At 73.1% G+C, this 57,318-nt stretch carries 47 protein-coding genes (2 of these 47 running past the window's edge); 28 read left to right on the plus strand and 19 right to left on the minus strand.

Annotated elements, in window-relative coordinates; all coding sequences use genetic code 11:
• Positions 1–565: the 5' end (the start) of an argininosuccinate synthase gene (gene argG / locus ACBJ32_RS49300; protein ID WP_357876549.1), read on the minus strand. It extends 887 nt beyond the left edge of the window; only the first 565 of its 1,452 coding nucleotides appear in the window; it begins with the start codon at positions 563–565; its stop codon lies off the left edge, out of view.
• 207 nt (positions 566–772) lie between these two features.
• Between argG and ACBJ32_RS49305 the strand changes: the two genes are divergently transcribed.
• Together ACBJ32_RS49305 and ACBJ32_RS49310 are read left to right on the plus strand one after the other, a co-directional pair.
• Positions 773–1,417 (plus strand): nucleoside/nucleotide kinase family protein, encoded by a 645-nt coding sequence (locus ACBJ32_RS49305; protein WP_375132815.1) that lies wholly within the window; start codon positions 773–775, stop codon positions 1,415–1,417.
• 212 nt (positions 1,418–1,629) lie between these two features.
• Complete coding sequence (locus ACBJ32_RS49310; protein ID WP_375132816.1) at positions 1,630–2,205, plus strand: ArsR/SmtB family transcription factor; 576 nt, start codon at positions 1,630–1,632, stop codon at positions 2,203–2,205.
• A gap of 47 nt (positions 2,206–2,252) precedes the next feature.
• On the opposite strand, the gene ACBJ32_RS49315 is transcribed toward ACBJ32_RS49310, so the two are convergent.
• Positions 2,253–3,749, minus strand: coding sequence for an alkaline phosphatase PhoX (locus tag ACBJ32_RS49315; RefSeq protein WP_375132817.1), 1,497 nt, complete (start codon positions 3,747–3,749; stop codon positions 2,253–2,255).
• 132 nt (positions 3,750–3,881) lie between these two features.
• Positions 3,882–4,613 (minus strand): hypothetical protein, encoded by a 732-nt coding sequence (locus tag ACBJ32_RS49320; protein WP_375132818.1) that lies wholly within the window; start codon positions 4,611–4,613, stop codon positions 3,882–3,884.
• Positions 4,614–4,711: 98 nt separating this feature from the next.
• Here ACBJ32_RS49320 and ACBJ32_RS49325 point away from each other — a divergent pair, with 98 nt between their 5' ends.
• Complete coding sequence (locus ACBJ32_RS49325) at positions 4,712–5,941, plus strand: sensor histidine kinase (RefSeq protein ID WP_375132819.1); 1,230 nt, start codon at positions 4,712–4,714, stop codon at positions 5,939–5,941.
• A gap of 35 nt (positions 5,942–5,976) precedes the next feature.
• Entirely contained in the window at positions 5,977–6,636 is a 660-nt protein-coding gene (locus tag ACBJ32_RS49330) for a response regulator transcription factor (protein ID WP_357876603.1), read from the plus strand.
• Positions 6,637–6,675: 39 nt separating this feature from the next.
• On the opposite strand, the gene ACBJ32_RS49335 is transcribed toward ACBJ32_RS49330, so the two are convergent.
• Entirely contained in the window at positions 6,676–7,428 is a 753-nt protein-coding gene (locus ACBJ32_RS49335) for a GNAT family N-acetyltransferase (protein WP_375132820.1), read from the minus strand.
• A gap of 150 nt (positions 7,429–7,578) precedes the next feature.
• Here ACBJ32_RS49335 and ACBJ32_RS49340 point away from each other — a divergent pair, with 150 nt between their 5' ends.
• From ACBJ32_RS49340 to ACBJ32_RS49370, 7 genes are all read left to right on the plus strand, one after another.
• The gene (locus tag ACBJ32_RS49340) at positions 7,579–8,304 is read left to right on the plus strand and encodes a class I SAM-dependent methyltransferase (protein ID WP_375132821.1); all 726 of its coding nucleotides are present in this window, start codon (positions 7,579–7,581) and stop codon (positions 8,302–8,304) included.
• 81 nt (positions 8,305–8,385) lie between these two features.
• Positions 8,386–8,925 carry a dihydrofolate reductase family protein gene (locus tag ACBJ32_RS49345; protein WP_375132822.1) on the plus strand — a complete coding sequence of 180 codons (540 nt, stop codon included), beginning with the start codon at positions 8,386–8,388 and terminating at the stop codon, positions 8,923–8,925.
• Positions 8,926–9,148: 223 nt separating this feature from the next.
• On the plus strand, positions 9,149–10,375 hold the full coding sequence (locus ACBJ32_RS49350) for a BtrH N-terminal domain-containing protein (protein ID WP_375132823.1): 1,227 nt from the start codon (positions 9,149–9,151) through the stop codon (positions 10,373–10,375).
• 94 nt (positions 10,376–10,469) lie between these two features.
• Positions 10,470–10,871, plus strand: coding sequence for a hypothetical protein (locus tag ACBJ32_RS49355; RefSeq protein WP_375132824.1), 402 nt, complete (start codon positions 10,470–10,472; stop codon positions 10,869–10,871).
• Between the two features lie 41 nt (positions 10,872–10,912).
• Positions 10,913–13,156 (plus strand): protein translocase subunit SecD, encoded by a 2,244-nt coding sequence (secD, locus tag ACBJ32_RS49360; protein WP_375132825.1) that lies wholly within the window; start codon positions 10,913–10,915, stop codon positions 13,154–13,156.
• Between the two features lie 207 nt (positions 13,157–13,363).
• Positions 13,364–13,750, plus strand: a complete 387-nt coding sequence (locus ACBJ32_RS49365) for a VOC family protein (protein WP_357876525.1) — start codon at positions 13,364–13,366, stop codon at positions 13,748–13,750.
• Positions 13,751–13,763: 13 nt separating this feature from the next.
• Positions 13,764–14,444: a response regulator transcription factor gene (locus tag ACBJ32_RS49370; protein ID WP_375132826.1), complete on the plus strand. Its 681-nt coding sequence runs from the start codon at positions 13,764–13,766 to the stop codon at positions 14,442–14,444.
• A 44-nt stretch (positions 14,445–14,488) separates the two neighbouring features.
• Here the strand turns inward: ACBJ32_RS49370 and ACBJ32_RS49375 are convergent, their stop codons facing one another.
• Both ACBJ32_RS49375 and ACBJ32_RS49380 read right to left on the minus strand, forming a co-directional pair.
• Complete coding sequence (locus ACBJ32_RS49375; RefSeq protein WP_357876521.1) at positions 14,489–15,283, minus strand: FHA domain-containing protein; 795 nt, start codon at positions 15,281–15,283, stop codon at positions 14,489–14,491.
• Between the two features lie 147 nt (positions 15,284–15,430).
• Positions 15,431–16,555, minus strand: coding sequence for a protein kinase (locus tag ACBJ32_RS49380; protein WP_375132827.1), 1,125 nt, complete (start codon positions 16,553–16,555; stop codon positions 15,431–15,433).
• Between the two features lie 109 nt (positions 16,556–16,664).
• Between ACBJ32_RS49380 and ACBJ32_RS49385 the strand changes: the two genes are divergently transcribed.
• Positions 16,665–17,045: a hypothetical protein gene (locus tag ACBJ32_RS49385; RefSeq protein ID WP_375132828.1), complete on the plus strand. Its 381-nt coding sequence runs from the start codon at positions 16,665–16,667 to the stop codon at positions 17,043–17,045.
• Here ACBJ32_RS49385 and ACBJ32_RS49390 read toward each other — a convergent pair whose 3' ends face one another.
• Both ACBJ32_RS49390 and ACBJ32_RS49395 read right to left on the minus strand, forming a co-directional pair.
• Positions 17,046–19,175 carry a SpoIIE family protein phosphatase gene (locus ACBJ32_RS49390; RefSeq protein ID WP_375132829.1) on the minus strand — a complete coding sequence of 710 codons (2,130 nt, stop codon included), beginning with the start codon at positions 19,173–19,175 and terminating at the stop codon, positions 17,046–17,048. It abuts the gene before it with no gap.
• A gap of 93 nt (positions 19,176–19,268) precedes the next feature.
• Positions 19,269–19,967, minus strand: a complete 699-nt coding sequence (locus ACBJ32_RS49395) for a TetR/AcrR family transcriptional regulator (protein ID WP_375132830.1) — start codon at positions 19,965–19,967, stop codon at positions 19,269–19,271.
• Between the two features lie 141 nt (positions 19,968–20,108).
• Here ACBJ32_RS49395 and ACBJ32_RS49400 point away from each other — a divergent pair, with 141 nt between their 5' ends.
• The 3 genes from ACBJ32_RS49400 to ACBJ32_RS49410 all read left to right on the plus strand — a co-directional run bounded on the left by ACBJ32_RS49400 (position 20,109) and on the right by ACBJ32_RS49410 (position 24,690).
• Positions 20,109–21,311, plus strand: a complete 1,203-nt coding sequence (locus ACBJ32_RS49400) for an SGNH/GDSL hydrolase family protein (RefSeq protein WP_375132831.1) — start codon at positions 20,109–20,111, stop codon at positions 21,309–21,311.
• Positions 21,312–21,430: 119 nt separating this feature from the next.
• Complete coding sequence (locus tag ACBJ32_RS49405; protein WP_375132832.1) at positions 21,431–23,218, plus strand: glycoside hydrolase family 15 protein; 1,788 nt, start codon at positions 21,431–21,433, stop codon at positions 23,216–23,218.
• A 98-nt stretch (positions 23,219–23,316) separates the two neighbouring features.
• Entirely contained in the window at positions 23,317–24,690 is a 1,374-nt protein-coding gene (locus ACBJ32_RS49410; RefSeq protein ID WP_375132833.1) for a xylan 1,4-beta-xylosidase, read from the plus strand.
• Positions 24,691–24,891: 201 nt separating this feature from the next.
• On the opposite strand, the gene ACBJ32_RS49415 is transcribed toward ACBJ32_RS49410, so the two are convergent.
• The 4 genes from ACBJ32_RS49415 to ACBJ32_RS49430 are packed head-to-tail and all read right to left on the minus strand — an operon-like array spanning position 24,892 to position 28,672.
• Positions 24,892–25,248, minus strand: coding sequence for a hypothetical protein (locus ACBJ32_RS49415; protein ID WP_375132834.1), 357 nt, complete (start codon positions 25,246–25,248; stop codon positions 24,892–24,894).
• A gap of 47 nt (positions 25,249–25,295) precedes the next feature.
• Positions 25,296–26,432 (minus strand): mandelate racemase/muconate lactonizing enzyme family protein, encoded by a 1,137-nt coding sequence (locus ACBJ32_RS49420; protein ID WP_357876504.1) that lies wholly within the window; start codon positions 26,430–26,432, stop codon positions 25,296–25,298.
• Complete coding sequence (locus ACBJ32_RS49425; RefSeq protein WP_375132835.1) at positions 26,429–27,334, minus strand: dihydrodipicolinate synthase family protein; 906 nt, start codon at positions 27,332–27,334, stop codon at positions 26,429–26,431. Before ACBJ32_RS49425 ends, ACBJ32_RS49420 begins: the two co-directional genes overlap by 4 nt.
• Positions 27,335–27,340: 6 nt before the next feature.
• Positions 27,341–28,672, minus strand: coding sequence for an MFS transporter (locus ACBJ32_RS49430; protein WP_375132836.1), 1,332 nt, complete (start codon positions 28,670–28,672; stop codon positions 27,341–27,343).
• Positions 28,673–28,950: 278 nt separating this feature from the next.
• Here ACBJ32_RS49430 and ACBJ32_RS49435 point away from each other — a divergent pair, with 278 nt between their 5' ends.
• The 3 genes from ACBJ32_RS49435 to ACBJ32_RS49445 all read left to right on the plus strand — a co-directional run bounded on the left by ACBJ32_RS49435 (position 28,951) and on the right by ACBJ32_RS49445 (position 31,507).
• Positions 28,951–29,619 carry a GntR family transcriptional regulator gene (locus tag ACBJ32_RS49435; RefSeq protein ID WP_357876498.1) on the plus strand — a complete coding sequence of 223 codons (669 nt, stop codon included), beginning with the start codon at positions 28,951–28,953 and terminating at the stop codon, positions 29,617–29,619.
• Positions 29,620–29,701: 82 nt separating this feature from the next.
• Positions 29,702–30,496 carry an ion transporter gene (locus tag ACBJ32_RS49440; protein WP_375132837.1) on the plus strand — a complete coding sequence of 265 codons (795 nt, stop codon included), beginning with the start codon at positions 29,702–29,704 and terminating at the stop codon, positions 30,494–30,496.
• A 48-nt stretch (positions 30,497–30,544) separates the two neighbouring features.
• A complete protein-coding gene (locus tag ACBJ32_RS49445; protein ID WP_375132838.1) occupies positions 30,545–31,507 on the plus strand; it encodes a sporulation protein in 963 nt (320 codons plus the stop codon).
• Between the two features lie 131 nt (positions 31,508–31,638).
• Here ACBJ32_RS49445 and ACBJ32_RS49450 read toward each other — a convergent pair whose 3' ends face one another.
• The 4 genes from ACBJ32_RS49450 to ACBJ32_RS49465 form a co-directional block, all read right to left on the minus strand.
• Complete coding sequence (locus ACBJ32_RS49450) at positions 31,639–32,817, minus strand: MFS transporter (protein ID WP_375132839.1); 1,179 nt, start codon at positions 32,815–32,817, stop codon at positions 31,639–31,641.
• Positions 32,818–32,917: 100 nt separating this feature from the next.
• Positions 32,918–34,720: a DUF2264 domain-containing protein gene (locus ACBJ32_RS49455; protein ID WP_375132840.1), complete on the minus strand. Its 1,803-nt coding sequence runs from the start codon at positions 34,718–34,720 to the stop codon at positions 32,918–32,920.
• Between the two features lie 64 nt (positions 34,721–34,784).
• Positions 34,785–36,263 (minus strand): Nramp family divalent metal transporter, encoded by a 1,479-nt coding sequence (locus ACBJ32_RS49460; RefSeq protein ID WP_375132841.1) that lies wholly within the window; start codon positions 36,261–36,263, stop codon positions 34,785–34,787.
• Between the two features lie 63 nt (positions 36,264–36,326).
• Positions 36,327–36,770, minus strand: coding sequence for a nuclear transport factor 2 family protein (locus tag ACBJ32_RS49465; protein ID WP_375132842.1), 444 nt, complete (start codon positions 36,768–36,770; stop codon positions 36,327–36,329).
• Between the two features lie 200 nt (positions 36,771–36,970).
• Between ACBJ32_RS49465 and ACBJ32_RS49470 the strand changes: the two genes are divergently transcribed.
• Entirely contained in the window at positions 36,971–37,423 is a 453-nt protein-coding gene (locus tag ACBJ32_RS49470; RefSeq protein WP_375132843.1) for a hypothetical protein, read from the plus strand.
• 113 nt (positions 37,424–37,536) lie between these two features.
• Here ACBJ32_RS49470 and glgC read toward each other — a convergent pair whose 3' ends face one another.
• Positions 37,537–38,772, minus strand: a complete 1,236-nt coding sequence (gene glgC, locus ACBJ32_RS49475; RefSeq protein WP_185103078.1) for a glucose-1-phosphate adenylyltransferase — start codon at positions 38,770–38,772, stop codon at positions 37,537–37,539.
• Between the two features lie 158 nt (positions 38,773–38,930).
• Here glgC and glgA point away from each other — a divergent pair, with 158 nt between their 5' ends.
• Positions 38,931–40,103, plus strand: coding sequence for a glycogen synthase (gene glgA / locus ACBJ32_RS49480; protein ID WP_375132844.1), 1,173 nt, complete (start codon positions 38,931–38,933; stop codon positions 40,101–40,103).
• 70 nt (positions 40,104–40,173) lie between these two features.
• On the opposite strand, the gene ACBJ32_RS49485 is transcribed toward glgA, so the two are convergent.
• A complete protein-coding gene (locus ACBJ32_RS49485) occupies positions 40,174–41,214 on the minus strand; it encodes a hypothetical protein (protein ID WP_357876480.1) in 1,041 nt (346 codons plus the stop codon).
• A gap of 55 nt (positions 41,215–41,269) precedes the next feature.
• On the opposite strand from ACBJ32_RS49485, the gene ACBJ32_RS49490 reads away from it, so the two are divergent.
• Positions 41,270–44,569 carry a S8 family serine peptidase gene (locus ACBJ32_RS49490; RefSeq protein ID WP_375132845.1) on the plus strand — a complete coding sequence of 1,100 codons (3,300 nt, stop codon included), beginning with the start codon at positions 41,270–41,272 and terminating at the stop codon, positions 44,567–44,569.
• A 34-nt stretch (positions 44,570–44,603) separates the two neighbouring features.
• On the opposite strand, the gene ACBJ32_RS49495 is transcribed toward ACBJ32_RS49490, so the two are convergent.
• On the minus strand, positions 44,604–45,008 hold the full coding sequence (locus ACBJ32_RS49495) for a nitroreductase family deazaflavin-dependent oxidoreductase (RefSeq protein WP_375132846.1): 405 nt from the start codon (positions 45,006–45,008) through the stop codon (positions 44,604–44,606).
• Between the two features lie 144 nt (positions 45,009–45,152).
• On the opposite strand from ACBJ32_RS49495, the gene ACBJ32_RS49500 reads away from it, so the two are divergent.
• The 7 genes in view from ACBJ32_RS49500 to ACBJ32_RS49530 are tightly spaced (at most 45 nt apart) and all read left to right on the plus strand, a layout consistent with a single transcriptional unit that may run on beyond the window.
• A complete protein-coding gene (locus ACBJ32_RS49500) occupies positions 45,153–46,151 on the plus strand; it encodes a LacI family DNA-binding transcriptional regulator (protein ID WP_375132847.1) in 999 nt (332 codons plus the stop codon).
• A complete protein-coding gene (locus ACBJ32_RS49505; RefSeq protein WP_375132848.1) occupies positions 46,148–47,419 on the plus strand; it encodes a sugar ABC transporter substrate-binding protein in 1,272 nt (423 codons plus the stop codon). Before ACBJ32_RS49500 ends, ACBJ32_RS49505 begins: the two co-directional genes overlap by 4 nt.
• A 3-nt stretch (positions 47,420–47,422) precedes the next feature.
• Positions 47,423–48,352, plus strand: coding sequence for a carbohydrate ABC transporter permease (locus tag ACBJ32_RS49510; protein ID WP_375132849.1), 930 nt, complete (start codon positions 47,423–47,425; stop codon positions 48,350–48,352).
• Positions 48,349–49,173 (plus strand): carbohydrate ABC transporter permease, encoded by an 825-nt coding sequence (locus tag ACBJ32_RS49515; RefSeq protein ID WP_375132850.1) that lies wholly within the window; start codon positions 48,349–48,351, stop codon positions 49,171–49,173. Before ACBJ32_RS49510 ends, ACBJ32_RS49515 begins: the two co-directional genes overlap by 4 nt.
• A gap of 10 nt (positions 49,174–49,183) precedes the next feature.
• Complete coding sequence (locus ACBJ32_RS49520; protein WP_375132851.1) at positions 49,184–50,707, plus strand: glucoamylase family protein; 1,524 nt, start codon at positions 49,184–49,186, stop codon at positions 50,705–50,707.
• On the plus strand, positions 50,704–52,401 hold the full coding sequence (locus ACBJ32_RS49525) for a hypothetical protein (protein WP_375132852.1): 1,698 nt from the start codon (positions 50,704–50,706) through the stop codon (positions 52,399–52,401). The genes ACBJ32_RS49520 and ACBJ32_RS49525 overlap by 4 nt, the downstream gene beginning before the upstream one ends.
• A gap of 45 nt (positions 52,402–52,446) precedes the next feature.
• A protein-coding gene (locus ACBJ32_RS49530) for a CHAT domain-containing protein (protein ID WP_375132853.1) crosses the window boundary here: on the plus strand, positions 52,447–57,318 show its 5' portion. 1,263 nt of this gene lie beyond the right edge of the window; 4,872 of the gene's 6,135 nt are visible here — the first part of the coding sequence; its start codon is at positions 52,447–52,449; its stop codon lies off the right edge, out of view.

A 57,318-nucleotide genomic window follows, 5' to 3' on the forward strand; every position in this document is an offset into this window, starting at 1 on the left:
TCTCCGTGCTGGCCCGGTAGGGCAGGTCGCGGGCGAGCAGCCACTCCGACATCTCCTTGCGCCCGCCGAGCTCGCTGACGAAGTCGGCGTCCAGCCACGGCTTGTAGATGCGCAGGGACGGGTTGGCGAGCAGGCCGTAACGGTAGAACCGCTCGATGTCGTTGCCCTTGAAGGTGGAGCCGTCTCCCCAGATCAGCACGCCGTCGTCGAGCATCGCGCGCACCAGCAGGGTGCCGGTGACGGCGCGGCCGAGCGGGGTCGTGTTGAAGTAGGTGCGGCCGCCGGAGCGGATGTGGAACGCCCCGCAGGCCAGCGCCGCCAGACCCTCCTCCACGAGGGCCTCCCGGCAGTCGACCAGCCGGGCGATCTCCGCGCCGTACGCCGTCGCGCGGCCCGGCACCGAGGCGATGTCGGGCTCGTCGTACTGGCCGATGTCGGCGGTGTAGGTGCAGGGCACCGCACCCTTCTCGCGCATCCACGCGACCGCCACGGAGGTGTCGAGGCCGCCGGAGAAGGCGATCCCGACCCGTTCGCCTACAGGGAGAGAGGTGAGCATCTTGGACACGAGTAGAAGTATATACACATGAATGCATGACCATTCAATGTGTGCCTCCCAACGGCGCGTCGCCCGCCGCCCTCCAGGGCGCGGCAGCACGCGAACCGGTCGCCTGACTCGCCGGTCCTGGCCGTCGTGCCCAGGAGCCGCCCATCGCCTGGTGACCTTCGCCGCGAGCGCCGCTAGGGTGCTCACGTGCGTCAAGGGGAAGGTCCCGTGAGCGGCGGGTCGCGGCTGGTCGAGCGCGTGCGCGGGCTGGCCGCCGGGGACGGGCGGGTGCTGATCGGCATCGCGGGCTGCCCGGGCGCGGGCAAGTCGACGCTGGCGGGCTGGCTGGCCACGGCGCTCACCACGGCGGGGCTGCCCGCCGTCTGGGTGCCGATGGACGGCTTCCACCTGGCCGACGTCGCGCTCGAACGCCTCGGGCGGCTCGCCCGCAAGGGCGCCATCGACACCTTCGACGGGCACGGCTACCTCGCCCTGCTGCGCCGCCTCCGCCGCGAGACCGGCACCGTCGTGTACGCGCCGTCCTTCGACCGCGACCTCGAACAGCCCATCGCCGGCGCCATCGCGGTGCCGCCGGACGCCCGGGTCGTCGTCAGCGAGGGCAACTACCTGCTCTCCGGCGAGGAGCCGTGGCGGCAGGTGCGGGCGGCCATGACCGAGGTCTGGTACGCCGACCTCGACGACCGCGTCCGCCTGGAACGCCTCACCCGGCGGCACGTGCGGTTCGGCAAGACCCCCGAGCAGGCGGTCCGGTGGGTCGCCGAGGTGGACGAGCCCAACGCCGCCGCCATCCGCGCCACCCGCGCCTCCGCCGACCTCCACGTCGACATCGACGCCCTGGCCCTGTCACCCTGAGCTCCCGCCGAGGGCGAGGCGGCGGAGGCCGGGAGCGCATTGCCGTAGCACCGGCCTCACCGCTGTGCGACCTCGGTCGCCTGTGGAGTGCTCAGTGGGCTCGGCGTGAGGTTGGCCGGCGGGCTCAGGCACCAGGCCAGGAAACCGTTCGCGGCTGCTTCGCCTCTCTTACTATGCTATTTCGTAATTACGGAGCGGCGAAGGAGATCGCTATGGACGACGAAAGGATCGACGCGTTGGAGCGCCGGCTGGCGCTGCTGGAGAGCCGCGTCCAGGACGGCGAGGCCCCCAGGAGCACCCCGCAGGCGCCATCCCTGATGGGGGTCCTGCACGGCTACCGCAACGATGCCGAGGAGCACTTCCACCCCGGCACGGTCGGCTACGTCGGCGCCGCCTACCTGGCGGAGGACAACGTCTACCTCTGGGCGAGGGAGCACAAGCTCGCCGAGTTGCTGGAGGCCGACTGGAGCCCCGCGATCGGGATCCTGGAGTCCCTCGCCAGCCGGCCGCGCCTGGCGTTGCTGGGGGTGCTCGTCCGCAAGGGGCGGTGCACCAGCGCCGACCTGCTGGAAGCCCTCGCGCCGTCGCAGGGGGAGCCGACCACCGGCCAGCTCTATCACCACCTGCGCGAGTTGCAGGCCGCCGGCCTGATCGTGCAGCGCAGGCGCGGCGAGTACGAGCTCGCGGCCGTGGCCGTGATCCCCGTGCTCACCATCCTCGCCACCTCGCTCAACCTCGCCACCGACCCTCCGGTGGGGCCGCCGATCGAGGTCCCGCGACCGGAGTGACAGCGGCCGGCGGCCGGCGTGTTCGTGCCGGCCGCCGCCCTGCCACGTCAGAGCGGCCCGCGGTGCCAGGGGCCGCGGATCGCGTACGTGCGGCCCGGCGGGTCCAGCGAGACCGAGTCGCCGAAGTTGTTGACGAACAGGACCGAGCCGTCCGGGCTGAAGCACGCCCCCGCGAACTCGCAGTCGTCGGCCACGTTGACCGCGAACTCGAACGGCTGCCCCCTGCGCGGATCCAGCCCGATCAGCCGGTTCACGTTGGCCAGGCCGGGGGCCAGCGGGTGCGGGTCGGCGTCGGCCGAGCTCGAGTCGTCCTCGCAGAGCACGATGCCGCCTCTGGGGGTGAACGTCAGGTTGTCGGGCGAGTCGAGCTCCCTGCGGCCGGGCGACTCGTACACCAGCACCAGGGTGCCGCCGTCGCGGCGGCCCGGGACGTACTGCCAGACCTGGCCGTAACCCTCCAGGTAGCCGTCCGCGTTCGGCGGGTCGCCGTTCTTGGCGTCGCCGCCGCTGGTGGAGTTGAAGAAGACGCTGCCGTCGCCGTACCAGCAGCCTTCGAGGCGGTTGAACTTCGCGCCGCCCTTGGCCAGGCCCTGCAGGGTGCAGGGGGTGGCGCCGTTCTCCAGGTCCGGGTCGGGGTCGTCGATGCGCACCCACTCCACGGGCAGCCGGGCGCCCATCGTCTGGCCCTCGCGGCAGTCGTAGCCGTCCACACCCCTGATCTTGAGCATCTCCAGCACGCCGCCGGCGGCCAGGTCACGCGGGTCCCTGGGGCGGAAGCGGTAGAAGCCGTCGGCCCTGCCCGACTCGTCCTCGGTCTCGTAGACGTAGCCGGTGCGCGGGTCCACCGCGACCGCCTCGTGCGAGAAGCGGCCCATCGCCGTCAGCGGCCCGGAGGGCGCGGGCGTGCCGGGCCGGGGGCCGTCGAGCGGCACCTCGAAGACGTAGCCGTGCTTGCGCTGCCAGCCCTGCGCCGGGCCCGCGGTCGTCTCCTCGCAGGTCAGCCAGCCGCGCCCGTGCAGCATGCGGCCGCCCGCGCAGTTGACGATCGTGCCGTTGAGGCTGACGAAGTCGCGCACCACCTCGCCGCTGCGCAGGTCGATCTCCAGCGTGGTGGTGCCGGCCACGCCCAGCTCGTCGTAGCGCCGCGAGCCCTCGACGTGCACGCGGCCGATGGGGGATCCGGGGGTGGTGCGTACCTCGTGGTTGCGGATGAGGCGGACGGTGTGGCGGCGGGTCCCGGGGAAGGCGCCCATGCCGTCGTGGGCGATGGGGGTGGCGACGCCGTCGGTCATGGGGGTGCCGCTCTTGCCCAGCACGACGTACGAGAAGCCCGCGGGGAGCGCGAGGAACTCCTCGCCCGTGTTCCTGGCGGGCATGCGGCGCAGCGGGCCGTAGCCGGTCTCGCGCGGGTCGGCGGCGGGGCGGCCCGTGCTCGCCCAGGAGGCGTGGGCGGTCAGGGTCTCGATGGCGACGCCGCTGGCCAGGACACCGCCGGTGGTGGCCAGGCCGTGGCCGAGAAAGGAACGACGGTCGAGCTCGGTCATGGTGCTCCCCTCGGGACAAGGGCATAGGCGTGTGCCTCTGTGAAGCTTCAGATGAACGAGTGCTGTCGTCAGAGTAAACGGCGGATTGCACGCCGAGAGGGCCCATTTATGCCGTTCGTCCGGGAATCGGGGCTACTCGGGGAGTCGAGAGCGCATCCTGGCCAGCGGTACGAGCACCATGAGCAGGGAGATGGCCCCGGCGGCGAAGGCGGCCGCCACCGACACGAGCATCGGCGGCAGGAAGAAGGCCCCCACGGCGCAGCAGCCGCCCACCGCCATCATCAGGTGCTTGCCGAACCGCTGAGCCCGCTCGGCCCCCGGCACGAACCGCAGCGGATGGATCCGCGGCAGGGCATGCCCGAGACCCGCGACCAGCAGCCCGAGCGCGGCGGTGACGGCCACCTCCATCGGGAAGTCGTGACCGGCGGTCCTGAGCAGCGTGCCGCCATGGAGGACCAGGAGGAACGGCGGCAGGAGCACGAGGAGCGCCTTCGCCGACCGGGCCTGCGCGGCAGGGGAGGCGATGAGCGCCGGCGGCACCAGGCCGCGCAGGCGCTCGGCGACCAGGCTGCTGCCCGCCATGAGCGTGACGAGCACGACCAGGGCCACCGGCATCGCCGTCGCCAGGACCATCCTCGTCACCTTGACCTCGGCCACCCCCGGCCTGGCCTGGCGGGTCGTCACCAGCTCCGGCAGGGAGCCGTACACGGCCCAGGAGATCGCCACCATGGCGATCAGGCTGAGCACGGACACCACCACAGCCGCCCACGGCACGCCGCCCGCTCGCCGCTCCGCCACCCGCATGCCGGCCCCTCTCCTGGTCGACGTGCTGCGATCGTAGATCCGGGCGCTCGGGGCGGACATCCAGCGCGGGGCACCTGCCGGTCATGTCCCACCATGACCGTCGGCACATGACCATCGGCACGCTGCCCCGCGGGATGGGGATGGTTATGCTCCGGGATATGCGGCAGCCGCGATCGATCCGGGATCTGGACGACTGGGTGCGGTTCACCGACGACCGCCCGCCCCTCGTGTTCAGCGTCTTCTTCTGGGGCTCCGCCGTCCTGCTCGCCCTCAACTTCATCAGCGCGTTCTCCTCGCTCGACGTCATGACGGAGCGGTGGCCGCTGCTCGAAGTGATCTTCTACGCGGGAGGCGCGGCCCTGCTGCCGCTGATCGTCCTGTGGCCGCTGCTGCCCTGGTCGCGCGGCACCTCCGCGCCGCGCAAGGCGGCGACCGCGGCGTTCCTGGCCCTGGCTCTGGTGGTCGCCTCAGGCGGAGGGCTCGCGGGCCTGCTGATGCTGGGCATCGCGGTGGGCAACGCGCTGGTCGTGCTCCGGGTGCGGGGCGCGATCGCCTACTCGGGCGTCGCCGGCCTGCTCAGCTTCGGGATGAGCGCGATCAACCCCGACCAGAGCCTGCTCGGGGCGGTCGTCAACGGCCTGCTCATCGCGATCCTGTGCCTGGTGCTGCTCGTCCTGGTGACCGCGTTGTTCGACTTCAGCTCGCGGGCGGAGGAGACCCGCCGCCTGCTCGCCGATCTCGAACGGGCCCACGCCGAGCTGGCCGGATACGCGGCCCGCTCCCGCGAGCTGGCCATCGCCGAGGAACGCGCGCGGATCGCCCGCGACATGCACGACTCCGTCGGCCACTACCTGACCGTCATCAACGTGGGCCTGCAGAACGCCCAGCGCTACCGCACCGCGCGCCCCGAGGCCGCCTGGGACGAGGTCAGCCAGGCCCAGGCGCTCACCCTGGAGGCGCTGAACGACACCCGCCGCTGGGTACGGGCGCTCAAACCCCTGCGCATGGACGGCCGCACGGGACCCGACGCCCTGCGGGCCCTGGCCGAGTCGTTCGGCTCGGCCGACACCGGCGTCGCCTTCACGCTCAACGGCACCTGGCCCGACGTGGACGAGGGCCGCGAGCTGGTCTGCTACCGGATCGTCCAGGAGGGGCTCACCAACGCCCTGCGCCACTCGGGCGCGCGGCGCGTCGAGGTCGCGCTCGACTGCACGGACGAACGGGTCGAGGTGACCGTCTCCGACGACGGCTCCGGCGCCGAGCCGGGGGCGACCGCCAACGGCTTCGGCCTGCGCGGCCTGCGCGAGCGCCTGCGCGGTGTGGGCGGCGAGCTGGACGTGACCGCCGGCTCCGGCGGCTTCACCCTGCGCGCGACGGTGCCGGTGTGACGCGGTCGGGCGAGGGCACGGGGCCGATCCGCGTCATGCTGGTGGACGACCAGATCCTCATGCGGGAGGGCCTGCGCAAGCTGCTGGAGATCGAGCCCGGCATCGAGATCGCCGCCACCGTCGGCGGCGGCGAGGAGGCGCTGGCCTGGCTGGCCGGCGCCGTGGACGGCGAACGGCCGCAGGTGGCGCTCGTGGACGCCCGCATGCCGGGCATGGACGGCGTGGAGCTGGTGGGCCGGCTGCGCGCGGGCTTTCCCGCAGTCGCGCCGGTCATCCTGACCACGTTCGACGACGACGACTACATCTTCGGCGGGCTGCGCGCTGGGGCGAAGGGTTATCTGCTCAAGGACACCCCGCCGGACGAGCTGGTGGCCGCGATCCGGCGGGCGGCGCGCGGGGAGACCGTGCTGGGCGGCGAGGCCAGCGAGCGGCTCGTCGGCCTGCTGCGCGCCGCGCCCGCTCCGATGACCCGGCAGCCCCAGGAGCCGCCCGGCGGGCTGTCGGACCGCGAGTACGAGATCGCGCTGCTCATCGGCGCCGGGGCGTCCAACCGGGAGATCGCGCGCCGCCTGCACATCACGGAGGGCACGGCCAAGAACCACATCTCGAGCTGCCTGCGCAAGCTCGGCCTGCGCGACCGCACCCAGCTCGCGGTCTGGGTGTCCAGACACACGCCCCCGGACGGCATCGGTTAGGGCACCCGGTGCCAGGCGCGCGCTCCCGGACGGCACCCGCTAGGGAAGCGAGATGTGCAGGGCCTCGCCCACCCGCGTGTACCCCGTGCGGGCGTACACGCGCGCCGCCGCGTCGTCGGCCGGGGTGAGGAACGGCATGGTGACCCCGGCTCCGGCCGCCTCCCGGGTCAGCAGCGCGGTGATCGCCCCCGCGATGCCCCGCCGCCGGTACGCCGCCGACACCGCGATGCCCGCCACCTCGGCGACCCCCTCGTGCGGCCGCCCGAGCTGCCCGCCGCCCACCACCTTCCCGTCCTGGACGGCGGCGGCCACCAGCCCCCCGCCGTCGAGGACGCGCCGCAGCCGCGCCACGTCGTGCCCGGTGGCCTCCGGCGCGCCGAACGCCTCGTTCATCACCCGGGCCACCGCCCACAGCCCCGGATCGTCGGCCACGAGCCGCACCCGCACGTCCGGGGACGCCGGCGCGTCCACCACCGAGCCCGGCGCGCACACGAGCAGCGGATAACGCCCCTCCGGCACGAACCCGGCGGCCAGCAGGGCGGCCTCCACCCCGGGCGAGGCCTGCGGCACGTACTCCAGCCTCGGCGTCCTGGACCGCTCCCTGAACGCCGCCACCAGCGCCGCGACCTCGCCCGCCGTGGGCGAGGCGCCGTCGTCGGGCACCGCGTAGTTGAACGGGCCCGCGTCGTCGTGCTCGTCGAACCGGATCAGGAACGGCCCGGCCCGCCGCGCGTCAGGCCCGGCCGCCGACCTGAGGTAGGCGTGCACCGCGGTGCTCACATGGCTACTCATGACCGAATGAGGATAGCCGCCCGCCCGGCCGGTGAGCCCGGCGGCGCCGCACCCCGTGACACCGGCGTCGCCCCCGGCCTGGCCCGGGGCGCCCTCTGCCCGGCGGGAATCCGGTCGCGTCGCTCGTTCCGCGCCGCCTATCGTGGCCGCATGGCTGACGCGATCTTCGAGCATCCACGGCTGGCCGCGGTCTACGACCCGCTGGACCCCGACAGGAGCGACCTCGACAGCTACGCCGCCATCGCCGCCGAACTCGGCGCGCGCAGCGTGCTCGACGTCGGCTGCGGCACGGGCACGTTCGCGCTGCTGCTGGCCGGCCGGGGCATCGAGGTGACGGGCGTGGACCCGGCCAGGGCCTCGCTCGACGTGGCCAGGGCCAAGTCGGGCAGCGAGCGGGTGCGCTGGATCCACGGCTACGCCACGGACGTGCCGCCGCCGGCGGCCGACCTCGCCACGATCACGGGGAACGCGGCCCAGGCCATCGTCGAGCCGGAGGACTGGCGGGCCACGCTGGCCGCCGTGCACGCGGCGCTGCGCCCCGGCGGCCACCTGGTGTTCGAGACGCGCGACCCGGCCAGGCGGGCCTGGCTCGGCTGGACCAGGGCGGAGACCTACCGGTCCGTCGACATCCCGGGCGTGGGCAGGGTGGAGCAGTGGCAGGACCTGCTCGACGTCAGCGGGCCACTGGTGACCTTCCGCTCGACCTTGGTCTTCGCCTCCGACGGGGAGGTGCTGACCTCGCACTCCACGCTGCGCTTCCGCGAGCGCGAGGAGGTCGAGGCGGACCTGGCGGCCTGCGGGTACGTGCTGCGCGAGGTCAGGGACGCGCCCGACCGGCCGGGCAAGGAGTTGGTGTTCCTCGCCGGGCGGCCGTAAGAATATCGGCAGGATTTGGTAAGCGGTTGCGGCCAGGCTTTACTCATCGGACAACGAGACACCAGACCTGAGGAGCACACGATGAGGAAGCTCGTCGAATCCACCTTCGTCACGCTGGACGGCGTCATCGGCGACCCGCACGTCTGGGGCCCGCCGTACTGGGACGAGGAGCACAACGCCTACTCCGCGAAGCTGCTGTTCGGCGCCGACGCGCTGCTGCTGGGCCGCGAGACGTACGAGGGCTTCGCCGAGGCGTGGGGCGGCCGCTCCGGCGACGAGTACACCGACCGGATCAACGGCCTGCCCAAGTACGTCGCCTCGACCACGCTCAAGGAGGCCACCGCGTGGAACGGCAACCTGATCGAGGGTGACGTGGCCGCCGCGGTCGCCGAGCTGAAGCAGCAGCCGGGGCAGAGCATCCTCAAGTACGGCAGCGGCAAGCTCGACCGCACGCTGATCGCGAACAAGCTGATCGACGAGCTGCACCTGTGGGTGTTCCCCGTCGTCGCCGGCGGCGGCGACCGGCTGCTCGACGGCCTCGACCTCACCCACTTCGAGCTGCTGGAGACGACCCGCTTCAAGTCGGGCATCATCGTCCTCACCTACGGGGTCAAGGCGTAGGGATTCCGTCCGGGGCCGCCGTGTACTAGCATCCGCTGCACCGGCGGCACTCTCCCGCCGAACCTCCAGAGCGGGTCCCCACGCGGCCCGCCGGACGCGGAGGCAAAGGGGACAGCTCGCGCCTCGGGAGCCCGTAGGCGACCGGCCGGCGATTCCCTTCGCGGCCGCCACGGGCCGCGGGCGTGGGCCGGGCCGGTGGCGATGGCCGCGGGAAGAGCCGTACATGACCAGCAAGAAGCAGCTCAAGGCGCGCATCAGGGCGCGCATGGCCAGGACCGGCGAGAGCTACACCACGGCCCGTCGGCACGTCGCCGGCCCGCCCGAGCAGGCCGCGGACGGCGGCTGGCGCTTCACCGGCGGGCGGCACCCGTCCAGCGCCGCCATCGCCGCGGTGCTCGCCAACCAGGGGCTGGACGTCGGCGAACCGCTGGTGTTCCTGGCGGGCGGCGGGATCGGCGCCGGATACATCCTGTGGGAGTTCCAGAACGACGGCTCCCGCTGCGTGGTGCTCGGCTTCCGCAACCAGTGGCAGTACCACGACCGGTGGATGGCCAAGACGCTCGGCCGGCTCGGGGTGCCGTACGACGAGCACCGCACGTCCGGGACGCGCGCCGCGAGCGACCGGCTGGCCGCCGAGCTGGACGCGGGGCGGCCGTGCGTGGTCCTGCCCGACCGCTACCACGCGGCCTACTGGCACCTGCCGGCCGCGCTGGACGGGCGCGGCGGCCATCCCGTGGTCGCCTACCGGCGCGACGGGGACGCGGTGGTCCTCGACGACCGCGGCCGGGCGCCGATCAGCGTCCCCCGGGAGCGGTTCGACGCCGCGCGGGCCAGGGTGGGCTCGTACCGCAACGTGCTGCACGTGCTCGGCGAGAGCAAGCCGGACGAGGCGACGCTGGCCGCCGCGGCCCTCGACGGGCTGCGTGACTGCGCCGCGCACCTGTCGGCCGCCTCCGACTCGTTCTCGCTGCCGTCCTGGCGCAAGTGGGCGCGGCTGCTGGTCGACACGCGCAACGCCAAGGCGTGGCCGAAGGTGTTCGCCGACCGGCGCGGGCTGGCGGACGCTCTCCTGTCGATCTGGGAGGGCGCCGAGCCGGTCGGCATGGACGGCGGGAACCTGCGCGACCTGTTCGCCGACGCGCTCGACGAGGCCGCCGCCCTGCTGGACCGGCCCGCGCTGGCGGAGCCGGCCGGCCGGTTCAGGGAGATCCACGGCCTGTGGCACGACCTGGCCGAGGCGGCGCTGCCCGCGGACGTGCCGGAGCTGGGCAGGATCCGCGAGCTGACCGCCGCCGTCAAGGAGAGCGTCATGGCGGACGGCAGCGCCGGCGACCACGAGGCCATGACCGCCGACCCGGGCCCGCTCTTCGCCGCGCTCAGCACCCGGCTCTCCGCCCTGTACGAGGCCGAACGCGCGGCGATCGCCAGGCTGTCCACGCTCGTCACCTGACGATCGGCTCCGGGATCCCCGGCGGCAACCGCTGCCGGGCAGCCGGGGCCAGGGCGACCGGCTAGGGTTGGAGGCTCCGAGGAAGGGGAGCGACATGCGCACGAGGCTGCCCACACGGCTGCCCGCTGCGCTGCTCAGGAGGCCGCCCGCGGGGTCGCCCGCCCGGCTGCCCGCCGTCCTGCTCCTCCTCCTGTCGTGGTTCCTGCCTGCCACCGCGCACGCGCAGGTCGCCCAGCAGGCGACCGCCGTCCACGCCGCGGTCTGGCGGGCCGAGCAGCACCACTCCGGGGTGCGGCAGCTCCCGCACCCGGCTCCGGAGCTGCGCGCCTGGCCGGGCCAGGGCGGCACGACGGGCGCGGCCGCAGCGCTCGCGGCCGAGCCCGCCGGCGTGCGGCCGGCGTGGGCCGAAGTCGTCCCCGAGCCGCCCCTCGACGTCCCCGCGGCACGCCGCCCGCTGGCGTCAGCGGCTCGGGCGCCTCCCTCCACAGGGCACTGAAGACCCCTTTTTCCTGATTTTTCAAGCCTGTGGAGGCTTCCATGTTCCGTGCGCCGTTCTGGCGTGCGGTGACGGCGTGTGCCGTCATCGTGATCTCGTTGATCGTCACCCTCGCCGCCGCGCCCCGCCTGGGCCTGGACCTGCGCGGCGGCACCCAGCTCGTCTTCGAGACGAAGAGCTCCGCCACCGTCCAGGCCGACGCCGCCGCCACCGACCGCGCGCTCAACGTGCTGCGCCAGCGGGCCGACGCGCTCGGCGTCGTCGATCCCACCCTGGTCCGCTCCGGCGAGCGGCGGATCATCGTCGAGCTGCCCGGCGTGCTCGACCCGCGCCAGGCAGCCGAGGTCATCGGCCGTACCGCGCAGCTCGCCTTCCACCCCGTGCTCGGCGCCGCCGAGCCCGGCGACAAGGAGGCGGTACGCGACGAGAACGGCGGGCTGCTCAAGCTCGGCCCCGCCGCCATCACCGGCGACGGGGTGAGCGACGCCGCCGAACAGAGCGACCCCCAGCGCGGCCCCGGCTGGTGGGTGAGCCTCGACTTCCGCGAGGAGGCGCCCTGGCGCAAGCTCACCGGGGACGTGTCCTGCCGGCCGCAGGACGACCCCCGGCGCCGCATCGCCATCGTGCTCGACAAGGAGATCATCTCCTCGCCGCCGCTCGACCCCTCCGTCCCGTGCGGCACCGGGATTCCCGGCGGCAGCGCCCAGATCACCGGCTCCTTCACCCACGAGGAGGCGCGCGACCTGGCCGTGCTGATCAAGGGCGGCGCGCTGCCGGTCCCGCTCGACCTGGTCGAGCAGCGCACGGTCGGCCCGACGCTCGGCGCGGCGGCCATCGACGCCAGCGCCAAGGCCGCGATCGCCGGGCTCGTGCTGACCGCCCTGTTCATCGTGGCCGTCTACCGGCTGGCCGGGCTGCTGTCCGTGATCGCGCTGCTCTGCTACGGCCTGATCTCGTACGCGGCGCTGGTGGCGATGGGCGCGACCTTCACGCTGCCGGGCCTGGCCGGGTTCGTGCTGGCCATCGGCATGGCCATCGACGCGAACGTGCTGGTCTTCGAGCGGGCCAGGGAGGAGTACCAGCCGGCGCCCGGACGCGGCCTGCGGGGAGCGCTCGACCGGGGGTTCAGGAACGCCTGGAGCGCGATCGCCGACTCCAACGTGACCACCCTGATCGCCGCCGGGCTGCTGTTCTGGCTGGCGTCCGGACCGGTCAAGGGCTTCGGCGTGACGCTGGCCGTCGGCGTGCTGGCCTCGCTCGTCTCCGCCATGCTGATCACCCGCGTGCTCACCCAGGCCGTCATGGGCCGCGTCACGCCACGCCTGTCCGGGCTCGGCTCCGCCGGCTCTGTCAGGACCTGGCTGACGCGCAGGAACCCGAGGCTCATGCGGCACGCGAGGCTCTGGCTGGGCCTCGCGGGCGGGCTGGCGGCGGTGGCCGTCGCCGGGCTCGTGGCACGCGGGCTGAACTTCGGCGTCGAGTTCACCGGCGGCAGGCTCGTCGAGTTCGCCACCTCCAGGCCGATCTCCGCCGACGCGGCGGGGGAGGCGGTCGCGCGGGCCGGGTTCCCCACGGCGGTGGTGCAGGCGGGCGACGACGGCGTCTCCGTACGCGCCGCGCGGCTCGGCCTCGACGAGGTCGCCCGCATCGAGCAGGCGCTGGAGGCCCAGGCGGGCGAGGTGACCAAGCGCAGCGAGGAGTTCATCGGCCCCAGCCTGGGCGAGGAGCTGCGCCGCAACGCGCTCGTCGCGCTCGGCGTGGCCCTGGCCCTGCAGCTCGCCTACCTGGCCGTCAGGTTCAGGTGGACGTTCGGCGCCGCGGCCGTGCTGGCGCTGCTGGTGGACGTGGTCGTGGTGGCGGGCCTGTTCGCCTGGCTGGGCAAGCCGATCGACGGCGTGTTCCTGGCCGCGATGCTGACCGTCGTCGGGTACTCGGTCAACGACAAGGTGGTGGTGTTCGACCGGGTCAGGGAGCTGTGGGCGGCCCGCCGCGGCGAGCCGCTGTCGGCGGCGGTGAACGGCGCGATCCTGCAGACCATGCCGCGGACCGTGAACACCGGCCTCGGCGCCCTGTTCATCCTGCTCGCGCTCATGGCCTTCGGCGGCGACTCGCTGCGGGACTTCGCGATCGCGCTGGTGGCCGGGATCGTGACGGGCACGCTGTCGTCCGCGTTCGTGGCGGGCCCCGCGGCGATCCTGCTCGGCCGCTTCGACCGCCGCCCGGCCCCCGAACCGGCCAAGCCCCGCCCCGCCCGGGAGCCCCGGGGCTCGGGCGCGGTGGTGTGACGGCGCGCCGGCCTCCCACGGCGGGCTCCGGGGAGGCGGGCACCCTCGCCTTCCGCGGCGCGCTCCGGGGAGGCCGGGCGTCCTCGGCCCGGCACTCCGGGCGCGCCCGACGCGGCTGGATGTGCCGATCCGGTCTGGCGATCTTTCGGATCTCGGGCTTTCCCGATCCGAGGGCTTCCGTGACCCGGCGCGGGGAACAGGTTCGGCATGGAGGTGCTGAGCAGTCGCGTGCTGTTGCGTCCCCGTGACCTCACGCGCAGCCGCCGTTTCTACGCGGAGACGCTCGGCCTGGCCGTCTACCGCGAGTTCGGCCCGCCCGACCACCCGGGCGTGGTCTTCTTCCTGGGCCAGGGCCTCCTGGAGCTGTCCGGGTCCGCGCAGGCGGCCGCCGGGCCCGGGATGCAGCTCTGGCTGCAGGTGCGCGACGTGGCGCGGGAGGAGGAGCGGCTGCGCCAGGCGGGCGTCACCGTGCTGCGCGGGGCCCGCCAGGAGCCCTGGGGGCTGGTCGAGGCGTGGATCGCCGACCCCGACGGCCACCGCATCGTCCTGGTCCAGGTTCCGGCCGACCACCCCCTGCGCCGCGACCCCCGCTGAGCGGAGCCCGCCCATGACCGCATACCGCATCCTCGCCGTGGACGACGACTGGGCGATCCTGCGCGCCCTCTGGCGCGGCCTGCGCCTGGAGGGCTTCGCCGTGGACACCGCCGACTCGGGGCCGCTCGCGCTCGACCGCGTGGACAAGTCCCCACCGGACGCGATCGTGATGGACGTCTCCATGCCCGGCATGTCGGGCGTCGAGGTGTGCGCCCGGCTGCGCGCGGCGGGCACGCGGGTGCCCGTGCTGATGCTGTCGGACCGGGACGCAGTGGACGACCGCGCGGCCGGGCTCGCGGCGGGCGCGGACGACTGCGTGGTCAAACCGTTCGACCTGTACGAGCTGGCCCTGCGCCTGCGCGCCCTCCTGCGCCACGTCGCCCCCGCCTCGCGCACCGCCGTCAGGGTCGGCCCCCTCGTCCTCGACCCGGCCGACCGCCGGGTCACCCTCGACGGCAGGGAGATCGACGTGACGCGGCGCGAGTTCGGCCTGCTGGAGGTGCTGGCCCGCAACGCCGGCATCCCCATGTCCCGCGCCCTGCTCCTGGAACGCGTGTGGGGGTACGACTTCGAGGTCGACGGCAGCCCGCTGGACACGCTCATCGGCTACCTGCGCCGCAAGCTGGAGGCGGGCGGCGGCCCGCGCATGCTGCACACCGTACGCGGGGCGGGGTTCATGCTGCGGGAGCCCTAACGCCACCTGATCGGCACCACCCACCCGCCTGCCCGGGCGGGCCGTCAGCCGGTGGGGCCCTGCTCGCCAGGCAGCGGTTCGAGGTCGTCCTCCAGCAGGTCGAGGTCCGGCGGCACCAGCGTCGTCGACTCCACCAGCCCGCGCAGCAGGTTGTGCAGGAGGTTGTCCGACGGGCCGCCCGCCGACTTGTCGTGGGTCAGCGGGTACGGGAAACCGCCCGCCTCCAGGCGGCGGCGCACGGTCTCGATCCGGTTCTCGATCCTGCGTTCCCGCCAGTCGCCGCCGGGGCGCAGGTAGGCGAGCTGCTCGGCCGCCTGCCGGTACGACAGGGGGCGGGGGCCCTCCTCGTACAGCAGGTAACGCTGGCCCAGCACCACCAGCAGCAGCCGCTCGTCGTCGTCCAGCGGCCACCTCCGAGGCGGCAGCGTCGCCGCCCGGCGGCGGGGGGCCCGTTCCTCGTCGTGACCCGTGACGTACAGCTCCACCAGGTGCTCCCGGAAACCCGACCCGCGCACGAACACCGGCGTGTAGCCGGGGGCCAGCGGGAACGCCTCGGTCGTCGCGTGCATCAGACGGCCCCGGGGGAGTCGCAGGAGCTGCTGGCCGGTGTTCCGCAGCCACCAGCGCTGCTTGCTGAAGGTCAGCTCGCCGTGGCGGCGGCTCACCCACAGGTCGTCCTCCCCGACGCACAGATCCACGTCGGGGCGCGCGCCCCGGCCGAACCGCACGGTCAGGCCCGGCCTGGGCGGCACCTCGACGCCGCCGTTGACGCTGCGGGCGTGCAGCGTGCCCGGCGGGGCGGGCGCGACGCCTCGGGCGAGGCTGTCAGGGACGTCCATCGCACTCCTCCCTCTCCTGGCTGCCCGGATCCCGGTCTCCGGCGCCTCCGGCTCCAGCATGCCCGGCCCCCTCCGGGACCCTTCCCGGACGCGGGACGTCCCGCTCGTTTCGGGACCCTCCCGACGCGGCGCGTGCGGCGTCCGGCTTCATGCGCGTGGCAGGCGGGCCGTGGCCGCGTCGGCCAGGTGGGTGGCCATCCGGCACAGCCGCTCCGTCGGGCGGGACCCGCCCACCAGGATGCGCAGGGTCTCGGCGGCCGTCCGGCCGTGCACGTCGGGGTAGGTGCGGTGGACGACCTGCACCAGGCAGGTCTCCTCGCCCTCGCCCACCGGCCGGACGTAGGCGGGCCGCCCGTTGAGCCGCGTGGACGTCCCGCCCGCCGCGTCCGGCGGCTCGCCCCGGTCGAACGTCAGGTCCAGCCGGGTGTCGCTGGTGGTGCTCCCCCACTCGCAGTCCCACCCGCCGTAGCCGCGATCGGGGTCGGCGGCGTCGATCCCGGGCACGACCTCCAGGGCCCGTGCGTCGAGCAGCGTGCAGGCGTCCTGCTGGGCCAGGGACTCGGCGGGGAAACCGGGGGAGCGGCGGGCGAGCGGGCCCCGGTTGAGCGTGCGCACGGCGTCGGCCGTGGCCGCGTCGGCGATGTCGCACAGCGCGGCCTCGCCGTCGTCGTCGCGCTTGGCCGTGACCGTGATCGTCGTGTCGGTGACGCCGTCGAGCACCAGCGTGCGGTTGCACGCGTGACTCTCGCCCGGGTCCGCGACGACCGTGACGATGCCCGTGGTCGTGGCGGCCTTCGCCTGCTCCGGCGGCGGGTCGAGGTTGAGGTCCACCTTGACGGCCACGACCGTGTCGGACGGGGGGCTGACGAGGACGTCGCAGCGGTCGAAGTTGCCGTAGTCCGCGATCTGGGCCCCGATCCGCGCCGCCACCCCCGGTGACAGCCCCGGCCGCCCCTCCAGGCTCCCGCCCGGCACGTGCTCCATCACCAGCCACGACGCCGCCCGGCCCCGGACGGCGTGGTAGAGGGTGACGACGTGCGGATGGCTGAACCTGGCCAGGGCCCGCTCCTCGGCCCACAGCCGGTCGGAGCCGGCCGCGCCGTCCACGGCCAGCCGTTTGAGCACGACGTCCCGGCCCAGCTCCAGGTCGTCGGCGAGCCACACCTCGCCGACCGGCCCCCGGGAGAGGCCGCGCACCAGCAGGTACCGGCCGTCCACGGTCATGCCCGGGCGTACCCCCTCCGGCCGGGGACCCCGTTGCGGGAAGCGCACGACCAGAATCTATCGAGTGAGATCTCGAACACGCAGCGTTTCCCCGGGACCGGTCCCGGGGAGATCGCCGCACACTGGGCGCGCCGACAACCGGAGAGCAAGGAGGATCATGCCCCCCACGATCAGGATCGCCGCGCTGGCAGCGGCGGCGTCCATCGCCCTCGTCCCGCTCGCCGTCCCCACGGCGTCCGCCACCACCGCCACCACCGCCGCCGCCACTGCCAAGCCCAATCTGCGGGCCTGCTACGACGGCACGTGCAAGCTCACTCTCACCAGGGGCGTCTCGTTCCGGGTCAGCTCCCGCTTCGGCATCACCCGGCTGGCCATCACCTTCACCTCCGCCACCGTCCGGGTGAAGGGCACGGGGCCGGGCGTGATGTCGCAGGCGTACCTCGGCGAGGGCTCGACCGGGTCCGTCAACCACATCGGCGTGCGCGTGGTCTCGCTGTCGTCCGGCAAGGCGGTGCTGCGGCTGACCGCCCGGCGCTGATCACGGACGGCCGAACGTGTCGCGCAGCAGCAGCACGGCGATGTCGTCCGTGCGCCGCTCGATCGTGGCCGGCTCGATGAGCGTCTCCGCCAGGTCGTGCAGGGGCTGGCCCGGCGCCGGGGCGAAGCGGTCGGCCAGGGCGGCCATGGCGTCGCCCAGGTCGCGTCCGGGCTCCTCGATGAGGCCGTCGGTGTAGAGGGTCATGACGGCGCCGGGCTCCATGGGCAGGGTCGTGGTCGCGTACTCGGCCTCGGGGTCGATGCCGAGCAGCAGGCCGGGGGAGGTGTCGACGACCCGGGCCCGGGCGCCGGGCCGGCCCAGCACCGGTGGCAGGTGTCCGGCGCTGGCCACGCAGGCGGTGTGCCGTCGCAGGTCGAAGCAGACGTACAGGCAGCTGGTGAAGCGGTCGGGCGCCAGCTCGACGAGCAGCCGGTTGGTGTGCGCGAGCACGTCGCCGGCGCTGACGCCGGTCGAGGCGTGGGCGCGGATGGCGGTGCGTACCTGGCCCATGAGCGCGGCGGCGGTCATGTCGTGCCCCTGCACGTCGCCGATGACGGCCGCGGCCATGGTGTCGCCGAGGCGGATCAGGTCGTAGAAGTCGCCGCCGATGTCCATGCCGGGGGTGGCGGGCACGTACCTGGCGGCCACGTCGAGGCCGGGGATCCGCGGGAGCTCGTGGGGCAGCAGGCTCGACTGCAGGCACTGGGCGAGCTGGTGCTTGACGTCGTAGAGCCGGGCGCGCTCGAACGCCTGGGCGATCAGCCCGGTGAGCGCGGTGAGCGTGGCCCGCTCCTGGGTGCTGAACCGGTGCGGCCGGTCGTAGGCGAGGATGCACGTGCCGATGGGCTGGCCCGAGGTGACCAGCGGCAGGAACGCCCAGGCGCACATGTCGTCGGAGCGGATCGCGTCCGGGTAGGCGGCGCGCAACTGGTCCCAGTTCGAGAAGAACGCCGGCTTGCCCGGGTCGAACGGCCTGCCGGTGGGCGCGACGGGGATGACGGGCCGGCCGTCGAACTCGTCGATGGCCTGCCGGCTGTAGCCGCGCGAGGCGACCACCCGCAGCCGCCCGCCCTTGGAGGTGAGGATGGCCAGCGCCTGCACGTTGTAGACCGGCATGACGTGGTCGGCGACCAGGTCGAGCACCTCCTGGGCGGTCACCGCCCGGGCCAGCGCGGTGGCGAGGAGCAGGATCTCGTGCACCGCGACGACCCGCAGCGTCCGGTCGCCGCCGGTGACGGGGTCGGGCGAGGAGTCGCGGGACACCGCGCCGGGGGTGATGCGCAGGGTGATGCCGGTCAGGCCGGGATACAGGCAGAACGACAGCTGCCTGCCGGTGGGGCTGCGGGTGGCGAACTGGGTGATCTGCCGGGCGATGACCGCGGCGCGGTAGCGGTCCTCGTACGAGGGGTCGGCCAGCCACGGCAGCACCTCCCACAGGCGCCTGCCGAGCAGCGCGGACGGGGTCACGTCGAGCAGGTCGGCGGCCGGGGCGCTGACCAGCGTCGCGCGGCCCTCCACGTCCAGCACGCAGTAACCCTCGGGCAGCCGGTTGAGGCACTCCAGGGCGACGAGGTCGGCCCGCGGGTCGGTCGGGCGAACGGGCCGCGGGCCGAGCAGGCGCGGCTGGGACCCGGCCCTGATCGGCCGCCCCTGCCGGGCCGCCTCCCGCAGCAGCTCGCCGATCGTGGCGCAGGCCCTGTCGACGATGTCGCGCTGGCGGCGGGGGAGCTCGGACGCCTGCCCGGCCGGCCACAGCAGCATGAACCCGCCGAGCACCCGGCCATCGGAGCAGATGGGCGACAGGACGGCGGCGAAGGGGTACGGCAGGGCGAGCGCGGCCGCGGGGAACTCGCGGGCCAGGTGCTCGCGCCCGCTGATCCAGATCAGCCGCCGCTCGCGGACCGCCACGGCGATCGGCACCGGGTCCCTCGTCCTGATCCTGGACCACGCCCTGGCGATCGGCGCGGGCAGGCCGACCTCGGTGGCCATCTGCAGGATCTGGCCGGTGTCGTCCAGGAGGTAGGCGGCGCCGATGTGCGCGCCGGCGCTGATGACGGCTTCGACCAGCAGCTTGTCCAGGCGGGACGAGCCGTTCGCCGCGCCGGGAGCCGGGACGTCATCCTCCCGCACCGCCTCAGCAGGCCCCGCTCACGTATCGTGAGCGTGCTGTCCACGCCAAACCACCCATACGGGCAGATTACACGCGTATATGTCGTATTTTGGTTACGTTCCGCCAATATCATGATCAGGTGGTGAAGAGACGGCCGCGCCGTCGTAGGGGCCGGGCGCGCGCTCCCGGGCGCGCGGATCGGGCAGGTCCAGCGCGCGGCCGAGCAGCCGGTGCATGTGGTCGCGGAAGCGCCGCAGCTGGTCCTGGTCCTCGACGCCGCGCCGGTAGCCGCTCCCGTTCAGCACCCCGCTGAGCACGAAGCCGTGGATGCACCAGATCATCGTGTACGTGGTGTGCAGCGGGTCGGCGCCGGCCGGCTCGGCCAGCGTGTCGACGCCCTCCACGACATACTGCGTCAGCGGCTGGGCGTTCTCGGCCTCCAGGTCCACGATGTCGCTGGCGTCGGACAGCCAGCGGTGCATCCACAGCGCGGGCATCTCCGGATGCGCCAGGCAGAAGTCGAGGTACCCATCGATGAAGTCGTGCAGCGCCCGGGCCCTGCGCTCGGGCGGGACCGCCATCAGCGCGTCGACCCGCGGCGTGATGGCCTCCGCCAGCAGGTTGCGCGCCTGCTCCATGACCGCCAGGTAGAGCTCGCGCTTGCCGGTGAAGTGGGCGCCGAGCTCCTCCGGGCTCACGCCGGCCGCCTCGGCGACCTGCGCGACGGAGGAGCTGTCGTAGCCGAGCGCGGCGAACAGCCTGGTGGCGGTCCGCAGAATCAGCTCCCGCCCGCCGCCGTCTGCAGAGTCCATGGTGGCGACCCTAGGCGTGAAGGGCCGCGGGACCTATGACTTGATCGACAAGTGCCGGTAAAAACCCCGACCCGGGGACAGGGGGCGGCGAAACGTTCGCTATCGTGCCGAAAGTTTCGCCTATGAAGTGGAGCCGCCCTCATGTCCCTGTCGCCCCCGTCCAGCCCGCCGACCGGCCGCTGGGTCACCACGTGGACGGCGATGCCGCAGCTCACCGAGCCGGACAACATGCCGCCCCCGCCGTACGCCAAGGAAGGGCTGAGCCTGGCGGACACCACGCTGCGGCAGACGCTGCGCGTGTCGCTGGGCGGCCACCGGTTGCGGCTGCGGCTGTCCAACGCGTTCGGGGGCGCGCCGCTCCCGATCACCCGCGTGGCCGTGGCGCTCCCGCGAGGCGGCTCGGCGGGGGTGAGCGGCATCCGGCCGGAGACCTCCCGGCCGGTGACGTTCTCCGGCCGCGCCGGCACCACCGTCCCGGTCGGGGCGCACGTCGTGTCCGACCCGCTGGAGCTCGACGTGAGTCCCGGCGCGGTGCTGACCGTGACCGTCTACCTCGACCAGGGCCTGGCCTCCTCCGCCCTCACCTCGCACCCCGGCTCCAGGACCACCTCCCACCTGGCCGCCGGCGACCACGTGGACGCCGCCGACCTGCCCGCCGCCACTCCCGTCGACCACTGGTACCTCCTCAGCGGCGTCGAGGTCTGGTCCGAGCCGGGCGCGGCGACGCTCGTCCTGCTGGGCGACTCCCTGACCGACGGCCGGGGCTCCACCACCAACGGCAACGACCGCTGGCCCGACCGGCTCTTCGACCGGCTCCCGCCCGGCATCGCCGTCGCCAACCAGGGCGCCGGCGGCAACCGGGTGCTCAACGACGGGCTCGGCCCGAGCGCCCTGGCCCGGCTGGACCGGGACGTCCTCGCCCAGAGCGCCGCCCGCTGGCTCGTCGTCTTCGAGGGCGTCAACGACCTCGGCACCGCGCCGGCCACCCGGGCGGCCCAGCGGCAGGTGGTGGCCGAGCTGCTCGCCGCCTACGAGCAGATCGCCGTCCGTGCCCGTGCCCGTGACCTGCTCGTGTACGGGGCCACGCTGACGCCGTTCGGTGGCAGCCACCCCTACGACGACCCCGAGGGGCACCGGGAGGAGGCCAGGCAGGCGGTCAACGCGTGGATCCGCGACGAGGGGCCGTACGACGCGGTGATCGACTTCGACCTGGCGGTGCGCGACCCGGCCGAGCCCCGCCGCCTGTCGGCGGCCTACGACGAGGGCGATCACCTCCACCTGAGCCCCGCCGGCTACCGCGCGCTCGCCGAGGCCGTCCCGCTCACGCTGTTCGGGTCCCGGTAGCGTCGAAGGACCTTCTCACGCTGATCGTCGTCCCGATGCTGCCGCGCCCGCGACTCAGGGACACCCGCCGCGTTCCATCCCGTGGGCCTGGGGCACTAGACGGGCCAGGGGGTGGACCGATGCGGATCGAGGACTACGCGCTGATCGGCGACATGCACACCGCCGCCCTCGTGGGCAGGAACGGCTCCATCGACTGGCTGTGCCTGCCCCGGTTCGACTCGGCGGCCTGCTTCGCCGCGCTGCTCGACGAGCCGCGCGCGGGCCGGTGGCTGCTGGCCCCCGCCGACGGCCGCGCCACGGCCGAGCGCCGCTACCGGGAGGACACGCTGATCCTGGAGACGACGTGGGAGGCGGACGGCGGGTGCGCGCGGGTGCTCGACTTCATGCCGCCGCGCGTCGAGGCGCCCGACGTCGTGCGCATCGTCGAGGGCGTGCGCGGCCGGGTCGAGATGCGTACGGAGCTGGCGCTGCGCTTCGACTACGGCGGCGTCGTGCCCTGGACCCGCCAGGACGGCGGGGAGCTGGCGGCGGTGGCCGGCCCCGACTCGGCCTGGCTGGACGCGCCCGTGCCGCTCGACGAGAGCGCGGGCACCACCACGGCGAGCTTCGCCGTCTCGGCCGGCGACCGGCTGCCGTTCGTGCTGACCTGGCAGCAGTCGTGGCTGCCCCGCCCCGCCAGGGTGGACGCCTTCACCGCGCTGGACGACACCGAGCGCACGTGGACCGGCTGGCTGCGCGACTGCGCGTACCGGGGAGGCCACAGGTACGGCGAGGCCGTGCGGCGCAGCCTGCTCACCCTCAAGGCGCTCACCTACGCGCCCACCGGCGGCCTGGTCGCCGCGCCCACCACGTCGCTGCCCGAGGAGATCGGCGGCACCCGCAACTGGGACTACCGCTACAGCTGGCTGCGCGACGCGTCGTTCACGCTGCGCGCCCTGCTGGGGGCCGGATTCGAGGACGAGGCCAGGGCCTGGCGCGACTGGCTGCTGCGCGCGGTCGCGGGCGACCCGGCCGACCTGCAGATCATGTACACGCTCGACGGCACCCGCCGCATCCCCGAGTGGCGGGCGGACTGGCTGTGCGGGTACGAGGGCTCCCGTCCCGTACGCATCGGCAACGCCGCGTACGCCCAGGTCCAGCTCGACGTCTACGGCGAGGTGCTGGACTGCCTCTACCAGGGCAGGCAGGCCGGCCTCCACCACGACGACGCCGCCTGGGACCTGCAGTGCCGCCTCATGGACTACCTGGAGGGTCACTGGCGCGACCCCGACCACGGCCTGTGGGAGATCCGCGGCCCCCGCCGCCACTTCACCCACTCCAAGATCCTCTCCTGGGTCGCCGCCGACCGCATGGTCCGCACCGCCGAGTCGGGCGACCACGCGGGACCCGCCGACCGGTGGAAGGCGCTGCGCGAGGAGATCCACCGCGAGGTGTGCGAGCACGGCTACGACGCGGAGCACAACACGTTCACCCAGTTCTACGGCTCGCGCGGGGTGGACGCGGCGCTGCTGCTCATCCCCAGGCTCGGCTTCCTGCCGCCGTCCGACCCGCGCGTGCCGGGCACCGTCGAGGCCGTGCGGCGCGAGCTCGGCAGGGACGGCCTGGTGCTGCGCCACCGCCACGACCTGGACAACCTCGACGAGCTCACCGGCGGCGAGGGCACGTTCCTGGCCTGCTCGTTCTGGCTGGCCGACGCGCTGGCGCTGCTCGGCAGGGGCGAGGAGGCGCGCGAGCTGTTCGAGCGGCTGCTGAGCCTGCGCAACGACGTCGGGCTGCTGTCGGAGGAGTACGACACCGCCCACCGCCGCCAGGTCGGCAACTTCCCCCAGGCCTACAGCCACCTGGCCGTCGTCAACACCGCCGCGGCGCTGGACCCTGATTCCGCGGCCTCGAACACTGAACGATAACGATTACCTGTGAAAGTCGTCCCCCAATATGTCCGCCTTAGCCGGTGCATGGAACGCTACGAGCGGCATGCACAGAGTGGGGATCGGGTGAGAATCGGGTGGCAACGACTAGCGGGGGATCGTTCTGGCGCAGGCTCGGCCGGGTGATGGGGGTCACCGCGACGGCCGTGATCATGGCCGGTTGCGGCACCATGGGCGGGACACAGCAGGGACCGCCGGCGCCGCAGCAGACCAGCGCCGCGCCGCAGACGCAGGCCGCGAGCCCGGCGGTGACGCCGCCGAAGGTGGACGAGGGCTGGCCCCGCTGGGGCTTCACGCACACGGGCGTCAGCGCCAACAACGTCACCCGCGAGTTCGAGCAGGTCGTGGCCGGCCGGCTCGCCCGGACGCCGATGCTGCAGAACCAGCACATCATGGGCTTCGGCGCGCTGAACCCCGAGCCGTACCCCGGGCAGTACTTCTGGGAGGACCTCGACAGCCGCATGAACGTCATGCGGCAGTCCAAGGCCACACCGGTGATCACGCTCTGCTGCGCGCCCGACTGGATGAAGGGCGGCCCCGAGGGCCCCACGGCGGACTCCGCCTGGGCCGAGCACCTGGAGGACGCGCCGTACCCCGAGTTCTTCGACGAGTTCGCCAAGCTGTCGGCGACGGTCGCCCAGCGGTACAAGGACGTCAAGTACTTCATGGTGTGGAACGAGTTCAAGGGCTTCTGGAAGGACCACTCCAAGCCCGCGGACTACAAGGGCTACACCGAGATGTACAACAAGGTCTACGACGCCGTGAAGAAGGTCCGGCCCGACGCCCAGATCGGCGGCCCGTACCTCGGCTTCGACAGCAACGCCGGCGGCGACACGGAGCTGCGCGGCGACTGGGGTGTCGTCAACCAGAACGTGCTCGACGCCTTCAACTACTGGTTCGAGAACAAGAAGGGCGCGGACTTCATCGTCGTGGACGGCGCCTCCGTCACCGACGCGCACGAGCTGCTGCCTGACGAGTTCGGCGCGGTGGCCAAGTTCGCCGACATCACCAAGTGGCTGCGGGAGAAGACCGGCGACATGCCGATCTGGTGGTCGGAGTGGTACTACGAGCCCGAGGACGGCAGCACGAACTGGGCGGAGCCCAAGCGCTTGGCCGTGCAGGCCGCCTCCATGATCGCGTTCGTGACCAGCGGCGCCGCCACCGCGCTGTACTGGAACCCGCAGGCCAAGCAGGGCGCGTGCCGGGGCTGCCTGTGGGACCCCAAGAGCGGGTCGGAGACGAAGACGGGGCAGCTCCTGGAAAACTTCGTCACGTGGTTCCCCGCCGGTGCGCAGCTCGACGACGTCACCTCCTCCGAGCCCAAGGTCAAGGTGCTGGCCCAGCCGGAGCAGCTCCTGCTGGTCAACACCACCGACGGCGACGTCACCACGACCGTGGACGGCAAGGAGTACACGCTCAAGGCGTACGAGATCAAGTGGAGCGGCCGCTGACCGTCCCGCACCGGGGGAGCGGCCGTCAGCCTGCTGCTGACCGGACCCGGGACGAGCCGCGGTCCTTCACACGGTTTTTCGGGTGATCTTCCTAGGCTGTCCCCGCAAGTCCGGCTTCGGGGGAAGGAAGCGTGCGGCCATGCCCGACAGGTCCATCCGGCTCGTGGCGGGCGCGGAGCGGGTCGCCGGCGGCGTGACCGTCTACAGCCTGCGGGGCAGGGGGATCCGGCCGCTGCCCGGCCAGTTCTGCCACCTGCATACCACGACCATGGAGCGGTCGCACCCCTTCAGCGTGGTGCGGGCGCAGGACGGCGAGCTGGTGTTCGCGGTGAAGGACGCGGGCCCGTTCACCGCACGCCTGCGCGCGCTGCCCGTGGGGGCGACGGTGCTGGTGGCGGGCGGGACCGGCACCTCGGCCCCCGCTACCGCCCCGCGCACCCCGGCGGGGAACGCCTCACCGCCGCCCGCATCACCCGCGACGCTCCCGGGGACGCCGCGTACTTCGTCTGCGGCGGCCCCGGGTTCGTGGCGGGGATGGTCAAGGAGTTGCGGGCGCACGGCGTCCCGGCGGGCCGGCTGTTCAGCGAGCGCTTCGAATGGTGAGCTCAGACGTAACCGGTCGAGCCGTCCGGCCGGATCGGCAGCACGCGCTCCCAGCGCACGTAGTCGTCGGTGCCCAGCACCGACTCGTCGATCTCCACCCCCCAGCCAGGCCGGTCGGGCCGCAGCTCCAGGTACCCGTCCACCGGCAGGTACGGGTCCGGGCACCAGGTGGTCTCGCACGGCTTGTACTCGACCAGCTTGAGCCCGTGGTGCGCGGCCGCGAAGTGCACGTTCACGGCCGTCGCCAGCGGTCCCATCGGGTTGTGCGGGGCCACGCTGGCGTAGTGCGCCTCCGCGATCGTGGCGATCCTGCGCATCTGCGCCAGCCCGCCGACCACGCACACGTCCGGCTGCACGATGTCGGCCCCGCCCGCCGTAAGCAGGGCCAGGAAGTCCTGCGGCAGGAACAGCGACTCGCCGGTGGCCAGCGGCACGTCGAGCTGTGAGCGCAGGTGCCCCCAGGCCGGGATGTACTCGGGTCTGATCGGCTCCTCGAACCACAGCGGGTCGTACGGGGCCAGCGCGTTGCCGAGCTGGATCGCCTGGCGCGGCTCGAAGATGCGGGCGTGCGCCTCGAAGGCGAACTCCCACTCCGTCGGGTGGATCGAGCGGATCTCGGCGAAGTAGCCGGCCGCCTCCTTGACCACGTTGCCCCAGCGGCCCGCGTACAGGTCGCGGCGGTACGGGCTGAGCTTGAAGGCGGTGAAGCCGTACCGCTCGTGCAGCTCCTGGGTGAGGTCGCGGCAGGCGGGCGGGTCCGGCGCGGTGTAGACGCCGCAGTAGACGGGCACGCGGTCGCGGACGTTGCCGCCGAGCAACATGTAGACCGGCAGCCCCGCCGCCTTGCCCGAGATGTCCCACAGCGCCTGGTCGATGGCCGCGATGGCGGCCAGCCCGATCGCGCCCGGCGGGAACCGCGCCTCCTGCAGCAGGCGCCGCACGACGTACTCCACCCGCCGCGGGTCCACGCCCTCGATCTGCTGGAACATGTACTCCAGGACGGGGATCAGCGCGTGGTCGGGCCCGTGGTTGTACGCCTCGCCCCAGCCGGACACCCCCTCGTCGGTCTCCACCTTCACCAGCAGCCGCGGGCGGACGTCCACCCGCTGCATGTACGTACGCAACGCGGTGATCTTCATGCTGCTCCCTCCTGCCAGGTGGCCAGGATCGCAGCCACCTCCTCCCGTACGGCGGCCGGCAGCGCCCGGCTCGGCGGGCGCACGTCGCGGCGGCACAGCCCGAGCTGCGCCAGGGCCTCCTTGACCACCGCCACGTTGTCGGCCGAGGAGTCCGCGCCGCGCAGCTCCTCGAACCGCCTGATCAGCTCCCACACCCGCATCGCGGCGGCGTACTCGCCGGCCCGCAGCGCGTCGCGCATGCGCAGCGTCAGCTCCGGCGCCGCGGTGACCAGCCCGGAGGTGAAGCCGCGGGCGCCGACCGCCCAGTACGCCGGCGTGTACGGTTCCGCCAGCCCGCACAACCACGCGAACCGCTCCAGCCCGGCATCCCGCGCCACCGACGCGAACCTCACCGGATCGGGCACCGCGTACTTGACGCCGACCACGTTCGGGCACGCCTCGCCCAGCCGCGCCACCTCCTCGCCGGTGATCCGCGGGCTGCGGATGTAGGGCACCACGCCCAGGTCGGGCACGGCCTCGGCGATCTGCCGGTGGTAGTCCACCCAGCCCTCGGCCGCCACGTACGGGTGCACCGGCTGGTGCACCATCACCGCGCGGGCGCCGTGGTCGCGCGCGTGCCGGGCGGCCTCGGCCGCCGAGAACGCGTCCAGCCCGACCCCGGCCAGCACGATCGCGCCGTCACCGGCCGCCGCCACCGTGGACTCCAGGACGCGGCGCCGCTCGTCCGGCGTCAGCGCGTAGAACTCGCCGGTGTTGCCGTTGGGTGTGATCACCTTCACGCCCGCGACGACCAGCCGGCGCACCAGCGCGGCGTTCGCGTCGAGGTCGACGGCGCCGCCCGCGTCGAAGGGCGTCACGGTGACGGCCGCCACGTCGTTCAGGATCTCGGTCAGGGACTGCACCTCTGCTCAACCTCTGCTCTCTGCGGGGATGTTCTCGTTCAGCGGCCGGACCTTCACCACGAAGCCGTAGATCAGCGTGCCCAGGATGGCCATCACCCCGGCGAACAGCATCGGCCCCGTGTACGAGTTGCCGCTCATCGTCAGGAAGAACCCGATGAGGATCGGGCTGATGATGTTGCCGATCTGCGAGCCGAAGTTCTGGAAGCCGGCGACCGAGCCGACCACCGAGGGGGCGGGGGCGACCTCGGCGGGCAGGCTGAGGATGGCGGCGCCGGCGAAGGAGTGGGCGCAGTTGCTGATCGACAGCAGCACCAGCACGGCCACGTTCCCGTCCACGAACGTGGTCAGCGCGATCGTCGAGGCCAGCAGCATGCCGGTGATGATGGGCAGCTTGCGGGCGCGGGAGATGGGCACGCCGCGGCGTACCAGCCAGTCGGAGAACGCGCCGCCCGCGATCGTGGCGCCCACCGCCAGCAGCGACGGGATCGAGCCGAACACGCCCAGCTCCAGGATCGTGAAGCCGCGGTCCTCGACCAGGTAGCTCGGGTACCACGTGAGGAAGAACGCGCCGGTCGCCGAGCGGCAGATGTAGCCGAGCACCAGCCCCCAGACGGTGGGGTAGCGCAGCAGCTCCACCCAGCGCATCCGCGGCCCGCTCTCGGGCACGGCGGCGTCGCCGCCCTCGATGTAGTCGAGCTCGGCCTGGGAGATGCGGGGATGCTCCCGGGGCGAGCGGTAGATCATCCACCAGCCGATCACCCAGACCAGGCCGGCCAGGCCGATCACGACGAACGCCGCGCGCCACCCGAAGGCGGCGATCAGCGCGGTGACCACCGGCACGGACAGGGCCACGCCGACCTGCTGCCCGGTGTCGAACAGGCTGGAGGCCAGCGCCCGCTCCCTGCGCGGGAACCAGGTGGCGACCACCTTGATGTTGGCCGGCTGCACGGGGGCCTCGCCGATGCCGAGGCCGAGCCGGGCCACCAGCAGCGTGCCGACGCCGTGGGCCAGGGCCGTCGCGGCCGTCCACAGCGACCACCACACGACGGCGATCGGGTAGATGAGGCGGGGGCCGAAGCGGTCGAGCAGCCACCCGGAGGGGAGCTGGAAGATCGCGTACGTCCAGAAGAACGAGCTGAGCAGGATCCCTTTCGTGGTCTGGTCGAAGCCCAGGTCGTCCTGCATGTAGGTGCTGGCGACGCTGAGGGCGGAGCGGTCGAGGTAGGCGATGGTCAGGCCGAGGCCCGACAGCGTGATGATCGTCCAGCGGAGCCGGGACCGTGCGCGTCGCGCGGTCGCGGGCACGGTCGGGGCGGGTGTTGCGGAGTTAGACTGCATTCGAGCTCCAGGCTGCAGGTCAGTGCAGTGGCCACGCCGGACCGCCGGCTCGCGAGCCCGCCGGCCGCCGCGCCAACGGCGTCCTGACGGGGATCCGTCCGGTCCGGGTGTGCGATGAACGGAGCCGTCTTCGCCGGTGTGGTCCGTGGCCGCGGGCCACACCGGACGGCTCGGGTTACGGGCCTCCTCAGGTGAGTTTTCTTCAAGTCCTAATTCACGCGACTGTAACGCAAGACAGCGGTCATATACGAGATGCGATGTACGATATCTTTCATCTCATGAGTGAGGTCATGGCGTCCCCGGTCTTCTCCGGCCAGCCCAAGTCGCTGTCCTCGCGGGGCACGGTCGTCCTGGAGGCGATCAAGCACGCGATCCTGACCGGCGCGCTCCCGCCCGGCCGCCAGCTCGTCGAGACCGAGCTCGCCCAGCAGCTCGGCGTGTCGAAGACACCCGTGCGCGAGGCGCTCAAGACGCTGGCGGGCGCCGGCCTGGTGACGATGAGCGAGTACAAGGGCGCCACCGTGCGCACGGTGGACGACGCGCTGATGGAGTGGGTCTACGACCTGCGCCTGCTGCTGGAGCCCGAGGCCGTCACCCGCACGGTCGAGCGCGGGGCCGACCTGGGCGCGGCCGCCGAGGCCCTGCGCCGCGCCGACACCGCCGCCGACCGCGCCGACCGCAGCCTGGCCAACCGCGACTTCCACCGCGCCCTCTACGCGGGCTGCGGCAACCCGCTGCTCGTCAGCACCCTCGACTCGCTGCGCGACCAGACCGCGCTGATCTCCGCGGCGGCCTGGGGGCGCGTGCCCACCTGGGAGGCGGAGGCCGACGAGCACCGCGAGATCCTGCGGGCCGCCGAGTCGGGCTCCGCCGCCGAGGCCGCGCGGCTGCTGCGCGCGCACGTGTGCCGGTTCGTCGAGCGGGTCAGGGAGAGCGGCGGCCTGTGATCCGCATCTCAGCCTGATCTTTGCCGGGGGCCGGGGCCCGGCGCGTCCCTACGATGATCAACGATCATTCGGAGGGAGTTCGTTGTCTGGGCAAGAACGCGTTCGGGCCATCCTGGAGAGCCGTCTCGTGCAGCGGGCGGTCATCCTGGTCATCGTCGTCAACGCGATCACCATCGGCTGCGAGACCAGCGCGTACCTGATGCAGCGGGCCGGCGGCCTGCTGCACGCCATCGACCGGGTCGCGCTGGCCGTCTTCACCGTGGAGCTGGCCGCCCGCCTGTACGCCTACCGCAGGGCGTTCTTCAAGGACCCCTGGAACTGGTTCGACGCGATCATCGTCGTCGTCGCGCTCATCCCGGCCTCCGGCCCCACGTCCGTGCTGCGCGCCCTGCGCATCCTGCGGGCGCTGCGGCTGGTCTCGGCCGTGCCCAGCATGCGCCGCGTGGTCGGCGCGCTGCTGGCCGCCGTGCCCGGCATGGCCTCCATCATCGGGCTGCTGGTGCTGATGATCTACATCGCGGCGGTCATCGCCACCAAGCTGTTCGGCGACATCGTGCCCGAGCGCTTCGACGAGCTGCCGCGCTCGCTGTTCACGCTGTTCCAGATCATGACCGGGGACGACTGGGGGAACGTCGCCCAGGAGGTCATGGAGGAGAAGCCGTGGGCGTGGCTCTTCTTCATCGTCTACATCCTCATGTCCACGTTCGTGGCGCTGAACCTGTTCATCGCGGTCGTGGTCAACGCCATGAACGAGGAGGGCGAGGCCCCGCCGGAGCTCGAATCGGTCAAACAGGAGCTCGCCGCGGTGAACGCCAAGCTGGACCAGCTTCTTGTGCGTGAGCGCCAGGAGGAACTCCACCCCGCGGCCGATCGTTGACGCGGGCGTCACACGTTCCGATCTTCGTTCGACAGGAGAACAAGAGCCGTGGTCTTCAAGAGGATGCTGGGTGCGCTCGGGGTCGGCGCGCCATCGGTGGACACCGTCCTGTCCACGCCGCGTACCCGGCCGGGCGGCACGCTGGAAGGAGAGGTGCGGCTCAAGGGCGGCGACTTCGACGCCGAGATCGAGCACATCACCCTCGGCCTGGTGGCGCGGGTGGAGATCGAGCACGGGGGCGGTGAGGCCGCCGGGCTGAGCGAGTTCGGCAGCCACCGCGTCTCCGGTCCCTTCACCCTCCGCAAGGGCGAGGAGCGTACCGTCGACTTCCGCATCCCGGTTCCGTGGGAGGCCCCGATCAGCGAGATCGCCGGCCAGCCGCTCCGGGGCATGGCCGTGGGCGTGCGTACCGAGCTGGCCATCGCCAAGGCCGTCGACAAGGGCGACCTCGACATGGTGGCGGTGGAGCCGCTGCCCTCGCAGTTGCGGATCCTGGAGTCGTTCCTGCAGCTCGGCTTCGCCTTCAAGTCGGCCGACCTGGAGGCGGGACACCTGCGCGGGGTGCGGCAGGAGCTGCCGTTCTACCAGGAGATCGAGTTCTACCCGACCGGGCAGTACGCGGGGCGGGTGGGCGAGGTGGAGGTCACCTTCGTCGCCGACCCGCAGGGGCTGGAGGTGGTGCTGGAGGCCGACAAGCGCACCGGCCGCTACTCCTCGGGTGACGCCATCGGCCGCTTCCACGTCAGCCACGAGGACGCGCTGCGTGCGGACTGGGCGAGCGATCTGGGGCGCTGGCTCGACAGCCTCTCCCAGTACGGCGGCCACCACCACGGCAGCCACGGCCACTACGGCCACCACGACGAGCACCACGGGCGTCACGGCGGGTCCGGGATGGGCATGGTCGTCGCCGCCGGCGCGGCGGGCGTGGTGGGCGGCCTCGTGGCCGGTGAAGTGGTCGAGGAGGTCGTGGAGGAGTTCTTCGAGGGCGGTGACGAGGGCGGCGACTGGTAACCCCCGCCGCTGATCCGGTTCCCGGCCGCGACCCGACCGTGGCCGGGAGCGCCGGGCTGCGGAGGCGCCCGTGGCCGGGAGCGCTGGATTGCGGAGGCGCCGGTGGCCGCGAGGGGCGGGTTTCGAGGTGGTCAGCCGTCCACGGGCAGGCGGCGGGCGGCCACGCCGGCCCACCCCAGGCCGAGCGCCGTGACCATGAGCACCCCCGCCGCTCCCGCCCCGGCCGCCACCAGCCCCGCCGCCCCCGGCAGGAGGAGCTGTCCGGTCCGGTTGCCGACCAGGCGGAGCGACATCGCGCGCCCGCGCAGCCCGGGCGGCGCCGACTCGGCCAGCCACGACATCGTCATCGGCTGCCCCACCCCCAGCCCGAACCCCAGGACGACCAGCACGGGCACCAGCAGCCACAGCGGCATCGGCAGGGGAGTGACGAGCAGGGCCGCGGCTGCCGCGACCGTGCCGGCGACCAGCAGCCTGCGCCGCCCCAGCGCCCGCGACAGCCGGCCGAGGAAGAAGCGCGACACCATGGAGGCCAGGCCGCGGATGGTCAGCAGCAGGCCGATCGTGCCCGCGGTGAGGCCGTGCTCGGTGCCGAGCGCCGGCAGGTAGACGAGCGTGATGTCCACGGCCGCCAGCACGACGCAGCTCGTGACCAGGGCGTGCGCGAGACCGGGGCGGCGCAGCAGGGAACGCATGCCGCCGGCCGCCTCCCGGTCCGCGGCCTCCGGGCGGGGGCTGCGGGGCAGCGGCGCCGACAGCGCGACGAGCAGCACCGCCAGGCCGCACGACCACAGGAAGATCTGCCCGGTGTCGGGGATCGCCTGGTCGCCGCCGAACGCGGAGATCAGCACCGGCCCGGCCGCCTGCCCCAGCGAGGCCGCGAACGTGTAGCGGCCGAACGCGGTGTCGTGGCCGCCGCGCCCGGTGGTGTTGGCCACCAGCGCCTGCTGGGCGATCACGCAGCCGAGATGTCCCGTGCCGAGCAGGATCCCCGCCGCGATCAGCCCGGGCACCGTGTCGCCGAGGGCCAGGAACGCGGCCCCGGCCGCGGTGAGCGTGAGCGCCCCCGCCACGGCCATGCGGCGCTCGCCGTACCGGTCGGCGGCGTGCCCGGCGGGCAGCGCCAGCAGCAGCGGGGCGATGGCGAAGCTCGCGCCGAGCACGCCGAGCCACGCCGCGGGCACGTCCAGCTCGATCGCCCGGTACGACATCGTGGGCCGCAGCACGAACGTCACGATCTGCGTGGTGGCCGAGTGGGCCAGCAGCACCGCCATCGCGTAACGCCGGTTCCCCCTGGCTGCTGGTTCGCCCATTTTCGTCCCGTCTTGCCGGAAAATGCTCGTTATAACTTACAACAGACGAAGATCGGGTCAGGCGGAGCGTGGCAGGCGGGCGCCCGATCGGGCCCGGAGATCACTTCGACAGGCCCGAGAACGTCTCGGGAAGGTCGTCGATCGTCCCGTCCGGCCAGGTGATCTTGCGGTCGTCGATCGCCGGCGGCTGCTCGCCGTCGCCGAGCAGGAGCGCGGCGGCGTACCAGCGGCCGGGCTCCGCCTCGCCGGGCGTCGCGCACCACGGGACCAGCGTGCGCTCGCCCAGCGGGGTGGCCGCCACCTCCGTGCCCGACTCGCTCAGCCCTGCACCTCCTGACACCCGCGTGGCTGGGCCGCTCTCGGGCGCGGGCCAGCCGCCCACCCGCAGCCTGCCCGCCTGCCCGGTCAGCCGGGCCAGCCGCACCTCCCACGCCCCGCGCACGACCGACACGACCTCCACCTCGGGCCCGTGCCGCATCGGCGCGCCCGCCCTGGAGTAGCCGTGGTCGGGACCCGGACCCTGCTCGCCCCAGTGCGCCCGCCAGCGCGACGAGCCGACCAGCGTCCCGGACGGCAGCGCGCGCACGGGACCGGCGGTGAACCCGGTCCTGTGACTGGCGCGCCCCTCCTCGTCCAGGACCACCACGGACTGGTCCAGCGGGTCGCCCGCCGCCAGCGGGAACGTGGCCGTCGAGTAGCCCAGCCGCGCGTACAGCGGCGCGTCGGCCAGGTCGGAGCCCGGGTACGAGTGGTCGGTGCCGTGGTTGACCACGCGGACGACGCCGTCCGCCCGGGTGCCGCTGACCAGCCAGCCGGGGGCCCGCACGACGCGGGTGAAGTCGCCCCGCTCCACCGGCAGCGGCTCCTCCACGGCCGTCCACACCGGATGATCGGCCGGCAGCGAGAGCCCGAACAGGCCCTTCGCGGCCCAGTACGGCGAGCCGGGCCCGGAGTAGTCCTGCGCGATCGCCCGGTAGGGGCCGTGCCACCCGAGGGTGAGTATCCCGTCCTCGTCGGGCGCGCCGTGCTCGGCGAAGTGCCGCGCGATGCCGGAGGCGGCCCGGCGCAGCAGCCCGGGCGAGCCGACCCCGGCCCTGGCGCCGACCCAGAACGGCGTGGCGGCGGCGAAGCGGTAGGCCAGGCTGCGGCCCTGGATCAGCGGCGAGCCGTCGGCGCCGACCAGGTGCACGGCGTCGTCCAGGAACCGTTCGAGGCGCGCCAGGTGACGCGGGTCCGGCGCGAGGCCCGCCATCTCGCTCCACAGCAGCGGGTAGAAGTGCAGCGCCCAGCCGGCGTAGTGGTCGTAGGCGCGCTCGGAGCCGTCGGCGTACCAGCCGTCCTCGCGTTCGAAGCTCTCGGCCAGGGCCAGCCCGGCGTCGATGTCCTCCTGCGCGTACGGTCCGCCGACCGAGGCCAGGAACTGCTCCACGACGATCTGGAACCACACCCAGTTGATCGGCGGGTAGCCGGAGCCGACCGCCGGAGCGAGGTAGTCGACCACCTGCTCCCGCACGAGCGGCGGCAGCCGGTCCCACAGCCACGGCCTGGTCAGGTGCAGGACCAGCGCGATGGAGGCGGCCTCCACCTTGGCCTGGCCGTGCTCGTCCAGGCGGACCCAGCGGTCGGGGTGGTGCGGGTCGGTGCCGGCGGCCAGGCCGTCCGCGTACCACTCCATCAGGCCCAGCGGGTCGCGCCCGCCCTCGCCCGCGACCCGGAACCCGGCCGCGAGGAACGTGCGCGCGAAGCCCTCCAGCGCGTCGACGTCGGGGCCGTAGCCGCCGGGCTCGCCGGGGAAGCTGACGCGCGCGTGGGAGGGGGAGGCGTGGCGGCGTGCCGACAGGAGCAGGCGGTCGGCCAGATCGGCCCAGTGCTCCCTGGTCCAGCCCGTGTAGGGGGAGATCATCCCGCCACGGAAGCATGCCAGGGCCGCGTGCCACAAGTGGACCCTGAGCGCTGGGGGGTGGGAGCTAGAACGTCACCAGCGGGTCCCCCACGAAGTCGGCGATGAAGTTGACGAAGAAGAACCCGAAGAACAGGAAGTTGAGCACCAGGATGACGTAGTGCCAGGGCCGCGGGCGGGCGGGGCGCGGCAGCTTGCTGTTCAGGTACATCAGCAGGAACGGGTAGATCAGCGCCCCCAGGTTCGACATGTTCGCCGACCATTCGACCAGCCCCACCGGCAGCGACTGGAAGATGACGATCGAGATGACGACGAGCAGCAGGAGCATGAACGGGTAGTAGAAGCGCCGCGGGTCGCCCTCGATCAGCCTGCGCAGCCGCGGGCTGGTGGCGTTGGCGGCGTCGGTCGTCACCCGCACCATGGCCTCGAAGATGCCGAGCTGCGTCGAGAACAGGATCAGCACTCCCACCACGAGCGCGACGTAGAAGGCCGCCCGCCCGTACTCGTCGCCGAGCGCGCTGGCCACGAACGTGGGCACGTTCGCCCGCGTGGGCCGCTCGCCCGACATCGTGACGGCCTGCGACATGAGGATGGTGGGCAGCAGCATGCCGAGGATGGCGCCGACGAAGAACACGCCCCACATGTCCACCATGAGCAGCCGGTACCAGCGCCGCCACAGGCCGCGGTTGAGCTCGTCGTCGGGGAAGGTGACGCCGCTGGCCAGGATCGCGCGCCGCTCGCCGCGCAGCCCCGAGATGTAGCCGACGCGGTGCCCCATGCCGTAGCCCTTGTCGCGGTAGTGCCCCATGACGTACCAGTTCAGGCCGGAGGCCAGCGCGGTGAACCCGGCCAGGGCGCCGAGCTGGGTGGCGGTGATCCCGGCGGGCGGGGCGGCCGGGGTGACGAAGCCGCGGATGCCCTCCCACCACTGGCTGAACGGCACCACGAGCAGGTCCACGGCCAGCAGGGCGAGCAGGATCGTGCTGACCATCACCCAGTTCGCCAGCTCCAGCGCGCGGCTGACGCGGCGGGCGGCGGCGGTGATGAGGAACACCAGCACCAGCAGGCCGATGGCCCAGAACCGCGGCTCGGCGTCGTCGGCGGCCGGCGGGACGCCGTGCACCAGCGCGTACACGCCCTGCCCCGCCGACGCGGCCCAGCCGCCCGCGATGAACGCGAAGATCACGATGAGGACGGACAGCGGCACCCACAACATCCACCCCGGCGGCACCCGCCCCCAGCCGACCACGGGCGTCTCGCCGGTCGCGAGGACGTAGCGGGAGCATTCGACGTTGTAGAAGGTCTGCAGCAGCGCCGAGACCAGGATGACCCAGCCGACGCCGACGAATCCGTACTGCCCCACGTTGAGAGGGCCCAGCAGCCACTCGCCGCTGCCGATCGAGATGCCCAGGGCGATCAGGCTCGGGCCGACGGCGTACTTGAACAGTTCCTTGGGGCCGATTCTGGAGACCTTGAAGACCTCCTCCGGCGTGGGCAGGTCGGCGACTTCGAGATCGGGACGGCTGACTCCGAGCGGGTGCGACATGTCACTGCCTCCTGTGGCCCCCAGGGTGATCCCGAAGGGCGAAGGCATCAAGACCCAAAAGCGTCAGGCGTACTGGAGATCGGCCTTGACGATGCGCCCGTCCCCGACCGTGAAATCGTAGTGCGCCCGCCAGCCGCCGGATCCGCCGGGAGCCCAGTGGACGAGCAGCTTCTGCCCGTCCGCACGCCGCTCGGCGATCGACAGGACCCGCAACGTCCCGCCGATCACCTCGTTGCCGGCCCACTCCCTGATGGCGTCGTGCCCCTCGATGCTCCGGCCGACGTCGACGATCTCGGCGTCCGGGGCGAAGGAGGCGACCAGGGCGTCCAGGTCGCGGGCGTTCACCGCGTCCACGTACGCCTGCGCCGCCCGGTCCACGCCGGCGACCGGGCCGGAGGTCCCCGCCGGCGGCGACGGGTAGGCCGGCGCAGGGGAGGTCGTGCCCGGCTCGGGCGGCGCGCCACAGGCGGCCGCCGCGAGGAACGGGACGAGCGCGAGCAGAGCCATTCGACGTGAGTGTTTCCGCATGGCCCCGATCATGCGGCTGCGTCGGGGATCACGTCCAAGACCTGCTGTCATAACCGGTGGCTATGGCGCATCGGTGCGACAAAGCGACGAGATGTTCCGGGCGTGGCGTTACGCGACATTACGGGGAGCGCTACGTACAGTCAGAATCGATGTCACGACCGTGACTACAGGGGGAGATCATGAAGAAAGCGCTCATAGCGGCAGGTGGCGCGCTTGCCACCGCCGCCGCACTCGTCGTGCTGGCCACGCCGGCCAACGCCGTCCCGGCCTACTGCAACCTGAGCGTGGGCGACGCCACGCGCACGATGAGCATCGACGTCTGGGGCGTCTATGTCGGCAAGCGCGACGCCGACGCGTGCGAGAGCGACCACGGCCTGGCCCACGACAAGAACGTCAAGGTGGAGGCCGACAAGTGGAGCCACGACAAGTGGACCCACGACAACGGCAACACCTATGACAACGGCAACACCTACGACAACGGCAACAGCTGGGACAACGGCCACTGGGGTCACCAGGGCCACGGTCACAGCACCAACTGGGCCTCGCCGAACTGGGGCAACCGGGGCTGGAACCTCGGCGCCACCTGGGGCTCGCGCGGCTACGGCTGGCCGGCCTCGCCTTACCGCTTCTGAGCCGAGGCCGGCCCTGACCGGCTTCGCGACTTAGTCCGGCGTGGTCCCGGGGCACTTCATGTGGCCCGGGACCTTGTCATGCCCCCTGACGCCCCCCGGCGGGGGGCCGCCGCTCATCGATCGACGATCTCGTTCTTCCCGATCACCACGACCCCGCCCCTGGTCAGCGCGAACCGCGTGCGGTCGTAGTCGAGGTCGAACCCGATCCGCGCCCCGTCGGGGATCACCACGTTCTTGTCGATGATCGCCTTGCGCACGATCGCGCCCCGCCCGACCTTGACGTTCTCCATCAGCACGGAGTCCTCCACCAGCGAGTGCGAGTGGAGCACCACCTTGGGCGACAGGATCGACCTGATCGCCGTGCCGCCGGAGACGATCACGCCGGGGGACACCAGCGAGTCGATCGCCCGGCCCACCCGGTCGCCGTCGTTGTGCACGAACTTGGCCGGAGGCAGCGGGTCGTGCCCGGTGAAGATCGGCCACTTGTCGTTGTAGAGGTTGAAGATCGGGTGCGCCGAGATGAGGTCCATGTGGGCCTCGTAGTACGCGTCCAGGGTCCCCACGTCACGCCAGTAGCCGCGGTCGCGCTCGCTGGAGCCGGGCACGATGTTGTTGGCGAAGTCGTACACGTCGGCGCCGCCCGACTTGACCAGCATGGGGATGATGTTGCCGCCGAGGTCGTGCTTGCTGGTCGGGTCGAGCGCGTCCTCACGCAGTGCGTCGATCATCGACTGCGTCTTGAACACGTAGTTGCCCATCGAGGCGAACACCTCGTCGGGCGAGTCGGCCAGCCCCACCGCGTCCTTGGGCTTCTCCCTGAAGGCCACGATCCGGCGTCCCTCGGGGTCGGTCTCGATCACGCCGAACTGGTCGGCCAGCGACAGCGGCTGCCTGATGGCCGCCACCGTCACGTCGGCGCCGGAGTCCTCGTGCTGCTCGACCATCTGCCGCGGATCCATGCGGTAGATGTGGTCGGCGCCGAACACGATCACGTGCTCGGGCATCTCGTCGTAGATCAGGTTCAGGTTCTGGAACAGCGCGTCCGCGGAGCCGGAGAACCAGCGCGGCCCGAGCCGCTGCTGCGCGGGCACCGGCGTGACGTAGTTGCCCAGCATCGCCGACAGCCGCCAGGTCCGCGAGACATGCCGGTCGAGGCTGTGGTTCTTGTACTGCGTCAGCACGACGATCTTCAGGAAGCCGCCGTTGGCGAGGTTGGACAGCACGAAATCGATGAGCCGGTACATCCCGCCGAACGGCACCGCCGGTTTCGCCCGATCCGCCGTGAGCGGCATGAGCCTCTTGCCCTCTCCACCTGCCAGCACGACCGCAAGCACCCTCCGGGACCTCATGCCCAGGACGCTACCCTCAAATGGCCGATCTATCGACGAAACCCCGCACCGTGAGCTCCTTTCTTGTCCGGTTTTGGGATTCAATGTACGAACCGGGCTTGCCGACCTTGGGCTTGCCGATGTGTTTTTCTTGCCTGGACCGCCCTTAAGGTCGTCTCATGCGTGTTGATCTGCTCAGCCGTGAGTATCCGCCCGAGGTGTACGGCGGGGCCGGGGTGCACATGGAGTACCTGGCCCGGGAGCTGAGGAAGCTCGCCGACGTACGCGTGCGCTGCTTCGGGGCCGACCGCGCCGAGCCGGGCGTCTCGGCCTACCGGGTGCCCGGCGGGCTGGCGAGCGCCAACGCCGCGCTGCAGGTCCTCGGTGTGGATCTGGAGATGGCCGCCGCCTGCGAGGGCGCCGACGTCGTGCACTCCCACACGTGGTACGCCAACTTCGCCGGCCACGTCGCGAAGCTGCTGCACGGCGTGCCCCACGTGATCACCACGCACAGCCTGGAGCCGCTGCGCCCGTGGAAGGCCGAGCAGCTCGGCGGCGGCTACGCGATCTCGTCGTGGGCCGAGCGCACGGCCCTGGCCGCCGCCGACGCGGTCGTGGCGGTCTCGGCGGGCATGCGCCGCGACGTGCTGGCCGCCTACCCGGAGATCCCGCCGGAGAAGGTCACCGTCATCCACAACGGCATCGACACCGCCCAGTACGTTCCCGACCCGGGCACCGACGTGCTGGAGAAGCACGGCGTGGACCCGGCCAGGCCGTACGTCGTCTTCGTCGGCCGCATCACCCGCCAGAAGGGCCTGGTCCACCTCCTGCACGCGGCGCGCTCCTTCGACCCGGCGGCGCAGCTCGTGCTGTGCGCGGGCGCCCCCGACACGCCGGAGATCGCCGCGGAGGTGACCGAGCTGGTGCGCGGGCTCGACCGCGACGGCGTCCTCTGGATCCAGGAGATGCTGCCCAAGCCCGAGGTGATCCAGCTCCTGACGCACGCCACGGTGTTCGTGTGCCCGTCGGTGTACGAGCCCATGGGCATCGTCAACCTGGAGGCGATGGCCTGCGAGACCGCGGTGGTGGCGACGGCGACCGGCGGCATCCCCGAGGTGGTCGCCGACGGGGAGACCGGCCTGCTGGTGCCGATCTCCCAGGGCCCCGACGGCACCCCGCACGACCCGGAGCGCTTCGCCTCCGACCTGGCCGAGCGGGTCAACGCCCTGCTGGGGGATCCGGCGCGGGCGCGTGCCATGGGGGAGGCGGGCCGGGCCCGCGCGATCGAGCACTTCTCCTGGGCCCGCATCGCCGAGCGCACGGTGGACCTCTACGCCTCGCTGGGCGCCTGACCTCCGACGCCTCCACCGCCTCGCCTCCCGTACGTCAGCCCAGATCTCTGAGGCTGGCCTGGGCTGAGCGTCAGACCAGGCCCCTGCGGCTGGCCTGGGCGCCCGCCTGGAAGCGGGTCTCGGCGTTGAGCTCGTCGAGCAGGTGCCGCAGGCGGCGGCGGAGGCTGCGCGGGCTGGTGCCGAGCTGCCGGGCGATGGCGTCGTCCTTGAGCCCGGCCGCCAGCAGCGCCAGCAGCCTGCGGTCCTCCAGGCCCAGGCCCGCGCCGGGATCGCCCTCCGGGCCGAGCTCCGGCGATCCCTGCGACCACAGCTCGGGGCGCACCGGCAACGCCTCCCGCCACAGCCGCTCGAACAGCTCCACCAGGGCCACCACCATGGTGGAGCCCCTGATCAGCACGCCGCGCGTCAGCGGCGGGTCCATGTGCAGCGGCATGACCGCCCGCGACCGGTCGACCAGCGCCATCTTGAACGGCAGCCACGGCAGGATCCGGGCCTCCTCGCCCGCCCTGATCAGGCTGCCCACCTCGTCGAGCGCCCCCGCGTGCTCGAAGGCCTCGGGCACGTAGATGGTGCGGTAGCGCACGCCGTTGCGCAGCAGGTCGGTCTGCAGCGGGTTGTGGTAGTCCAGCACGTACGGGGGCCGGTCGAAGGTCAGCACCTCCTCCTTGGCCTCCTGCTGCAGCCTGACGTACCAGCGCGCCTGCTCCTCGGGCCCGGCCAGCACCTCGAACTGGTCGCCTCCCTCGGGGTCGGTGCCGACGTCGCGGAAGGCCGCCTCCAGCTCATCGGCCGTGTCGGTGAGCCGGTCCAGCTCGCTCTGCATGTCGCGGACCAGCGAGCGGATCGCGGTGCCCGGGTTCGTCGCCGTCCAGCGGGGCGAGCGCCCCCACAGGCGGCTCACCAGGCCCTTGACGCGGAGCCTGCTCAGCGACGACTGGATGCGCCCCGCGCTCTCGCCGCTCCGCATGACGAGCTCCTGCACCGTGATCCCGGGGCACGCCAGCACACTTCGGTAGATCCGCTCGTCGAACGCGCTGATACCGACGATCTCCAGCGCGCGGCCGTCCTCCTGCACGTGCTCGATCTTGGCCGTTTCCGGCAGTTGCCGCAATAGGCCACCAACGCCACCTTGTCACCAAATTTCACTGACAGTTAGAAAGCGGGATGTGCAACAGAGAACGGCCCTTCTGGGCGTCGTGTTACTGGCCGCCACGGCGATCGCCGCGCCGGCCCAGGCCGCGCCCACCCAGCCCACCACCAAGCTCCAACCCGCGAAGACGATCACGCTCATCACCGGGGACAAGGTCACCCTCCGCGAGCTGCCCAACAAGCAGACCCAGCTCGACGTCGCCCCCGGCCCGGGCCGCGAGAAGATCAACTTCGTGCACCGCAGGTCCGCGGACGGGCTCAGCATCGTGCCCGTGGACGCGATGCCCCTCCTGGCCGCCGGCACCCTCGACCCCCGGCTCTTCGACGTCACCCGGCTCGCCGCGCTCGGCTACGACGACGCCACCAGCCCGCAGCTCCCGCTGATCATGACGTACGCCGGCGGCGCCGACGCCGCCACGCTGCGCGCCGCCGGCGGGCGCCCGCTGCCCGCCATCAACGGCGTCGCCAGGAAGGAGCCCCGCACCGGCGCGCTCTGGCAGTCGCTGACGGGCCAGGCGCGGACCGCCACCGCCCCCGCGAAGATCTGGCTCGACGGCAAGGCCAAGGTCTCCCTCGACGTCAGCGTGCCGCACATCGGCGCGCCCGCCGCCTGGGCGGCCGGCCACACCGGCCAGGACGTCCCCGTCGCGGTGCTCGACACCGGCTACGACCCCGGCCACCCCGACCTGCGGGGCCAGGTCGTCGGGAGCGAGAACTTCACCGCCGAACCCGACACCCGCGACCTGCACGGCCACGGCACGCACGTCGCCTCCACGATCGCCGGCACCGGCGCCGCCTCCGACGGCAGGCGCAAGGGCGTCGCCCCGGGCGCCAAGCTCATGATCGGCAAGGTCTGCGGGCAGGACGGCTACTGCGCGGACTCGGCCATCGTCGAGGGCATGACCTGGGCGGCGCGCAACGGCGCCCGCGTGGCCAACCTCAGCCTCGGCGGCCCCGACGCCCCCGGGATCGACCCGCTGGAGCAGGCCGTCAACAGCCTCTCGGCCGAGTACGGCACGCTGTTCGTGATCGCCTCGGGCAACGAGGGGCCGCAGGCGCTCGGCTCGCCGAGCAGCGCCGACGCCGCGCTGTCCGTCGGCGCCTCCTACCGCGACGCCGACACCGTCGCCCAGTTCAGCAGCACCGGCCCGCGCCCGGGTGACGCCGCGGTCAAACCCGACCTGATCGCCCCCGGCGTGGGCATCGTCGCCGCCAGGGCGGGCGCCCCCGAGGGGTCCTCGGGCGACGACCAGTACATGGAGATGAGCGGCACGTCCATGGCCACCCCGCACGTGGCGGGGGCGGCGGCGATCGTGGCGGGCCTGCACCCCGACTGGAGGGCCGAGCGCATCAAGGCGTCGCTGATGGCCTCCACCGCGCCCGGCGACGAGCTGGGCGCCTACATCCAGGGCTCCGGCCGCGTGGACGTCGCCCGCGCCGTCGCCCAGCGGATCACGGCCGAGCCCGTCTCGCTCGGCATGGGCGACGTCGAGCTGCCCGACACCGCGCCCAAGGAGCGCACGCTCACCTACCGCAACGACGGCGACGCGCCCGTCCGGCTGGAGCTGAGCGTGGTCGCCAAGGACGGGCACGGCCAGAGCGCCACGCCGTTCAGCCTCGGCGCCGACGCGGTGGAGGTGCCCGCGCACGGCACCGCCCAGGTGACGGTGACCGCCAGGCCCGCCGCCACCGGGCTGTTCAGCGGGACGGTCATCGCCAGGAGCGGTGACGTCACCGTACGCACCGGCATCGGCATGCGCGTCGAACCGGAGAAGAGGGGGCTCGACCTGCGCTTCACCGGCAGCGACGGGCAGCCCGCCCAGGTCGCCTTCGCCGGCGTGATCGACGTCGAGGCGGGCGAGCAGACCAACTACGACATCTCGGGCGGCAGCCTGGAGCTGCGGCTGCTCAAGGACCGCCGCTACACGGTCGTCACCCTGATGGCCGACCACGACGGCACCATCGTGATGGCGGCCGAGCCGGAGTTCACTCTCGACGGCGACCGCACCGTCACCGCCGACGCCCGCCGCGCCAAGCCGGTGGACGTGCGCACGGAGGAGCCGACCGCGCGGCTGGCCATCGGCATGCTGGGCATGCTCCAGCTCGTCGAGGGCAAGCAGCCCCTCGGCGTGGACGTGGACCTGTCCGGCATGTGGGGCGCCGAGCGCGTCGAAGGCGTCAAGGCCATCCCGACGGCCCGCACGGCCGGCAAGACGTTCGCCTACTACCGCTGGACCCAGTGGGCCAAGCCGAAGGGCGACGGTACCTACGACGCCAGCCCGTACTTCTACCACCTGATGAAGGCCGAGCCGCGCATCCCCGCCGACCCCGGCTACCGCCCGCGCCGCCGCGACCTCGCCGAGGTCACCTCCACGTACGCCGCCCAGCAGGACGGCAAGACCGGCGAGCACATGGCGCTGCCCGTGCTGTACGGGACCGAGCTGGCCTGGATGCCCTACGTGCACGTGGCCCACGTGCCGCTGCCGTTCCGCAGGACCGAGTACTACACGCCCGGCGACACCGGCTGGTACCCGTCATTCGCCCAGTACAAGCTCCCGCCGGAGGGTATCGACGACCTCGACCAGTTCTTCTTCGGCCGCACCACCGTCTACCGCGCCGGCCAGAAAAGCACGGAACGCTGGAACGGCGCCGTCTTCGGGGCCGCCCTCCACCCTGACGGCGACGTCACCTGGCGCGAGGAGAACATGATGCAGTTCGCCACCTCGCTGTTCGACGACGGCAGGGCCGACCGCCACTCCATCGGCAACTACACGGCCCCGCAGGCCGCGCTCTACCGCGACGGCAAGGAGATCTACCGCACCACCGACTACCTGCCCGGCTGGATCGACGTGCCCGCCGAGCGGAAGGAGAGCGAGTACCGCCTGACCATGACCGCCGACCGCGACCCGGCCATGACCAAGCTGTCCACCCGGGTCAGCGCCGAGTGGCGGTTCCGGTCGAAGACCCCCGCGGCGGGCGAACGGCAACTGCTGCCGCTGCTGGCCGTCAAGATCACCCCTGAGCTGGACGAGCACAACCGGGCCGCCGTGGGGCCCATGCGCATCCCGCTCCACGTCCAGCGCCAGGACGGCTCGCCCGACCTGAGGCTGCGCACGCTGACCGCCGAGGTCTCCTACGACGACGGCCGCACGTGGTCGCCGGCCCTGGTGCACCCGGCGGGCAAGGACGGCTGGTCGGCGCGGACCTGGCACCCCGCCTGGGCGCGCGGCACGTTCGCCTCCCTGCGGGTCAAGGCCGTGGACACCGGCGGCAACGCCTTCAGCCAGACCGTCGTCAGGGCGTACCAGATCAAGTGAGCCGAGGGAGGTCCCGCCACGGCGGGGCCTCCCGTCAGGCGGCGCGTTCGAGCACGACGACGGGGATCTCCCGGTCGGTCTTCTTCTGGTACTCGTCGTAGTCCGGCCAGGTGCGCGCCATGACCTTCCACATCTCGGGCTTCTCGCCGGGCGTGGCCGTGCGGGCGCGCGCCTTGAACCTGTCGCCCTTCACCTGCACCTCGACGTCCGGGCTGGCCTGGAGGTTCTTGTACCACCCCGGATGGTCGGCGTCCCCGCCCTTGGACGCCACCACGAGGTAGGAGTCGCCGAACGGCTGGTAGATGAGGGGAGTCGTGAACGGGCGGCCGGACTTGCGTCCCTTGGTGGTCAGCAGCAGGACGGTGGTGTTGTTCCAGTCGTGTCCCTCCGCGCCGTCGGTCTCCTGATAACGCCGGACATGTTCTTCGCCGTAGAGCATGCAGGCGAACCTACCCACCCAGGCCGTGACCTCACCGTTACTCGACGCGGTCTGGACGAGAAGTTAACGTGGTTGGCACACCCCTTTCTGTAAGCGCTTCCACCCTCGGGTGAGTGGAAGCGCTTACACAGGAAGAGAACCACCATGGACGTGACCATCTACGAAGTGGCCAGGCGGGCGGGCGTGTCGATCGCCACCGTGTCCAGGGCGCTGCGCGGCACCGGCCCCGTCGCCCCGAGGACGCGGGAGAAGGTGCTCAAGGCCGTCGAGGAGCTCAACTTCACGCCCAGCCGCCTGGGTGTCAGCCTCGCCGAGGGCCGCCACGCCGCCAACGGCGTCGTCTTCCCCGACCTGGCGGGCCCGTACTACGCCGAGGTCCTGCTCGGCTACGAGGAGGTGGCCTCCGAGCTGGGCCGCTCGGTGGTCATCCTGTCCACCAAGGGCCGCACCAGGGTCGGCGACCTGATCAAGGACCTGGCCGGCCGGGTGGACGGCATGCTGATCTTCGGCCACACCGTGCCCGAGCCGCTGGTCGCCGAGCTGGTACGGCTCGGCGTGCGGCTGGTGTTCGTCTCCCGCGGCCCGCTGCCCGGCGCCGACACGCTGCGCAGCGAGAACACCGCCTCCGCCCACGCCCTGGCCGGGCACCTGCGCGGCCACGGCTACGAGCGCTTCGCCTTCCTCGGCGCCCCGCTCACCAGCCACGACGACGTGGACGAGCGCTGGCAGGGCGTGCGGGGCGTGCTCGGCGGGGCGATCGAGGCCGTCGGCACCGGCCACTACACCGTGGAGTGCGGCCACGAGGCCGCCACGAAGCTGCTCAAGGGCAGGGACCGGCCCCGGGCGATCATCTGCTCCGACGACGAGGTGGCGCTGGGGGCGCTGCTCGCCGCCGAGGAACTCGGCCTCGACGTGCCCGGCGACGTGGCCGTGACCGGCTGGGACGACATCATGGCCGCCCGCCACGCCCGCCCGGCGCTGACCACCGTACGGCAGCCGATGCGCAAGCTCGGCGCCCGGGCCGCCCGCGCGCTCGACGAGCTCATCACGGGGGCCCGCGACACCCCGAGCCACATCGTCCTGACCACCGAGCTGGTCGTCCGCTCCAGCTGCGGTCACCACCCCCAGGAGGTACCGACGTGAACAGCACCACCCGGCGCGCCGTGGGCGTGCTGGCGATGACGATGACGACGATGGTGGCCGCGGGCTGCGGCCGCGCCACGGACACGGCGCCCGAGCAGGCGCAGGACGTCACGACCGGCAAGATCGCGGGGGAGGTCACCGTCTGGGCGATGGGCGAGGAGGGCAAGGCGCTCGGCGCGTTCGCCGAGGACTTCGAGCGCGCCAACCCCGGCGTCAAGGTCAACGTGACGGCCATCGGCTGGGACGTGGCCCACGACAAGATCACCTCGGCGATCGCGGGCGGCGCCACCCCCGACGTGAGCATGATCGGCTCCACCTGGTCGGGCGAGCTGGCCAAGACCGGCGCGCTGGAGCCGACGCCCGGCAACCTGGTCGACAAGGCGGCGTTCTTCCCCGGCGCCTGGCAGACCGTGGACATCAACGGCACCGCGTACGGCGTGCCCTGGTACGTCGAGACCCGAGTCCTGTACTACCGCACCGACCAGGCGAAGCAGGCCGGCGTGCGGCCTCCGGGGACGTGGCAGGAGTTCACCGCGTTCGTCCGCGCGCTCAAGGACGAGGGCGGCGCGAGCCGCGGCTTCAACCAGAGCTACCAGCTCGGCGCCTCCTGGCAGGAGGTGCTGCCGCTGATCTGGCAGGCCGGCGGCGAGATCGTCAAGGACGGCAGGTACACCTTCGACACCCCCGAGGCGGTCACCGCGCTCAAGCAGTACGCCTCGCTGTTCGAGCAGAAGCTGGCCCCCACCGACACCCCCGCGAACGCCTTCCCGCAGACCTTCATCAAGGGCGAGGTCGGCGCGTTCTACTCCGGCCCGTGGATGATCGGCGTGCTCACCAACGACGGCGGCCCCGGCTTCGCGGACAAGTTCGACGTCGCCCCGTACCCCAAGGGCCCGGTCTCGGCGACGAGCTTCGTCGGCGGGGCCGACATGGCGGTGTTCAAGAAGGCGAAGAACCGCGACGCCGCCTGGAAGTTCATCCAGTGGCTGAGCGAGCCGAAGGTGCAGGCCAAGTGGTACACCACGGTCAAGGCGCTGCCCGCCGTACAGGCGGCCTGGCAGGAGCCCGAGCTCCAGGCCGACAAGCAGCTCGCGGTCTTCGGCGAGCAGCTCAAGGACGCCAGGACGCCGCCGCCGTTCCCCACCTGGGAGCAGGTGGCCAGGGTGCTGGAGGCCGAGCTGGAGAAGCTGGCCCGCGGCCGGTCCACCCCCGAGCAGACGGCCAAGGCGATCCAGGCGCAGGCCGACACGATCGGCACCGGCCTGTAAGCCATGGCCGTCGTCACGAGACAGGCACCGCCCGCCCCCGCGCCGGTCAAGGTCAGGGGCGCGTTACGCCGGTCGGGCATCGGCTGGATCTTCATCATGCCGTTCGTGGTGCTGTTCGCGGTGTTCTACCTGGGGCCGCTGCTGGTCGGCATCGGGATGAGCTTCACCGACATCCGCAGCACCGACGTGGCCGACCCGCTCGGCGTCAACCTCGTCGGCGTCGACAACTACCTGCGCCTCATGAACGACGGCGCCATGCGCAGGGCCGCGCTCAACACCGTGGTCTTCGTGGTCACGGCGCTGCCGCTGACCATCGGGCTCGGGCTGGCCGCGGCCGTGCTGCTCAACACGGGCATCGCCCGCCTGCCCGCCGCGTTCTTCCGGCTCGGCTACTACCTGCCCAACATCACCAGCATCATCGGCATCGCGGTGGCCTGGAAGTTCCTGCTGGAGCCCGAGGCCGGGCTGGTCAACCGGCTGCTCGGCCTGGCCGGCGTCGAGGGCCCCAACTGGCTGGAGAACGAGGCGACCGCGCTGCCCTCGATCATCGTCATGACGGCCTGGCGCAGCTTCGGCTTCACCATGGTCGTGCTGCTGGCCGCGTTGCAGACCATCCCAAGGGAGCTGTACGAGGCCGCGGCGGTGGACGGCGCCGGCCGCTGGGCCCGCTTCCACGCGGTGACCCTGCCCTCGCTGCGGCCCGTGCTGCTGTTCTGCACGGTCTACAGCTCGGTCGGCTTCATGCAGTTCCTGGAGGAGCCGCTGGTCATGACCAGAGGCGGGCCGCTGGACGCCACCCTGTCGGCCTCGCTGGCCATCTTCGGCCAGTTCGGCGTCGGCAACTACGGCTACGCCGGGGCCGCCTCGACCGTGCTGTTCACGGTGATCGTGGCGCTTGCCGTGCTGCAGCTCAGGCTGGGGAGGAACCGATGACCAGGACCACCCCCCGCCAGCGCGCGATCGTCTACCTCGGGCTCGGCGTCGGCCTGGCGCTCGTCGCGGGGCCGTTCCTGTGGACCGCGCTCAGCTCGTTCAAACCCGAGCGGGAGATCCGGCGCGACCCGCCGACGTTCTGGCCTCGGACGTGGACGCTGGACAACTTCGCCGAGCTGTTCGGCCGGGTGGACCTCGGCACCGCCTTCGCCAACAGCATGATCATCGCGCTCGTCCTGGTCGCCACGAACCTGCTGTTCTGCTCCATGGTCGGCTACGCCTTCGCCAAGCTCTCCTTCCGCGGCAAGAACCTCGCCTTCGGCCTGGTGCTCGTGCAGCTCGCGATCCCCGCGATCGTCGTGATGATGCCGCAGTTCGTGCTGATCGCCAGGTTCGGCATGGTCAACACGTTCATCGGGATCATCCTGCCGACCGTGGTGACGCCGCTCGGCGTGTTCATGATGCGGCAGTTCATCTCCGACCTGCCCGACGAGCTGATCGACGCGGCCCGCGTGGACGGCGCCAGGGAGTTCCGCGTCTTCTTCACGATCATCCTGCCGCTGTGCGGGCCCGCGCTGGCCACGCTCGGCCTCATCACGTTCCTCGGCTCGTGGAACAACTTCCTCTGGCCGGCCGTGGTCGCCCAGAGCGAGGACATGTACACCCTCCCCGTCGCCCTCAACATCCTGAACGGCTACGAGGGCACCCACTACAACCTGCTGGTGGCCGGGTCGGTCGTGGTGATCGCGCCGATCCTGTTCCTGTTCGTCTTCCTGCAGCGCTTCTTCATCCAGGGCATCGCCACCACCGGCCTCAAGTAGAGGAGCACCCATGCGCAAGACGGTCCTGTCCTGCTTACTCGTGCTGTCCCTGGCCGCCACGGCCACCCCCGCCGCTGCCGGCAGCACCGCCGGCAGCACCGCCGACAGCACCCTGCACCGCTACGCCAGGGACACCTGGCGGTCGATGGCCGCCATGGTCGAGCCCGCCACCGGCCTGCCCGCCGACAAGGTGACCGGAGACCTGAGGACCAGGGCCCGGATCACCTCGCCCACCAACATCGCCACGTACGTGTGGAGCACGCTCGCCGCCCGCGACCTGCGCCTCATCACCGCCCGCGACGCCGCCGCCAGGATCGGCAGGGTGCTGGACGCCCTGGCCCGCATGGAGCGCAACACCCCCACCGGCCAGTTCTACAACTGGTACGACCCGGCCACCCTCCAGCTCGCCCGCAGCTTCCCCGACTCCGGCGACCCCATCCACCCCTTCGCCTCCAGCGTGGACAACGGCTGGCTGGCCGCGGCGCTCCTGATGGTCCGCACCGCCGTCCCCGCCCACGCCAGGGCGGCCGGGACCCTGGTGAACTCGATGGACTTCACCGCCTACTACGACCCGGCCGCCCGCCCCGACGCCGGCACCGGCCTGCTGCGCGGCGGCTTCTGGCCCGAGCCGCCGCCCAGGGACTGCAACACCCCGACCGACTACGCCGGCACGGGCGTCACCGTCTACTCCACCTGCCACCACTACGGCGCCCCCGCCGAGACCCGCATCGGCCAGTACGTCGGCATCGCGCTCGGCCAGCTCCCGGCCGAGAGCTACTTCGGCCCCTACCGCACGTTCCCCGACAACGGCTGCGACTACGGCTGGCAGGAGCAGAGACCGGCCGGGCAGTGGAAGCAGTACCGCGGCGTCAACGTCTGGGAGGGCACCTACGAGTACCGCGGCATGCGGTACGTCCCCAACTGGGGCGGCTCGATGTTCGAGGCCCTCATGCCCGACCTGGTCGTCCCCGAGTCCCGGTGGGCGCCCAGGAGCTGGGGCCGCAACCACCCGGTGTTCGTCCGCGCCCAGATCGAGCACGGCCTGAACGAGGCGAGGTACGGCTACTGGGGCTTCTCCCCGTCCAACAACCCCCATGGCGGCTACGACGTCTACGGCGTGGACCAGCTCGGCATGGACGAGCCCGGCTACTCCTCCGACCGCGAGCGCACCGGCGTCGACCCCGGCTACGAGGGCTGCCGCCCCGCCAAGCCGCTGCCTGAGGCGTACGGGGACGGCGTCGTGACCCCGCACGCCAGCTTCCTGGCCCTGCCGTACGCGAAACAGGCCGCGCTGGACAACCTGGCCAGGCTGCGCCGCGACTTCGACGCCTACGGCCCCGGCGGCTTCTACGACGCGATCGCCGTCCGCTCCGGCGTCGTGTCGAAGTGGTACCTGGCGCTCGACCAGGGCATGGCCATGGCCGCGCTGGGCAACCTGCTCACCGGAGGCAGCCTGCACCGCTACTTCGCCGGCTCCGGCGTGGAGGACAGGCTCCGGCCGGTGATGCGGCTCGAGGATTGGCAGGTCGGATGATCGAGGCACCCACTGGCCTGCGCGCGGTACCGGGCGCCGGGCACGTCACGCTGACCTGGGACCCCGTGCCCGGCGCCATCGGCTACCTCGTGCACCGGGACGGCGCGCCCGCCGTCCCGCCCGAGGTGGACGTGGCCGCCGTCCCCGCCTGCCGCTTCGTCGACACCGGCCACGGGCCGGCCGCCTACACGGTGGCCGCCGTCTCACCCGCCCAGGGCCCGTTCTGCGCCCCCGTCGAGGCCGCGCCGCTGCCCGCCCGCGACGGGGCCGCGGTCTCGGTGCGCGTGGACGCGCGCCGGGCGACCCGCGAGCTGCCGCGGCCGTGGGCGTCCATGGTGGGCTCCGAGCACCTGTCGCACCTGCTCAGCACCGACGAGACCGGCGGCAGGCCCATCGGCGAGGAGCTGGCGGCGGCGCTGCGCCTCGTGCACGAGGCGCTCGGCGTCAGGACCGTCCGCGCGCACGCCGTCCTCGGCGACGACCTCGGCGTCTACCGGCAGGGCCGGCCCTACGACTTCTCCCGCGTGGACGCCGTCTACGACCGGGTCGTCGCGCTGGGCCTGCGGCCGGTCGTGGAGCTCGGCTTCATGCCCCGCGACCTGGCCGCCGACCCGTCGAAGACCGTCTTCCAGTACGAGGCCGTCATCTCGCCGCCGAAGGACTTCGAGGCGTGGGCCGACCTCGTCAGAGCCCTGGTCGAGCACCTGGCCGGCCGGTACGGCATCCGCGACCTGGTCGAGCACTGGGCCTTCGAGGTCTGGAACGAGCCCAACCTGGACGTCTTCTGGTCCGGCACCCGCGAGGAGTACTTCCTGCTCTACGACGTCACCGCCGCCGCCGTGCGCGACGTGCACCCGCACCTGCGCGTCGGCGGGCCCGCCTCGGCCGCCAACGGCTGGGTGGCGGAGCTGCTCGCGCACGTCGCCGAGTCGGGCGCGGCGCTCGACTTCGTCTCCACCCACACCTACGGCAACGCCCCGCTCGACTGGCGTCCCGTCCTGGAGGCGTACGGGCGGGACGTGCCGATCTGGTGGACCGAATGGGGCCCCACGCCCACCCACTTCCACGGCATCGGGGACGGGCCGTTCGGGGCGGCGTTCGTGCTGCACGGCATGAAGTCCGCGGCCGGCAGGGTCGCCGCGCTGTCGCACTGGGTGGCCTCCGACCACTTCGAGGAGCTGGGCCGGCCGCCCCGGCTGTTCCACGGCGGGTTCGGCCTGCTGACCGTCGGCAACCTGCGCAAGCCCCGCTTCCACGCCCTCGCGCTGGCCGACCGGCTGGGCGACGCGGAGCTGGCCGCCGAGGTGGACGGCGACGTGGCGGGCGTCGAGGCGTGGGCGGCCCGGCACCCCGACGGCCGGGTCGGCGTGCTCGTCTGGAACGGCACGCTCAACAGCGCCCAGTCCGCCGGGGCGCCCGAGCTGGCCCGCACGGTCACCCTGACCGTCGAGGGGCTGGAGCGCGGCGCGTACACGCTGACCCACCACCGCATCGACGCCGCCCACACCAACGTGGAGGCGGCCTGGCAGGCGATGGGCGGCGGCGACTGGCCGGCCGGCGAGCAGTGGGAGGCGCTCGGGCGGGCCGACGGGCTCGACGAGCTCGTCCCGCCCGCCACCGTCACGGGGCCGTCGCTCAGCCTGGCGTTCGACCTGCCCATGCCGGGTGTGTCGTTCCTGGAGCTGACACCCTGAGTGACGGTCCTGTACGCGGGCGCACGCCGGTGAGAGCCTGTGCCCATGACCGAACCGGCCGGGGCGCTGGCCGCCCGCATCGAGCGGTTCGAACAGACCGCGGATCCCGGGCTGATCTGGGAACCCGCGGCGCTGTCCGAGGCCGAGCAGGCGATGCGGGCGTGCGCGGGCGACCGGTCCGACGCGGCCACCTGGCGGCTCATCGGGATGCTGCACCTGGCCCGCTACCGGCTCGACCAGCAGACCACCCAGGACGCCGCGGTGGCGGGCGCCTTCTTCGCCGCCGTGGCCGTGGCGGACCCCGGCCGGCTGCCCGAGAAGCTGCGCGGCTCCAACGCGCCGCCGGGCGAGTCGGCCGGCACCTGGGCGGGGCTGGTGGAGGAGGTGCTCAGGCACGTCGACCCGGCCACGTACCGGCACGTCGGGCTGCTCATCCACGCGCTGGTCCGCCGCGCCATGGCGCACCCCACCCCCGAGGCGAGCGAGCGGCTGACGCGGCTGCTGCTCCAGGAGTCCATGCGCTCCACCGACCCCTCCTGGGCGCCCGGCGCGCTGGGGCTGGTGGGGACCGGGCTGGCGCGCCTGTACGCGATGACCGGCGAGCGGGGCGTCATCGGCGACGCGGTGCACGTGCTGCTGCGGGCGGCGCTCGGCGACGCGGCCCACGTGGCGGACCTGGCGGCGGCGCTGGGGTCGGCGGCGCCCGACGACGAGGAGCTGGTCAGGGCCTACGTGGCGGCGGCGGAGGCTCCGCCGGGGACCCGGAGCAGGTCGCAGGCGCTGCTGGCGCTCGTCGATCTCACCCAGGCGCGGGCCGCGGCCTCGTACGCGGACGGCGACCTGCTGGCGTTCATCAGGGCGGGGCAGTGCGCGCTGGACTTCTGGCACGAGCAGTGGGCGCATCCGGGGGTGGTGGCGCCGTACGCGTCCGGGCTCATCGAGTGGTACGTCGTCACCGGCGACGAACGTTCCCTCGAAGCCGCCACCGAGATGCTCGAAGCCCTGCGCGTGGCGCCCGACGAGAGCGCGCGCGGGCTCGGTGACGACCCGCTCGTCCGGCTCGCGCTGCTCGGCAAGCGCCGCTGGCGCCGCTACCTGGTCACCGGCGACCTCGCCGACCTGGACGACGCCGTGGACGTCCTGCGGCAGGCGGCCCGGCACGCCCCTACCGGCCATCCGGACCGGGCCAGGCACCTGACCACCCTGGCCAACGCCCTGCTCAGGCGGGCCGTCGTCACCGGCGGCGACCCCGCGGAGCCCGTCGCGGCCGCCCGCGCCGCCCTGGCCGCCCACGGCTCGCAGGACCCGGCCAGGGCGGGCACGCTGCTGCTGCTCGGCCGGGCGCTCAGGCTGCGGCTCACCCCGCAGACCGCCGACGAGGCCGTCTCCGCGTTACGCGAGGCCCTGTCGGTGGGGGAGGCGGCGGGCTTCCGCGTGGAGGCGTACGGGCTGGTGTCGGAGGTGCTGTGCTGGCGGGCCACGCGGGTGGAGGGCGAGCGGCGGGCCGAGGACCTGCACGAGGCCGTGCTCTCCGCCCGGCAGGGGGTCGAGCTGGCGCAGAAGGCCGCGCACGGGCAGACGGGCGCGCAGCGGACGCTCTGCAAGGCGCTGCTGGCCCGCTACGCGGCGCACCGCGACGCCCGCGACCTGACCGAGGCCCTCGCCCTGGCCGGCGACGGCGACGCCGCCCTGCTGCCCGAGGCGCTGGCGCTGGCGGGCGAGGGAGAGTCCGGCCCGTCGCGCGAGCCGCCGGCGCCGGCGGGGGAGGGCGGCGTCGGTCCGGGGCCCGCGCCGGATGTCCCGCACGCCGTGGACGAGCAGCTCGCGCGGGCCGCGACCGAGCTGGCGCTGCGGCTGCCGGACGAGGAGGTGGCGCTCAAGCTGCTCGGGCTGGCCGAACGGGGGGCGGCGGAGCCCGGCGAGTTCCTGCTGGAGGTGGCGCAGCGGCTGACCGGCTCCGGCCGGCACGGCACCGCCGCGCGGGTGCTGGAACGGGCGGTAGGGGCGTTCGAGTCGGCCGGGTCGCCGGCGCGGGCCGCGCACGCCCTGGCCGGACTGGGAGCGGTCCACGAGGACCCCGGCTTCGCGCATCAGGCCGCGGAAGGACACGAGCGGGCTCTCGCGGCGTACGAACGCTCGGCCTCCCTCTACCGCTCGCTGGCCGATCCCCGCTCCGAGGCGCTCCAGCTCGGCAACATGGGCCTCCTCCACCTGCGCGCCGGCGACCCGGCCCGCGCCGTCGAGCACCACCTGCGCGCCGCCGCACTGTGCGAGGCCGCGGGGCTGCCGGCCGAGGAGGCGGCGCAGCAGGGGCACGCGGCGCAGGCGTACCTGGCGCTGGGCGACCCGGACTCCGCCGTCGCCTGCGCGGCCCGCGCCCGCGAGCTGCACCAGCACGCCGGTGACAGGCGGGCCGCCGCGCTCGCCCTCGTACCGGCCGCCAGGGCCGCCGTGGACCTGGACGACCTCACCGCGGCGAACGAGCGCATGGCCGCGTGCGCCATCGAGCTGGAGGCGGCGGGGGAGTGGCAGGAGGCGTGCGGGACGCTCGACGCGCACGCCGTGGCCCTGGCCGAGCGCGGCCATCACGGCCAGGCCGCGGCCTGCGAGACCCGGCTGGTGGAGATCGTGCGCCGCCGTGGGCAGCGGCGCGAGCCCGCCGACGAGTGGTACCGCATCGGCGAGCGCCGCCGGGCCCGCGGCGACACCGGCGGCGCCAGGATGGCGTTCGAGCTGGCCGGGCGCGAGTACGAGTCGATCGGCCACCACGACGGGGCCGCGTCGGTGCGCTACAACCTGGGCGTGCTGGCGTACGCGGAGGGCGAGCCGGGGCCGGCGCTGGAGGCGTTCGAGGCGGCGGCGGAGGCGTTCGGGAGGTTGCGGGTGCCGGCCAAGGAGGCGGTCGCGCTGGTCATGGGCGCCTCCTGCCTGACCGCGCTGGACCGCGTCGAGGACGCCCTGGCCGACCTCGACCGGGCGTCGGAGCTGGCCGCCGCCGAGGGCGACCTGGACGCGCTCTTCACCGCCGCCCTGGGCCGGGCCGCGGCGGACGTCCGGCTGGGGGAGCCGCAGGAGGCGGAGCAGCGCCTGTACTCGGCACTCGGCCTGGCCGCCGGCGACGCGCTCAAGGAGGCCGTCGTACGCGACCGCCTCGCCGCGCTCGCCGCCCGCGACGGGGACCTGCGGGCGCAGGCCGAGGCCCTGGAGGCGGCGCTCGAAGGCTTCCGCGCCGGCGACCAGGACCGGTTGACGGCCCTCGCCGCGCTCAAGCTCGGCCTCGTCCTGGAGTCGCTCGGGGAGTTCCGCCGGGCCCGGGAGCATCTGGAGGAGGGCCTGGCGGGCCTCGCCGCGGCTCCCGACCTCCGCTCGTCCGGGGCGCCGTTCGAGGTCGTCGCCGCGATGGCGGGGGGCCTGGACGCCGAGCTCCTGTCCCGCCTGGCCACCCTCCAGCTCACCCTCGGCGACCTCACCCGCGGCCGCGCCACCCTCGCCCAGGCGGTTGCCTCCCTCCGGGCCGAGGGACGGCGGGGGGAGGCTCTGGAGCGCCTGGAGGCCCGGCTACGCCTGGAGGAGGCCGAGGCGGCAGGCGACCTGACGACGGCCCGCACCCTCGCCGAGCAAGCCCTCGGCGCGGCGGCCGGTGGGGGCGGGGGAGCCGCTGACCGGTCCTACCTCCTGGCCAAGCTCTCCCATTGCTGCCGCGAGCTGGGCGACCTGGCCGCCGCCCACGAGTACGCGGCGCGCGGGTACGAGCTGCGCGACGAGCGGGCGATCGAGCACCTGTGCAACCTGGGCGCGGCGGCCACGGCCATGGGGCGCGCGCAGGAGGCGGCCGGTCACCTGACAAGGGCGGTGGAGCTGGCCCGCGACACGGACTCCGCGTTGCCCGCCCACCTCGTCCGGTCCCTCGCCCTGCTGGGAGCCGCGCTCACGGACCTGGGCCGCGGGCATGAGGCCGCACGGGCGTACGCGGAGGGGCTGGCCCTCGTCGAGGCCCCGATCTGGCGGGCGCTCCGGGCACCGCTCCTGTCCGGCCTGGCCGGCCTCCACCTCAAGCTCGGCGACCTGAACGAGGCCGCCACCCGCTACCGCGAGGCCATCGCGATCGGCGAGGAACTGGGCCGGCGTGCCGGCCTCGCCGCCGCCTACGCCGACCTCGGCCTGGTCCACGAGCTGCGCGGCGAGCCCACCGAAGCCGTGCCGCTCCTCGAACGCGCCCTCGACCTCGAACGCGCCCACGGCCACGGCCGGGGAACGGTCCTGGCCCTGCTCGCCCTCGCCCGCCTGGGCGCGCCGGAGCGGCTCGCGGAGGCGCTCACGCTCGCCCAGGCCATCGGTTACCGGGCGGGGGAGGCCGTCGCCCTGCTCCACCTGGGAGCCCTCGACCTCACTACCGCCGCGCCAGGCACGATCGCCCGCAACACCACCGGCGCCGCCTCTTCCCATGGCCGTGCCCGTGACCGTCTCTCCACGGCCATCGACCTCCTGACCGGCCTCGGCCACGACCAGGCGCTCGCCACCGCCTACCACCACCGCTCGATCGCCGGGGAGGGGCTCGGCGACCTCTCCGCCGCCCTCGCCGACGCCGAACGCGCCTGCGCGCTGGGCCACGAGACCTCCCGCGACCGCGCGGTCCGGCTGGCGGCACGCCTGAACCTCGGCATGACGGCCTGGACCCACGCCGAACAGGCCAAGCTCAACATCCTTACCACCGAGCCCACCGCCCACCGGTCCTCGCCCTCAGGGCGAGCCCACCAGCCCTCGCCTTCCGCAGGAGGTCACCAGCCCCCGTCTTCCGCAGGAGGTCAGCAGCTTCCCGCCGACCTTCTGGAGGCCGAGCAGCGCGGGCTGGAATCCGTCCGGACCCTCATGACGATCGCCCGCAACACCCGCGACCCCGAGCGCGCCGCGCCCGTC

This window comes from Nonomuraea sp. GTA35 (assembly GCF_041950525.1).
In the GTDB taxonomy this organism is placed as follows: domain Bacteria; phylum Actinomycetota; class Actinomycetes; order Streptosporangiales; family Streptosporangiaceae; genus Nonomuraea.

What these genes read in the sequence shown, in the direction of transcription:
- ACBJ32_RS49405 (WP_375132832.1), top strand. Translation starts at nt 21,431, where the DNA reads ATGCGGATCGAGGACTACGCGCTGATCGGCGACATGCACACCGCCGCC.
- secD (WP_375132825.1), top strand. Translation starts at nt 10,913, where the DNA reads ATGTTCCGTGCGCCGTTCTGGCGTGCGGTGACGGCGTGTGCCGTCATC.
- ACBJ32_RS49500 (WP_375132847.1), top strand. Translation starts at nt 45,153, where the DNA reads ATGGACGTGACCATCTACGAAGTGGCCAGGCGGGCGGGCGTGTCGATC.
- ACBJ32_RS49315 (WP_375132817.1), bottom strand. Translation starts at nt 3,749, where the DNA reads ATGACCGAGCTCGACCGTCGTTCCTTTCTCGGCCACGGCCTGGCCACC.
- ACBJ32_RS49345 (WP_375132822.1), top strand. Translation starts at nt 8,386, where the DNA reads ATGAGGAAGCTCGTCGAATCCACCTTCGTCACGCTGGACGGCGTCATC.
- ACBJ32_RS49525 (WP_375132852.1), top strand. Translation starts at nt 50,704, where the DNA reads ATGATCGAGGCACCCACTGGCCTGCGCGCGGTACCGGGCGCCGGGCAC.
- ACBJ32_RS49310 (WP_375132816.1), top strand. Translation starts at nt 1,630, where the DNA reads ATGGACGACGAAAGGATCGACGCGTTGGAGCGCCGGCTGGCGCTGCTG.
- ACBJ32_RS49515 (WP_375132850.1), top strand. Translation starts at nt 48,349, where the DNA reads ATGACCAGGACCACCCCCCGCCAGCGCGCGATCGTCTACCTCGGGCTC.
- ACBJ32_RS49385 (WP_375132828.1), top strand. Translation starts at nt 16,665, where the DNA reads ATGCCCCCCACGATCAGGATCGCCGCGCTGGCAGCGGCGGCGTCCATC.
- ACBJ32_RS49450 (WP_375132839.1), bottom strand. Translation starts at nt 32,817, where the DNA reads ATGGGCGAACCAGCAGCCAGGGGGAACCGGCGTTACGCGATGGCGGTG.
- ACBJ32_RS49330 (WP_357876603.1), top strand. Translation starts at nt 5,977, where the DNA reads ATGCTGGTGGACGACCAGATCCTCATGCGGGAGGGCCTGCGCAAGCTG.
- ACBJ32_RS49395 (WP_375132830.1), bottom strand. Translation starts at nt 19,967, where the DNA reads ATGGACTCTGCAGACGGCGGCGGGCGGGAGCTGATTCTGCGGACCGCC.
- ACBJ32_RS49460 (WP_375132841.1), bottom strand. Translation starts at nt 36,263, where the DNA reads ATGTCGCACCCGCTCGGAGTCAGCCGTCCCGATCTCGAAGTCGCCGAC.
- ACBJ32_RS49420 (WP_357876504.1), bottom strand. Translation starts at nt 26,432, where the DNA reads ATGAAGATCACCGCGTTGCGTACGTACATGCAGCGGGTGGACGTCCGC.
- glgA (WP_375132844.1), top strand. Translation starts at nt 38,931, where the DNA reads ATGCGTGTTGATCTGCTCAGCCGTGAGTATCCGCCCGAGGTGTACGGC.
- ACBJ32_RS49375 (WP_357876521.1), bottom strand. Translation starts at nt 15,283, where the DNA reads ATGGACGTCCCTGACAGCCTCGCCCGAGGCGTCGCGCCCGCCCCGCCG.
- ACBJ32_RS49510 (WP_375132849.1), top strand. Translation starts at nt 47,423, where the DNA reads ATGGCCGTCGTCACGAGACAGGCACCGCCCGCCCCCGCGCCGGTCAAG.
- ACBJ32_RS49355 (WP_375132824.1), top strand. Translation starts at nt 10,470, where the DNA reads ATGCGCACGAGGCTGCCCACACGGCTGCCCGCTGCGCTGCTCAGGAGG.
- ACBJ32_RS49335 (WP_375132820.1), bottom strand. Translation starts at nt 7,428, where the DNA reads ATGAGTAGCCATGTGAGCACCGCGGTGCACGCCTACCTCAGGTCGGCG.
- ACBJ32_RS49495 (WP_375132846.1), bottom strand. Translation starts at nt 45,008, where the DNA reads ATGCTCTACGGCGAAGAACATGTCCGGCGTTATCAGGAGACCGACGGC.
- ACBJ32_RS49470 (WP_375132843.1), top strand. Translation starts at nt 36,971, where the DNA reads ATGAAGAAAGCGCTCATAGCGGCAGGTGGCGCGCTTGCCACCGCCGCC.
- ACBJ32_RS49520 (WP_375132851.1), top strand. Translation starts at nt 49,184, where the DNA reads ATGCGCAAGACGGTCCTGTCCTGCTTACTCGTGCTGTCCCTGGCCGCC.
- ACBJ32_RS49430 (WP_375132836.1), bottom strand. Translation starts at nt 28,672, where the DNA reads ATGCAGTCTAACTCCGCAACACCCGCCCCGACCGTGCCCGCGACCGCG.
- ACBJ32_RS49365 (WP_357876525.1), top strand. Translation starts at nt 13,364, where the DNA reads ATGGAGGTGCTGAGCAGTCGCGTGCTGTTGCGTCCCCGTGACCTCACG.
- ACBJ32_RS49320 (WP_375132818.1), bottom strand. Translation starts at nt 4,613, where the DNA reads ATGTCCGCCCCGAGCGCCCGGATCTACGATCGCAGCACGTCGACCAGG.
- ACBJ32_RS49400 (WP_375132831.1), top strand. Translation starts at nt 20,109, where the DNA reads ATGTCCCTGTCGCCCCCGTCCAGCCCGCCGACCGGCCGCTGGGTCACC.
- ACBJ32_RS49465 (WP_375132842.1), bottom strand. Translation starts at nt 36,770, where the DNA reads ATGGCTCTGCTCGCGCTCGTCCCGTTCCTCGCGGCGGCCGCCTGTGGC.
- ACBJ32_RS49325 (WP_375132819.1), top strand. Translation starts at nt 4,712, where the DNA reads ATGCGGCAGCCGCGATCGATCCGGGATCTGGACGACTGGGTGCGGTTC.
- ACBJ32_RS49455 (WP_375132840.1), bottom strand. Translation starts at nt 34,720, where the DNA reads ATGATCTCCCCCTACACGGGCTGGACCAGGGAGCACTGGGCCGATCTG.
- ACBJ32_RS49370 (WP_375132826.1), top strand. Translation starts at nt 13,764, where the DNA reads ATGACCGCATACCGCATCCTCGCCGTGGACGACGACTGGGCGATCCTG.
- ACBJ32_RS49350 (WP_375132823.1), top strand. Translation starts at nt 9,149, where the DNA reads ATGACCAGCAAGAAGCAGCTCAAGGCGCGCATCAGGGCGCGCATGGCC.
- ACBJ32_RS49435 (WP_357876498.1), top strand. Translation starts at nt 28,951, where the DNA reads ATGAGTGAGGTCATGGCGTCCCCGGTCTTCTCCGGCCAGCCCAAGTCG.
- glgC (WP_185103078.1), bottom strand. Translation starts at nt 38,772, where the DNA reads ATGAGGTCCCGGAGGGTGCTTGCGGTCGTGCTGGCAGGTGGAGAGGGC.
- ACBJ32_RS49340 (WP_375132821.1), top strand. Translation starts at nt 7,579, where the DNA reads ATGGCTGACGCGATCTTCGAGCATCCACGGCTGGCCGCGGTCTACGAC.